Annotated in this window: 46 protein-coding genes (2 of these 46 only partly in view); 22 read left to right on the plus strand and 24 right to left on the minus strand. The window is 70.0% G+C overall.

Annotated elements, in window-relative coordinates; genetic code table 11:
• Positions 1-1,953, plus strand: partial view of an ATP-dependent DNA helicase gene (locus AC6CCG_RS16740; protein WP_496656277.1) — the 3' portion only. Its footprint begins 150 nt before the window's first position; only the last 1,953 of its 2,103 coding nucleotides appear in the window; the start codon falls outside the window, past its left edge; it ends in the stop codon at positions 1,951-1,953.
• Position 1,954: 1 nt separating this feature from the next.
• Here AC6CCG_RS16740 and AC6CCG_RS16745 read toward each other — a convergent pair whose 3' ends face one another.
• The 8 genes from AC6CCG_RS16745 to AC6CCG_RS16780 are packed head-to-tail and all read right to left on the minus strand — an operon-like array spanning position 1,955 to position 10,860.
• Positions 1,955-2,722, minus strand: a complete 768-nt coding sequence (locus tag AC6CCG_RS16745; protein ID WP_496655727.1) for an SDR family oxidoreductase — start codon at positions 2,720-2,722, stop codon at positions 1,955-1,957.
• Positions 2,719-3,534, minus strand: coding sequence for a 5-dehydro-4-deoxy-D-glucuronate isomerase (gene kduI / locus AC6CCG_RS16750; RefSeq protein ID WP_496655728.1), 816 nt, complete (start codon positions 3,532-3,534; stop codon positions 2,719-2,721). Before kduI ends, AC6CCG_RS16745 begins: the two co-directional genes overlap by 4 nt.
• Positions 3,531-4,655: a mandelate racemase/muconate lactonizing enzyme family protein gene (locus AC6CCG_RS16755; protein WP_496655729.1), complete on the minus strand. Its 1,125-nt coding sequence runs from the start codon at positions 4,653-4,655 to the stop codon at positions 3,531-3,533. Before AC6CCG_RS16755 ends, kduI begins: the two co-directional genes overlap by 4 nt.
• 13 nt (positions 4,656-4,668) lie before the next feature.
• Positions 4,669-6,624: an ABC transporter substrate-binding protein gene (locus tag AC6CCG_RS16760; RefSeq protein ID WP_496655730.1), complete on the minus strand. Its 1,956-nt coding sequence runs from the start codon at positions 6,622-6,624 to the stop codon at positions 4,669-4,671.
• The gene (locus AC6CCG_RS16765; protein ID WP_496655731.1) at positions 6,621-7,685 is read right to left on the minus strand and encodes an ABC transporter ATP-binding protein; all 1,065 of its coding nucleotides are present in this window, start codon (positions 7,683-7,685) and stop codon (positions 6,621-6,623) included. The genes AC6CCG_RS16760 and AC6CCG_RS16765 overlap by 4 nt, the downstream gene beginning before the upstream one ends.
• A complete protein-coding gene (locus AC6CCG_RS16770) occupies positions 7,682-8,731 on the minus strand; it encodes an ABC transporter ATP-binding protein (protein WP_496655732.1) in 1,050 nt (349 codons plus the stop codon). The genes AC6CCG_RS16765 and AC6CCG_RS16770 overlap by 4 nt, the downstream gene beginning before the upstream one ends.
• 7 nt (positions 8,732-8,738) lie before the next feature.
• Positions 8,739-9,875 (minus strand): ABC transporter permease, encoded by a 1,137-nt coding sequence (locus AC6CCG_RS16775; protein ID WP_496655733.1) that lies wholly within the window; start codon positions 9,873-9,875, stop codon positions 8,739-8,741.
• Positions 9,868-10,860, minus strand: a complete 993-nt coding sequence (locus tag AC6CCG_RS16780) for an ABC transporter permease (RefSeq protein WP_496655734.1) — start codon at positions 10,858-10,860, stop codon at positions 9,868-9,870. Before AC6CCG_RS16780 ends, AC6CCG_RS16775 begins: the two co-directional genes overlap by 8 nt.
• Before the next feature lie 166 nt (positions 10,861-11,026).
• On the opposite strand from AC6CCG_RS16780, the gene AC6CCG_RS16785 reads away from it, so the two are divergent.
• On the plus strand, positions 11,027-11,794 hold the full coding sequence (locus tag AC6CCG_RS16785; protein ID WP_496655735.1) for an IclR family transcriptional regulator: 768 nt from the start codon (positions 11,027-11,029) through the stop codon (positions 11,792-11,794).
• Positions 11,795-11,893: 99 nt separating this feature from the next.
• Here AC6CCG_RS16785 and lexA read toward each other — a convergent pair whose 3' ends face one another.
• Positions 11,894-12,760, minus strand: a complete 867-nt coding sequence (gene lexA / locus AC6CCG_RS16790) for a transcriptional repressor LexA (RefSeq protein WP_496655736.1) — start codon at positions 12,758-12,760, stop codon at positions 11,894-11,896.
• A gap of 324 nt (positions 12,761-13,084) precedes the next feature.
• Between lexA and AC6CCG_RS16795 the strand changes: the two genes are divergently transcribed.
• Positions 13,085-13,426, plus strand: coding sequence for a hypothetical protein (locus AC6CCG_RS16795; RefSeq protein WP_496655737.1), 342 nt, complete (start codon positions 13,085-13,087; stop codon positions 13,424-13,426).
• Here AC6CCG_RS16795 and AC6CCG_RS16800 read toward each other — a convergent pair.
• The gene (locus tag AC6CCG_RS16800) at positions 13,401-13,928 is read right to left on the minus strand and encodes an RDD family protein (protein ID WP_496655738.1); all 528 of its coding nucleotides are present in this window, start codon (positions 13,926-13,928) and stop codon (positions 13,401-13,403) included. The two genes, AC6CCG_RS16795 and AC6CCG_RS16800, sit on opposite strands and share 26 nt — an antisense overlap.
• A 1,029-nt stretch (positions 13,929-14,957) precedes the next feature.
• On the minus strand, positions 14,958-15,242 hold the full coding sequence (locus tag AC6CCG_RS16805; RefSeq protein WP_496655739.1) for a hypothetical protein: 285 nt from the start codon (positions 15,240-15,242) through the stop codon (positions 14,958-14,960).
• Positions 15,243-15,364: 122 nt separating this feature from the next.
• Here AC6CCG_RS16805 and AC6CCG_RS16810 point away from each other — a divergent pair, with 122 nt between their 5' ends.
• The 4 genes from AC6CCG_RS16810 (at position 15,365) to AC6CCG_RS16825 (ending at position 20,306) form a co-directional block, all read left to right on the plus strand.
• A complete protein-coding gene (locus AC6CCG_RS16810; RefSeq protein ID WP_496655740.1) occupies positions 15,365-16,273 on the plus strand; it encodes an acyl-CoA thioester hydrolase/BAAT C-terminal domain-containing protein in 909 nt (302 codons plus the stop codon).
• 49 nt (positions 16,274-16,322) lie between these two features.
• A complete protein-coding gene (locus tag AC6CCG_RS16815) occupies positions 16,323-16,769 on the plus strand; it encodes a DUF2752 domain-containing protein (protein WP_496655741.1) in 447 nt (148 codons plus the stop codon).
• Positions 16,770-16,926: 157 nt separating this feature from the next.
• Positions 16,927-17,472 carry a transcriptional regulator NrdR gene (gene nrdR, locus AC6CCG_RS16820; RefSeq protein WP_496655742.1) on the plus strand — a complete coding sequence of 182 codons (546 nt, stop codon included), beginning with the start codon at positions 16,927-16,929 and terminating at the stop codon, positions 17,470-17,472.
• A 29-nt stretch (positions 17,473-17,501) separates the two neighbouring features.
• Positions 17,502-20,306: a vitamin B12-dependent ribonucleotide reductase gene (locus AC6CCG_RS16825; protein ID WP_496655743.1), complete on the plus strand. Its 2,805-nt coding sequence runs from the start codon at positions 17,502-17,504 to the stop codon at positions 20,304-20,306.
• A gap of 76 nt (positions 20,307-20,382) precedes the next feature.
• Here AC6CCG_RS16825 and AC6CCG_RS16830 read toward each other — a convergent pair whose 3' ends face one another.
• A complete protein-coding gene (locus AC6CCG_RS16830; protein WP_496655744.1) occupies positions 20,383-23,898 on the minus strand; it encodes a hypothetical protein in 3,516 nt (1,171 codons plus the stop codon).
• A 349-nt stretch (positions 23,899-24,247) separates the two neighbouring features.
• On the opposite strand from AC6CCG_RS16830, the gene AC6CCG_RS16835 reads away from it, so the two are divergent.
• Complete coding sequence (locus AC6CCG_RS16835; RefSeq protein WP_496655745.1) at positions 24,248-25,729, plus strand: extracellular solute-binding protein; 1,482 nt, start codon at positions 24,248-24,250, stop codon at positions 25,727-25,729.
• Between the two features lie 18 nt (positions 25,730-25,747).
• The gene (locus AC6CCG_RS16840) at positions 25,748-27,352 is read left to right on the plus strand and encodes an extracellular solute-binding protein (RefSeq protein WP_496655746.1); all 1,605 of its coding nucleotides are present in this window, start codon (positions 25,748-25,750) and stop codon (positions 27,350-27,352) included.
• Positions 27,353-27,448: 96 nt separating this feature from the next.
• Here the strand turns inward: AC6CCG_RS16840 and AC6CCG_RS16845 are convergent, their stop codons facing one another.
• Positions 27,449-28,075, minus strand: a complete 627-nt coding sequence (locus AC6CCG_RS16845) for a hypothetical protein (protein WP_496655747.1) — start codon at positions 28,073-28,075, stop codon at positions 27,449-27,451.
• A 337-nt stretch (positions 28,076-28,412) separates the two neighbouring features.
• On the opposite strand from AC6CCG_RS16845, the gene AC6CCG_RS16850 reads away from it, so the two are divergent.
• The 6 genes from AC6CCG_RS16850 to AC6CCG_RS16875 all read left to right on the plus strand — a co-directional run bounded on the left by AC6CCG_RS16850 (position 28,413) and on the right by AC6CCG_RS16875 (position 35,437).
• The gene (locus AC6CCG_RS16850) at positions 28,413-29,684 is read left to right on the plus strand and encodes a nucleoside permease (protein WP_496655748.1); all 1,272 of its coding nucleotides are present in this window, start codon (positions 28,413-28,415) and stop codon (positions 29,682-29,684) included.
• Positions 29,685-29,727: 43 nt separating this feature from the next.
• Positions 29,728-30,669: an AEC family transporter gene (locus tag AC6CCG_RS16855; RefSeq protein WP_496655749.1), complete on the plus strand. Its 942-nt coding sequence runs from the start codon at positions 29,728-29,730 to the stop codon at positions 30,667-30,669.
• 115 nt (positions 30,670-30,784) lie between these two features.
• On the plus strand, positions 30,785-31,732 hold the full coding sequence (locus AC6CCG_RS16860) for a hydroxymethylglutaryl-CoA lyase (protein WP_496655750.1): 948 nt from the start codon (positions 30,785-30,787) through the stop codon (positions 31,730-31,732).
• A gap of 68 nt (positions 31,733-31,800) precedes the next feature.
• Complete coding sequence (locus tag AC6CCG_RS16865) at positions 31,801-32,736, plus strand: T3SS (YopN, CesT) and YbjN peptide-binding chaperone 1 (protein ID WP_496655751.1); 936 nt, start codon at positions 31,801-31,803, stop codon at positions 32,734-32,736.
• The gene (locus AC6CCG_RS16870; protein WP_496655752.1) at positions 32,720-34,396 is read left to right on the plus strand and encodes an NAD-binding protein; all 1,677 of its coding nucleotides are present in this window, start codon (positions 32,720-32,722) and stop codon (positions 34,394-34,396) included. Before AC6CCG_RS16865 ends, AC6CCG_RS16870 begins: the two co-directional genes overlap by 17 nt.
• Before the next feature lie 171 nt (positions 34,397-34,567).
• Positions 34,568-35,437, plus strand: a complete 870-nt coding sequence (locus AC6CCG_RS16875) for a DUF559 domain-containing protein (RefSeq protein WP_496655753.1) — start codon at positions 34,568-34,570, stop codon at positions 35,435-35,437.
• 79 nt (positions 35,438-35,516) lie between these two features.
• On the opposite strand, the gene AC6CCG_RS16880 is transcribed toward AC6CCG_RS16875, so the two are convergent.
• The 4 genes from AC6CCG_RS16880 to AC6CCG_RS16895 all read right to left on the minus strand — a co-directional run bounded on the left by AC6CCG_RS16880 (position 35,517) and on the right by AC6CCG_RS16895 (position 39,029).
• Positions 35,517-36,380: a P1 family peptidase gene (locus AC6CCG_RS16880; protein WP_496655754.1), complete on the minus strand. Its 864-nt coding sequence runs from the start codon at positions 36,378-36,380 to the stop codon at positions 35,517-35,519.
• Positions 36,380-36,637: a hypothetical protein gene (locus tag AC6CCG_RS16885; protein ID WP_496655755.1), complete on the minus strand. Its 258-nt coding sequence runs from the start codon at positions 36,635-36,637 to the stop codon at positions 36,380-36,382. Before AC6CCG_RS16885 ends, AC6CCG_RS16880 begins: the two co-directional genes overlap by 1 nt.
• Positions 36,637-37,839 carry an inorganic phosphate transporter gene (locus AC6CCG_RS16890; protein WP_496655756.1) on the minus strand — a complete coding sequence of 401 codons (1,203 nt, stop codon included), beginning with the start codon at positions 37,837-37,839 and terminating at the stop codon, positions 36,637-36,639. Before AC6CCG_RS16890 ends, AC6CCG_RS16885 begins: the two co-directional genes overlap by 1 nt.
• 74 nt (positions 37,840-37,913) lie before the next feature.
• Positions 37,914-39,029 (minus strand): RNA polymerase sigma factor sigma-70 region 4 domain-containing protein, encoded by a 1,116-nt coding sequence (locus tag AC6CCG_RS16895; RefSeq protein WP_496655757.1) that lies wholly within the window; start codon positions 39,027-39,029, stop codon positions 37,914-37,916.
• Positions 39,030-39,310: 281 nt separating this feature from the next.
• On the opposite strand from AC6CCG_RS16895, the gene AC6CCG_RS16900 reads away from it, so the two are divergent.
• The gene (locus tag AC6CCG_RS16900) at positions 39,311-40,168 is read left to right on the plus strand and encodes a phosphotransferase (RefSeq protein ID WP_496655758.1); all 858 of its coding nucleotides are present in this window, start codon (positions 39,311-39,313) and stop codon (positions 40,166-40,168) included.
• Position 40,169: 1 nt separating this feature from the next.
• On the opposite strand, the gene pgm is transcribed toward AC6CCG_RS16900, so the two are convergent.
• Complete coding sequence (pgm, locus tag AC6CCG_RS16905; RefSeq protein WP_496655759.1) at positions 40,170-41,798, minus strand: phosphoglucomutase (alpha-D-glucose-1,6-bisphosphate-dependent); 1,629 nt, start codon at positions 41,796-41,798, stop codon at positions 40,170-40,172.
• 82 nt (positions 41,799-41,880) lie between these two features.
• Here pgm and AC6CCG_RS16910 point away from each other — a divergent pair, with 82 nt between their 5' ends.
• Positions 41,881-42,810, plus strand: a complete 930-nt coding sequence (locus AC6CCG_RS16910) for a tetratricopeptide repeat protein (RefSeq protein WP_496655760.1) — start codon at positions 41,881-41,883, stop codon at positions 42,808-42,810.
• A gap of 415 nt (positions 42,811-43,225) precedes the next feature.
• Here AC6CCG_RS16910 and AC6CCG_RS16915 read toward each other — a convergent pair whose 3' ends face one another.
• The 5 genes from AC6CCG_RS16915 to AC6CCG_RS16935 form a co-directional block, all read right to left on the minus strand.
• Positions 43,226-44,068: a hypothetical protein gene (locus tag AC6CCG_RS16915; RefSeq protein WP_496655761.1), complete on the minus strand. Its 843-nt coding sequence runs from the start codon at positions 44,066-44,068 to the stop codon at positions 43,226-43,228.
• 138 nt (positions 44,069-44,206) lie between these two features.
• Positions 44,207-44,995, minus strand: a complete 789-nt coding sequence (locus tag AC6CCG_RS16920) for an NUDIX domain-containing protein (protein WP_496655762.1) — start codon at positions 44,993-44,995, stop codon at positions 44,207-44,209.
• Positions 44,995-46,962: a 1,4-alpha-glucan branching protein GlgB gene (gene glgB / locus AC6CCG_RS16925; protein ID WP_496655763.1), complete on the minus strand. Its 1,968-nt coding sequence runs from the start codon at positions 46,960-46,962 to the stop codon at positions 44,995-44,997. Before glgB ends, AC6CCG_RS16920 begins: the two co-directional genes overlap by 1 nt.
• Entirely contained in the window at positions 46,955-48,325 is a 1,371-nt protein-coding gene (locus AC6CCG_RS16930; RefSeq protein ID WP_496655764.1) for a maltokinase N-terminal cap-like domain-containing protein, read from the minus strand. The genes glgB and AC6CCG_RS16930 overlap by 8 nt, the downstream gene beginning before the upstream one ends.
• On the minus strand, positions 48,322-50,304 hold the full coding sequence (locus AC6CCG_RS16935) for an alpha-1,4-glucan--maltose-1-phosphate maltosyltransferase (RefSeq protein WP_496655765.1): 1,983 nt from the start codon (positions 50,302-50,304) through the stop codon (positions 48,322-48,324). Before AC6CCG_RS16935 ends, AC6CCG_RS16930 begins: the two co-directional genes overlap by 4 nt.
• 238 nt (positions 50,305-50,542) lie before the next feature.
• On the opposite strand from AC6CCG_RS16935, the gene glgP reads away from it, so the two are divergent.
• The 4 genes from glgP (at position 50,543) to AC6CCG_RS16955 (ending at position 56,396) form a co-directional block, all read left to right on the plus strand.
• Positions 50,543-53,080, plus strand: coding sequence for an alpha-glucan family phosphorylase (gene glgP, locus AC6CCG_RS16940; RefSeq protein ID WP_496655766.1), 2,538 nt, complete (start codon positions 50,543-50,545; stop codon positions 53,078-53,080).
• A 135-nt stretch (positions 53,081-53,215) separates the two neighbouring features.
• Entirely contained in the window at positions 53,216-54,544 is a 1,329-nt protein-coding gene (locus AC6CCG_RS16945; RefSeq protein ID WP_496655767.1) for an ABC transporter substrate-binding protein, read from the plus strand.
• Positions 54,541-55,509 (plus strand): carbohydrate ABC transporter permease, encoded by a 969-nt coding sequence (locus AC6CCG_RS16950; RefSeq protein WP_496655769.1) that lies wholly within the window; start codon positions 54,541-54,543, stop codon positions 55,507-55,509. The genes AC6CCG_RS16945 and AC6CCG_RS16950 overlap by 4 nt, the downstream gene beginning before the upstream one ends.
• Positions 55,506-56,396, plus strand: a complete 891-nt coding sequence (locus tag AC6CCG_RS16955) for a carbohydrate ABC transporter permease (RefSeq protein ID WP_496655771.1) — start codon at positions 55,506-55,508, stop codon at positions 56,394-56,396. The genes AC6CCG_RS16950 and AC6CCG_RS16955 overlap by 4 nt, the downstream gene beginning before the upstream one ends.
• 131 nt (positions 56,397-56,527) lie before the next feature.
• Here the strand turns inward: AC6CCG_RS16955 and AC6CCG_RS16960 are convergent, their stop codons facing one another.
• Entirely contained in the window at positions 56,528-57,412 is an 885-nt protein-coding gene (locus tag AC6CCG_RS16960) for a DUF559 domain-containing protein (RefSeq protein ID WP_496655772.1), read from the minus strand.
• A 252-nt stretch (positions 57,413-57,664) separates the two neighbouring features.
• Here AC6CCG_RS16960 and AC6CCG_RS16965 point away from each other — a divergent pair, with 252 nt between their 5' ends.
• Positions 57,665-57,671 carry the 5' end (the start) of a sugar porter family MFS transporter gene (locus tag AC6CCG_RS16965; RefSeq protein WP_496655773.1) on the plus strand. The gene runs 1,433 nt beyond the window's last position, so the window shows 7 of its 1,440 coding nt (coding positions 1-7); the start codon lies at positions 57,665-57,667; the stop codon falls past the right edge of the window.

Raw genomic sequence — 57,671 nt, forward strand, 5'->3', positions numbered from 1 at the left:
GGCCGTCATCTGCTGGTCCAGGCCGGCACCGGCACCGGCAAGTCGCTCGGCTATCTCGCACCCGCGTTGATCAAGCTCGTCGAGGGTTCGGCGAGTCGCATCGTGGTCGCGACCGCGACCCTGGCCCTGCAGAGCCAGCTGGCCGACAACGACATCCCGGCCGCGCTCGAGGCGGTCAGGAAGGTGTCCGGCAAGCAGCCCCGGCACGCCGTGCTGAAGGGCCGCACCAACTACGCCTGCCTGTACCGGGCGCGCAGCGGGGGAGCGGACGACCAGGCCGCCCTGTTCGGGGTCGACGATCTCGCCGACACCCTGCCCAGTGCCTCGTCGGCGGCGGAGCCGGAATCGGCGCTCGGAGCCGAGGTGCTGCGGCTGCGGGAGTGGATCGAGGAGGAGCACGACCGGACCGGCCTGGCCGACCGGGACGGTGCGCCGAGCCACTCGGACCGGGCCTGGCAGCAGGTGTCCATCCCGGTCCGGGAATGCCTCGGCGTGCAGCGCTGTCCGTACGGTGAATCCTGCTTCGTCGAGCGGTCCCGCGACGTCGCCCGGGCCGCCGACCTGATCGTCACCAACCACGCGCTGCTCGCGATCAACGCGATGCACGGCGAGACAGCGCTGCCCGAGCACGACGCGGTGATCATCGACGAGGCGCACGAGCTGGTCTCCCGGGTGACCGGGGCCGCCTCCGCCGAGCTCAGCCCGCAGGCCATCGAGCGGGTCGGCCGGCGGGCGGCGAGCTACCTGGAGGACGAGGTCGCGCTGGACCTGCTCGAGTCGGCGGACGCGCTGCGCGCGGCGCTGGACGAGTCACCGCTGGAACGGATCGAGGATCAGGACTCGCCACTGGGCCTGGCCTGCGCGACGGTACGGACAGCGGCCCGGCGGGCGGTCAGCGACCTGACCAGCGCCGGCGAGAAGACCGATCCGGAGCAGCGGCAGGCGGCCGCGGCGGTGAAGGAGATCTTCGACATCGCCGAGCGGCTGGCCGGGATGAGCCAGTACGACGTGATCTGGGTGACCGAGCGGGAGCGCTCCGGCCGGGAGGCCTGCGTGGCGCCGCTGTCGGTGTCCGGCCTGATGCGGTCCAGCATCTTCGGCGCGCGCACGGTCGTGCTCACCTCGGCGACGCTCAAGCTCGGCGGCGACTTCGGGCCGGTCGCGGCGTCGGTCGGGCTGCGGCCGGAGGAGCGGGACGACTCCGTACCGGAGGGTGACGAGGCCGCCGAGGGTGACGAGGCCGCCGAGGGTGACGAGGCCGACGGCCCGCAGCCGTGGCGGGGGCTCGACGTCGGTTCGCCGTTCGACTATCCGCGGCAGGGCATTCTCTACATCGCGACCGACCTGCCGCCGCCCGGCCGCGACGGCATGGCCGAGGCGACGCTGGCCGAGATCGCCGAGCTGGTCTGGGCCGCCGGCGGCCGTACTCTCGGGCTGTTCTCGTCCCGCCGGGCCGCCGAGGCCGCCGCGACGTACGTCCGCAAGCAGTTGCCGAAGCAGACGATCCTGTGCCAGGGCGACGCCCAGCTGACCGAGCTCAAGCGCCGGTTCGTCGCCGAGGAGGAGAGCTCGCTGTTCGGCACCCTGTCGCTGTGGCAGGGCGTCGACGTGCCGGGCGACACCTGCATCCAGGTGATCATCGACCGGATCCCTTTCCCGCGGCCGGACGACCCGCTGCTGCTGGCCCGGCAGCGGTCGGTCGCCGAAGCCGGGGGCAACGGGTTCATGGCGGTGGCGGCGACCCACGCCGCGCTGTTGCTGGCGCAGGGCACCGGCCGGTTGATCCGGCGGATCAGCGACCGCGGGTTGGTCGCGATCCTCGATCCGCGGCTGGCCACCGCGAGGTACGGGAGCTTCCTGCGCGCGTCGCTGCCGTCGTTCTGGCCGACCAGGGACCGCGAGGTGGCCGTCCAGGCGCTGCGCCGGCTGACCACCCCGCCGGGCACGGCCTGAGTCAGCGACCCAGCCAGCCGCCGTCGACGGCGAGGACGGTGCCGTGCACGTACCGGGCGGCATCGCTGGCCAGGAACACGGCCGCCCCGGCGATGTCCTCGGCGGTGCCCCAGCGGCCGGCCGGGATCCGGTCCAGGATCTGCCGGGACCGCTCCGGGTCGTTGCGCAGCGCCACGTTGTTGTCGGTGGCGATGTAGCCGGGCGCGATCGCGTTGACGTTCACCCCGGAGCCGGCCCACTCGTTGGCCAGCGCCTTGGTCAGCCCGACGAGCCCGTGCTTCGCGGCCGCGTAGCCGGGCACGGTGATGCCGCCCTGGAAGCTCAGCACCGAGGCGGTGAAGATGATCTTGCCGTAGCCGCGCTCGACCTGGGACCGGCCGATCGGCCGGGTGAGCAGGAACTGGTTCCCCAGGTTCGTGGCGAGCACGTGCTCCCAGTCGGCCCGATCATGATCGGCGGCCGGCGCCCGCCGGATCGTGCCGGCGTTGTTGATCAAGATGTCGATCGGCGGATCGTGCCGGGCCAGGTCCGTACCGAAAGCCTCGGTCGCGTCGGCGTCGGAGAGATCGAGCCGGCGGGCCTCGCAGCGACGGCCGAGCGCGGTCACCCGGCGCTCGACCTCGCTGCCGGTGGTCTCGATGGTGGAACTGACGGCGATGATGTCCGCACCGGCGCGGGCCAGGGCCTCGGCCATCGCCAGGCCGAGACCCCGGTTGGCGCCGGTGATCAGCGCGAGCCGCCCGCTCAGATCGAGCCGGAACCCGGTCATCGCAGAGAGGCGACGGCGACCGCGTCCATGTCGGCGTAGTCCTGGTTCTCGCCTGCCATCGCCCAGATGAATGAGTACGCCCGCGTCCCGGCACCGCTGTGGATCGACCAGCCGGGACTGATCACCGCCTGGTCGTCGGCGACGATGATCGGCCGGGTGTCCTCCGGCGGGCCGGCCAGGTGCACGACGTGATCATCGTCGCCGAGCCCGGTGTAGAGGTACACCTCGGTCCGGCGCAGATGGGTGTGCGGCGGCATGGTGTTCCAGACACTGCCCGGATGGAGCGTGGTGATCCCGAGCACCAGGTTCGCCGAGGCCACGCCGTCGGTGTGGATGTGCCGCCGGATCGTGCGCCGGTTCGCCCGCTCAGGCTCGCCGAGCTCGGTCGCGTGGGCATCCTGCCGCCGGGCCAGGGCGGTCGGGCAGGGCCGGTGGGCCGGCGCCGACACGAGATAGACCCGGCCGGACCCTTCGAGGGTGACCTCGGCGGTCCCCATCCCCAGATAGAGCACGTCCAGCGGCTCCAGCCGGTGGCTGGTGCCGTCACTGGTGACGGTCACCGGGTCGCTCAGCGGGACAACGGCCAGTTCGCGGCGCTCGCACAGCGCGCGGCCGCTCAGTTCGGCCGGCGCCGTGACCGGGCAGGGCGCGCCGGCGAGGCTGACGCCGCCGAGCAGCAGCCGGTCGTCGAGCGAGTTGACCCAGGTCACCCGGTCGGCGTCGAAGAGGCCGTCGACGAGGAACCGGGAGCGCACCTCCGTGCTGTCGAGGCGGGCGAATTCACGGGGATGGGTGGCGGGCAGGGTTCTCACGACGCTCCTGAGCTGAGGTGGTCCGGGACGGGGATGCCGAAGCCCGGCTGGTCCGGGACGGTGATCACACCGTCCTTGATCACGTACCGGCCGGTGTCCACGTCGACCGTGCTGCCCGGAACGCCTTCCACGATGGGCACGTTGCCGAGGCCGGCCGCCATCTGCGCGGCGTACAGCGTCTTCAGCGGCAGTCCCCAGGCGTGCGGCGACGCCTGCGCGCCGGTCTTCGCGACCGTCGGCATCAGGCGACGCCAGGGCGTCAGTCCGTACGAGACGACGTCCATCAACATCACGTTCAGCGCCCCGTCGGCGGCGATGCCGAGCAGCGTGTCGACCTCCGGCCGGGACTCGCCGTCGGCGATCAGCGTGTCCGGGCTGACCCGGTCGAGGTGCTGCCGCAGCGCGGCCAGGTCGGCGGCGTCGTCCAGGAACGGCTCCTCGACCCAGTAGAGGTTGCAGTCCGCCACGGCGTCCAGGTAGCGCAGGAAGCCGTCGAGGTCGTAGCCGTCGTTGGCGTCGACCAGGATGCGGGCCTCCGGGTACGCCGCGCGCACCGCCCGGGTCACCGCGATGTCGCGCTCGTCGCCGGTCTCACGCTCCATCCACCGGTTGCCCCGGCCGATCTTGAGCTTGAATGCGGTGAACCCGAGGCGGGTGTCGTCGGCACAGTGACCGAGCACCGCGTCGATGCCGCGCGGCGCATCGTCCGGATCAAGATCAGCGAAATAGATGCCGCCGTCGTAGCACGGCACCGTCGGCGAGCCGGCGGCGCCGAGCAGCACGTACACGGGCTGGTCCAGGATGACCCCGGCCAGGTCGTGCAGCGCGAAGTCGAGCCAGCGGTGCTCGTCGGGAACCCCGGCGGCCTCGTCGAACAGTTCGCCGACCGTACGGCCGACCACGGTCTCCGGACCGGCCGCCGGGCCGGCGATCAGTCCCCAGCCGGCCCGGCCGGTGTCGGTCCTGATGATCGCGGCGTCGCTGGTCGGGCCGTCGCCGTGGCTGCCCAGCCGGGCGTTGCGGCCGATCGTGCGCGGATAGCGGGTCGTGATCTTGATCGTCTCCACCGAGGCCACGGTGTGATCATGAAGGGACATGGTGCCTCTCTGCCGGTTGATCATGAACGAAGGATGGTCAGCTGCTGAAGTAGGACTGGCACACGTCGATCTGGTAGAACGGCTGAGCCGGGTCGACCGGCACCGGGACGTTACGGAAGCGCTCGCCGGCGATGCCGTAACTGACCGGGGTCAGCACGGTGCCCATCACCCAGAAGTTCTCCTTGGCGATCTTGAGGATCTCCTTCGTGAGTTCGACCTGCCGGGCCCGGTCGGTGGTGGCCTTCACCTGGTCGTACAGCTCGAACTGCCGCTTGATCTCGGCCGGCGGCTCCACCGCGTCCTCGGCCTTCGGATCCTCCGACCAGATCGACCAGCCGCGGGCGAAGGTCAGGTAGGCCGGGTCGGGGAAGTACCAGTCCGGCACCTGGGTCGGGTTGAGTCCGCCGTCGCCCTCCCAGGCGTACACGTCGCTGTCGTTGGACTCGTTCTGCGACGCCAGCAGCGATCTTTCCTGCGGTTGCAGCCGGGCGTCGATGCCGACCTCCTGCCAATGCTTGCGGACCAACTCCAGGGTGTCGGAGGGCTTGGCCACGGAGCCGGCCGCGAACGCCATGTTGAAGGCGATCGGCTTGCCGTCCGGCCCGATCCGCCGGCCCTGGCCGTCCCGCTTGTAGCCGGCCTTGTCGAGGTGCTCGTTGGCCTTGGCGAGGTCGAATTCCGTGTACTGCTTGGCGAAGGCCTCGTCGTAGAACGGGGACTCCGGCCGGGGCGCGGCCTGCCACGGCTCGCCCTGGCGTTGGTGGGCGACCTGGATGATCTCCTCCCGGTTCAGCGCGTACGAGAGCCCGATCCGGAAGTCGAGGTTGTTGAAGATCTCCCGCCGGACCGGGTTCTTGTGGCTGAGGTTGAAGATGATCAAGGCGTTGTTCATGATCTCCGGGCTGGTGTCGAAGAACCGGTACTTCCCCTTCTCCCGGCCGTCGGCCAGCACCGGCTTGTTCTGCGACGTGTTGAAGTGCCGGAAGTGCATGTCGAACTGGCCGTTCTGCGCCTTGAGCAGCATCACCTCCTCATCCTGGATGATCGAGAACTCGACCGCGTCGATGTAGGGGAGCTGGTTGCCCTCGGTGTCGGTCTTCCAGTAGTACGGATTGCGCACGAAGGTCGTGCTGCCGCCCTCGCCGAGCACCGTGGCCGGACCCCAGGCGTGCAGCCGCGGCAGTTCCGGGTTCTGCCACACCGCGTTGTACGGCGTGCCCTCGATGCCGCCGCCCTTGCGCCCGAACAGCTCGACCCAGTCCGCGGCGCCCTCCTTCTTCACCAGATCGTTGATCTTGGAGTTGTACTTCTTGTGGAACTGTTCCAGGTAGTGCTTGGGCTTGGTGACGAGCCCCGAACCGAGCCCGCTCTCCAGCCACAGCGAGTTCGGCCGGCTCAGGGTGAGCGTCACGGTCAGGTCGTCCACCTTGGTCGCGGTGACCACGGTGTCGCCGACCACCGACAGCTCCTCGTTGTTGTAGACGTCGTTCTGGGCGAACACCACGTCGTCGGCGGTGAACGGTTCGCCGTCGGACCAGCGCATGCCCTCGCGCAGCTTGAACGTGTACTCGGCGCCGGTGGCGTCGGCCTCGAACGACTCGGCGACGTTCGGCAGCAGCTCGTTCATGTTCGGGTTCCAGCGGACCATCGGCTCGCTGAACAGTTGATCGAGCCAGGCGGCGTCGGCCGGGCCGAGCAGGGCGGTCCGCCACTTCCCGCCGTACTGGCCGATCTGCTCGACCGGCGTGATCACGACCGGGGCCTTGGGCAGCCGCTCCGCCAGCGGGGGCAGTTCACCGGCCTCGACCTGCTTGGCCAGGTCGGGCGCCTGCTGGCCCTTGAGGGCACCGGACTGTTGATTTTGGTCGCCGGTGGAGGTCGGCGCGGTGGACAGGAAGCTGCAGCCGGGCAGCGCAGCCGCCGCGACGGTGGCGCCACCGATCGTGATCAGGCGGCGCCGAGTGAAGGCGGGGGAGGGCGGGTGCTGGTTCATGGGACGGGAACCTCTTCTTCGGGGTGGTGAGGCGTGATGCCGATCAGCTCGAGTTGATCGGCGAAGTGGCAGGCGACCGTGCGGTCGCCGGCGACGGCGCCGAGCTCCGGCGACTCGTCGGCGCAGCGCTCCGGCCGGCGGTACGGGCAGCGGGTGTGGAACCGGCAGCCGGCCGGAGGGCGGCCAGGATCGGGGAGATCCTCGGCGAGGTGCTTGCGCCGGCCCTGACCGCGCAGGTCCGGGTCGGGCCGCGGGACCGATCCCAGCAGGGCTTCGGTGTACGGGTGTTGCGGTGAGCGGAACAGCTCCCGGGTCGGGCCCTGCTCGACGATCCGGCCGAGATACATGACCGCGGTCCGGTCGCACAGGTACTCGACCACGGAGAGGTCGTGCGAGATGAACAGGTAGGTGAGCCGGAACTCCTCCTGAAGATCACGGAGCAGGTTGAGGATCTGGGCCCGGACCGAGACGTCGAGCGCCGACACCGCCTCGTCCGCGACCACCAGCCGCGGCTGCAGGATGAGCGCGCGGGCGATGTTGACCCGCTGTCGTTCACCGCCGGAGAACGCGTGCGGATAGCGGCGCAGGTAGTCGGGGCGCAGGCCGACCTTGCGGAGCATCTCGGCCACCCGGTCGTCGAGCTCGGAGCCGGACGCGATCTTGTGGGTGCGCAGCGGCTCGCCGACCAGGTCCCGCAGCGTCATCCGCGGATTCAAGGAGGAGAAGGGATCCTGGAAGATCAGCCGCACCTCGCGCTGGTAGTCGCGCAGCGCTTCGCCGCTCAGGTCGGGGACCTCGACCGTCGCCCCGGCGGCCGTGCGATAGCTCATCCGGCCGGACGTCGGCCGATGGCTCCGGACGATGCACCGGCCGAGCGTGGTCTTGCCGCAGCCGGACTCGCCGACCAGGCCGAGCGTCTCGCCCTCCGCGACCTCCAGGTCGACCCCGTCGACCGCCCGGAGCTGACCGACCGTCCGCTTGAAGACGCCCCGCCGGATCGGGAATGTCATCGACAGGTCGCCGACGGTGAGCAGCGGAGCAGTGGGTACGGACTCGCTCATCGCGTCGCCATCCTCGGGTCCGGACGGCCGGCGTCGTCGACGGCCGGGTCGTACAGGTGGCACTGGACCGTCGCATCGTCGGCCAGCCGGGTCGTCGCCGGGACGTTCTGTTCGCAGAAGCCGGCGATGGCCGCGTCGCAGCGCGGATGGTAGGAGCAGCCGACCGGCCGCCGTCCCGGGTGCGGCACCAGACCGGGGATGGCCTGCAGACGATGGCGGCGGTCCAGCCCGAAGGTGGGGATCGAGCGCAGCAGCGCGCGGGTGTACGGATGCGACGGCTGGTGGAAGATCCGCGACACCGGGCCGTACTCGACCACCTTGCCGAGGTACATCACCGCCACCTCGTCGGCGACCTCCGCCACCACCCCGAGGTCGTGGGTGATGAAGAGGATCGAAATCGCCAGGTCCTCCTTGAGCTCCAGCAGGAGGTCGAGGATCCGGGCCTGGGTCGTGACGTCGAGGGCGGTGGTGGGCTCGTCGGCGATCAGCAGCGCGGGCTGGCAGGCCAGCGCAATCGCGATCATGGCCCGCTGGCACAGCCCGCCGGACAACTGGAACGCGTAGGCGTCCATCCGGTCCTCGGGCCGCGGGATGCCGACCCGGCGGAGCTGTTCGACGCCGCGCTCCCGGGCCTCCTTCTTGGAGACCGGCTGGTGCAGCCGGATCGCCTCGACGATCTGATCACCGATCGTGTGCATCGGCGACAGCGACGCCATCGGCTCCTGGAAGACCATCGAGATCTCGTTGCCACGGATCCGGCGCATCGGCTCGCCGCGCGGATCCAGGCCGGCCAGGTCGACCGGCTCGCTCGTCCCGTCCCGGGACCAGAGGATCTGTCCGCCGATGTGCCGTCCGGGCGGATCGACGAGCCGGAGCACCGACCGGGCCGTGACCGACTTGCCGCAGCCGGACTCGCCGACCACGCAGACGACGCGGTTGCGGCCCACGGTGAGGTTCACTCCGTCGACCGCGGGCACGGTGCCTTCGCTGCCGACGAAGTGCGTCCTGAGGTCGACGAGATCGAGCAGGGGTCGGTCGTGGGTCATCGGATCCTCATCGCCGGTAGGGATCGGCGGCGTCGCGAAGCCCGTCGCCGAGGAAGTTGAGGGACAGGACCGCGATCACGACCGCGAGGCCCGGCACCAGCAGCCACGGCGCGTCGGCCAGCGTCCGTACGTTCTGGGCCTCCTGGAGCAACACGCCCCAGGACACGACCGGCGCCTGCAGGCCCAGGCCGAGGAAGCTCAACGCCGTCTCGGCCAGGATCATCCCCGGGATCGACAGGGTCAGCGACGCGATCAGGTGGCTGCTGAACGAGGGCAGCATGTGCCGGAAGATCGTCCGGGCCCGCCGCGAGCCGTCCAGCGTCGCCGCCTCGACGAACTGCTCCTCGCGCAACGACAGGAAGCGACCGCGGACGACCCGGGCCAGGTCGGTCCAGGCGATCATGGACAGGATGATCGTGATCGCGAAGTAGCGGGTCAGCGGTCCCCAGTCCGCCGGCAGCGCCGCCGCGAGCGCGAGCCAGAGCGGCAGGGTGGGGAAGGACATGAAGAACTCGACGATCCGCTGGATGATCATGTCGGTACGGCCGCCGACGTAGCCGGAGATCCCGCCGAGGGTGACCCCGATCAGGAACGCGATGGCGACCCCGACGAGCCCGATCGACATCGAGATCTGGGTGCCCAAGATCATTCTGGAGAGCAGGTCGTGGCCGGTCCGGTCGGCGCCGAGCAGGAACATCGGCTGCCCGGGCGTCACCGGGCCGATCAGGTGCCGGTCGGCCGGGATGAACCCGAACAGCCGGTACTCCTCGCCCTTGACCAGCAGCCCGACCGGGATCTTCTGATCCGGGTCCACCGTGTAGGTGAGCTTCAGCGTTTCCTTGTCCTGGACGCTGGTCAGGCCGTTGACGTACAGACCGACCTGGCCGGACTCGTCGACGAGGTGCAACTGCTGCGGCGGCGCGTAGGTGTAGTCGGGATGGAGGTGGCCGCTGGAGAACGGGGCCAGGAAGCCGGCGAACAGGGCGATCAGGTAGATGATCACGGTGATCACCAGGCCGGCGACGGCCATCCGATGCCGCCGGAAGCTCCAGAGGACGAGCTTCCACTGCGGCGCGACCGCGACCACGTCGTCCTGATCATGGTGGGGCACGGCGGCGGGAGCGGTGAGCAGTTGATCAGCCATGGCCGTACCTCACTCGGGGGTCGATCCAGGCCAGCAGCAGGTCGGACAGGAACGTGCCGACGACCGTGAGCACGCTGACGATGAAGAGCACGCTGCCGGCGAGGTACATGTCCTGGCTGAGCAGCGCCTGCAGCATCACCGGGCCGGTCGTCGGCAGGGACAGCACCTGGGCGACGATCACCTCGCCGGAGATCAGGGCCGGGAGCACCCAGCCGACGGTCGAGATGAACGGGTTGAGCGCCACCCGGAGCGGATACTTGATCACCAGCCGCCGCTCGTGGGCGCCCCGGGCGCGGGCCGCCACCACGTACGGCTTGCGCAGCTCGTCGAGCAGGTTGGCCCGCAGGATCCTGATCAGGCCCGCCGTGCCCGCGGTGCCCAGCACGACGACCGGAACCCAGAGATGGGAGAGCAGGTCCAAGATCTTGCCCAGGTTCCAGTCGGAGGACGCGAACTCGGGGGAGAACAGCCCGCCCAGGTCCTGACCGAACGCCTTGAAAGCGATGAACATCAAGATCAACGCCAGCAGGAAGTTCGGGATCGCCAGCCCGAGGAATCCGATCGTCGTGACGGCGTAGTCACCGATCGAGTACGGCTTGACGGCGGAGTAGACGCCGATCGGGAAGGCGACCGCCCAGGTGAAGAGCAGGGTGAGGATCGAGATGCCGATGGTCAGCGGCAGCCGGTCGGCCAGGAGGTCGGCGACCGGCCGGTTCCACTCGAAGGACTGGCCGAAGTCGCCGTGCAGCAGGATGCCGCCGATCCATTTCAGGTACTGCACGTGGATCGGGTCGTTGAGCCCGTACCGCGCCTCCAGGGCCTGCAGCTGGGCGTCGCCGATCGAGTCGCCCTGTGAGGCCAGCTGGGCCTGCAACGCGGTGAGGTAGTCGCCGGGCGGCAACTGGATGATCGCGAACGAGGCCACGGAGATGGCCAGCACCGTCACGACCATGAACGCGATCCGGCGGAGAACGTAGGTGATCACAGTGCGCCTGGGGCGAGGCCGAGGCCCGTCGCGGTCATCGCACAACTCCTTCGTCGTGGGTGATCCACATATGTAATTTGAGTCCTCATATGTAGACAGCTTCCAGAAACTTAGAATGTATGCTCGGTTCCGCACTGTCAACCCCGGACCCTCGGAAGGTGGACCGATGGACTATCGACCGGTCAAGTCGGCCGAACGCGCCATCCGGCTCCTCGAAGTCCTGGCCGCGTCGCCGGAACTGCTGACGCTCCCTGAACTGCAGGAGCGGCTGGGCTATCCCCGTTCGAGCCTGTACGCGCTGGTCCGCACCCTGCGCGATCTCGGCTGGATCGAGTCGGACTCGACGGGTTCGGCGTTCGGGATCGGTCCGGACGCGTTGAGCTCCGGCACCGCCTACCTGGACCGGGATCCGGCGACGACGTACGTCGCGAAGGCGCTGGATGCACTGTCCCGGGAGGTCGAGCACGCGGCGCACTACGCGCGGCGGGACGGGTCGTCGGTCCTCTATCTGGCCAGTCACGACTACGACGACGGGGTCTATTGCGCCTACCAGGTCGGGCGCCGGCGACCGGCCTACATGACCGCGCTGGGCAAGGCGTTGCTGGCCGAACTGACGCCGGCCGAGGTCGATGATCTGCTGCCCGAGCGTTTGACCGCCGCGACGGAGCACACGGTGACCGATCGCCGCCAGTTGCACCGACAGCTGGACCTGGCGAGGGATCGCGGCTGGGCCATGGAACGCGAGGAGGGCGTGCTCGGCATCGCGTGTGTCGCGACCGTCGTGAGCTACCGGATCCCGGCCACCGACGCGATGAGCTGCACGCTGCCGGTCGAGATCGCCGACCGGCCGGAGGAGTTGGCCAAGATCACCGACGCCCTGATCGACCATGCCCGGCGGCTGGAACGCACGCTGCGCTCGGAAGGGATCCGGTAGCCGAACCTGTGCCGGTCCTTGATCACGTCTTCGTGATCAAGGACCGGAGGGCGCGCAGATCAGGCGACCGCGACGAAGGAGTTCTGCGTCGTGCAGTGATCAGCCGAGCCGGCGGAGCACGGCGACGACCTTGCCGAGGATCGAGGCGTGGTTGCCGTCGATCGGGTCGTAGGCGGGGTTGTGCGGCATCAGCCAGACCTGGTTGCCGGTCCGCTTGAACGTCTTGACGGTCGCCTCGGTGTCCAGCAGGGCCGCGACGATGTCGCCGTTCTCGGCGGTCTGGGCCTTCCGGACCACCACCCAGTCGCCGTCACAGATGGCGGCGTCGACCATGGAGTCGCCGCGCACCTCGAGTAGGAAGAGCTCGCCGTCGCCGACCAGCTGGCGAGGCAGGGCGAACACGTCCTGCACCTGCTCGTCGGCCAGGATCGGGCCACCGGCCGCGATCCGGCCGAGGACGGGGACGTGCACGGGGGCGGGGAAGTTGTTGCCGACCTCCGACTCGTCGAAATCCGATTGGGTCGCCGAGGAGACCGGGCGGGCGACGGCGGCTGCGGCCGGATCGCCCGGCAGCAGCACTTCGAGCGCGCGCGGCCGGTTCGGGTCCCGGCGCAGGAAGCCCTTGGCCTCGAGCACCTTCAGCTGGTGCGCGACGCTCGACGAGCTGGCCAGCCCGACCGCGTCGCCCATCTCCCGGATGCTCGGCGGATAGCCCCGCGCCTCCACCGTCTCCTTGATCACCTCGAGCACCCGGCGCTGCCGCGGCGTCAGCCCGGCGGCGTCGATCGGGCCGTCGGGCAACGAGCTGACGGTCGCGCCGAGCTCGGCCGCGACGTCGGCGTCCCGCGGCCGCCCGCGACGGCGCGCCGGGGCGGTGGGGCTCTTCGACGCGTCGTCGGTCGCCCGCGACCGCGTCGCCGCCGGGCCCCGCTTCTTGTCCGATGCATTGTCGTCGCGCTTCGCCATGCACCTGACAGTAGAGAAGCGGTCCGACAAATTCAAACATCTGTTCGACCGGCGTGTCGGGTGATCGAACACCGGCGGTGCCGCACCCGGTTCGTCGTCCGGGTGGGACGGTCGGTGCTGTCCGTTCGCGAGTGGGGCGGGGGATCTGAAGGGGGTCGTCCCCCTTCGCTCGACCCACTGTCAGTGGTCGCTGATTGACTCGAATCCATCGGAAGACACACCCGAACACGCGTGCGAATGTGCTTGCTTTCGACGGCAGGACCTAGGCATTATCAAACACACGTTCTATCGAACATCAGTTCGAGCTGACAGAGGGAGAAGGCGATGGCGACAGCAGCCCTGATCGCGAATCCGACCCGGACTCGCGTTCGTCGTCCCAGCCGTGGTTCGGCCCGGCAGGTCCGGCCGGTGACGCAGCCGGTGACGGCGATCCGTGGCCCGCAGGTGCGGAAGACTCCGGTGGCCGGCGTGCGGTCCTGCCGGGACGCGGGTGTCGTCCCGGTGCGCGATCTGGACGTCCAGTGGCGGCTGACCAACCGCGGGATCGCGGTGATCATGGTCGTCGGGCTGCTGATCGCCGCCGCGGCGCTGACCGTGATCGGTGCGACCGTGGCGCGGGTGACCAGCGACGACTACCGGCCTACGGCCCACTCGGCCGTTCGCTGACCGACGGCCCAGCAGGATGATCGACGACGATGTCCTGCATGATCTTGTCGGCGAACGTCTGGCGCTTCTCGTCCCAGAGCGGCCAGAGATAGCCGATGTAGGCGGCGCCGTCGACGATGTGGACGATGTCCCGTAGGAACGCGTTGCCCGCGCCGATCGGCTGGCCGGTCTGCTCGCTGATCAACTTGATCTTCATCACGCGTTTGCCGAGTGACTGGCCGGTCCGGCCGGCGGTGATCCACCGGTTGTAGATCGCCCAGCCGATCGAGATCACCCAGAGCACGACGAGCACGACGATCCAGACCGTCAGGCCCGAGAAGTCCGGGCTGTACGTGCCGGAACCCTGAACGGACGTGATCATGGACATGATCACGTTCACGTAGCCGATCATGAACACGACCGTGTACAGCAACGCTGGGATCGAGTCGATCAGGTTCGCTCCGACCCGCTTGCCCCAGGACGCATAGCCCGTGCGGAGCTGCGGTCGCGGGGGAAACGGCATCGGGTACGGCTGCCCGCCGACCGGTGCCGGCGGCCCGGCCGGAGCCTGACCTGGCTGCGGCGCCGGGACCTGACCGTATGGCGAGGTCGGCGTTCCGGACTGGGGGAACGCGGGCGGTCCTGGTTGCGGGAACGCGGGCGGCCCCGAAGACGGGGGCGGACCGGGCTGGAACTGGGGCGGTTGCTGCTGCGCCGGTGCTGGCGCGGACTGCGACCACGACTGCTGTTGATCCGGGCTCCGGGCCAGGTCTGGACCGGGCGCCGCCCACGTGTTCTCGGCCGCTGGTGGCCCACCGAACGGGGGTTGATCCTGCGACGGTCCGGGCCCTGCCTGGGCGGGCCCGGAATCGACGGTGTCCGACGTCGGCCGGCTCCACGGACCCGGCTCAGCCTGCTCCGGCACCGGCAAATCCGGCGTGGGTTGGGACTGGTGGGGAGCGATTCGGGACGGTGCGGGCGCGGACTGCTCGGGTCCTGGCTGATCAGCCGGGCCCGCCTCGTCCTGCGCCGCGCCTTGTCTCGGGGCCGGCTCGGACTGCTGCGGCGGCCAGCCCGGCGAAGACGACTCAGGGCCGGCCGCCGGTTCTGTCGGCGCTCCCGGCTCGGGCCCGGTCGCGCCCTGCTCGGTCTCGGAGTCGGGCTGTCGCCCGGGTTCGGTCGGTGGTTGGCTCACCTCGCACCCTCCCGCGTCGGGACGCCGCCGACATGGCGGCTCAAGCAGGGGAGCCTAGCGCCCGACCTGTCCGCCCGTCAGTGCGCCCGGAACCGTACCTCGTCGCCGACGCGCCGGCCGGAGTCACTCGACCGGCGTTGCGGGGAGGACCCTGGTGAGGATCCAGGAGTGCTTGCCCGGCGGTCGTCTGCGAGACCGCCTCGATCCGGCCCCCGCCGGCCTTGGCGATCAGCGCCACGGCACCGTGCAGCGCAGCCCGGGCTACGCCCTGCTTCCGGTGACGCTTGTCCACGAAGATGCAGATGATGCGCCAGTCGGCGGGCGGCGGCGGGTCCTGCGCGTAGGCACGCCGATGGGTCAGGGCCGCAACTCCTCCGGGCTGCCGTACTGGGCCCAGCCCTGAGCCAGCCCGTCGGCATCGAACACGAGCGCGGCATGGGCTCGGCCGGCGCGCACGCGCTCCTCCTTGGCTGCCCTCTTGTCCGCCGGCGTCCGAAGGCCCGGCCGGCGATGGTTGTTCTGACACCAGCAGCCGCCCATGACACCGCCGTTGCGCTCGACAAGCTCCGCGAAGTCGTCCCAGGTCGATCCGTCCAGACCTCGCACCGTGTACGGCCCGTTCGCCCGGCCCTTCGTCGTCATCCGGACACCCTCCCAAGCATTGGACAGCTCCGCCAGGGATTCGGACTCCTGACCGGGCCTGCCGGCTGGCGTAGGCCGCACGTGCGGGCGTGAATGTCGGTGCCGGACCCTAGGCTCCCGCCATGGAGGTCACGACTGATCATGAACTGCCCCGGGCGGCGGGACTCAGCGGCGTGCTGTTCTCTCCCGAGGACGGTGTGCCGGCGGGCGGGGTGGTGCTGATCGGGGGCTCCGAGGGTGGGCTCCACGAACGCGATGCGGCCGTTCTGGCGGGCGAGGGATTCGCCGTCCTCGCGCTGGCCTACTTCGGGGCGCCCGGCGTTCCGCCGGTGCTCAAGGACATTCCGTTGGAGTACTTCTCCCGGGCCGTGGCGTTCCTGTTCGAGTCCGGCGCCCGGAGGGTCGGCATCCTCGGCGGCTCCCGCGGCGGGGAGGCGGCGCTGCTGGTGGCGAGCCATGACCGGCGGGTCGCGGCCGCGGTGAGCGTCGTCGGCAGCGGGGTGGTCACGCAAGGCATCGACTACGGACTCGGGCCGGTGGACGTGATCATGGGCACGCCGACCGTCGCCTGGACCCTGGGCGGCGAACCGTTGCCGGCGCTGCCGAATCAGGTCTCGGCGGAGTTCGCGGCCGCTGTGGCCGCCGATGGGCCGGTGGGCCTGGCCACTCAGTACGGTCCGCTGCCGACCGAGCCGGCCGCGCTGGCGGAGATCAGCATCCCGGTCGAACGGAGCGACGCCGCGATCCTGATGATCGCCGGCGACCGTGATGCGATGTGGGACTCCGCCCGCTATCACGCGGTGGCGGCGGCCCGGCTGGAGGTGGCGCGCCATCCGCGACCCTGGCAGCACGTCGTGCTTCCCGGCGCCGGCCATGGCATCGCCGGCCCGCCCGGCGACCCGATCACGAGTACGGTCTCGCCCGGCCCGGGCGTCAGCTTCGAGCTCGGCGGCGATCCCGCCGCGACGACGGCGGCGCGCGCCGAGGCGTGGCGGCTCACGGTGCGCTTCCTTCGCGAGGAACTCGCCTGAGCCGGTCCGCTCGGCCACCGGAGCACCGCGGCGGTGCAGAATGGGCGGCATGGTCGGACCTGGAGCTAGTCGTACCGCCGCCCCCGCTGCGGCGGCGCAGCCGTTCCGGGCGACGACCGGGCTGAAGTATCTGGCCGGCTTCTTCGGCGGCGGGGTCGCGCTGAGCGCGCTCTACGCCACGACCGGCCAGGGCATCCCGTGCCCGCTCCGCTCGCTGACCGGCTGGGAGTGCCCGCTCTGCGGCGGCACTCGGCTCGGCAGCGCCCTGCTGCACGGCGACCTGGCGGCCGCGTTCGCGTACAACCCGCTGATCTTCCTCGGCCTGATCGGCCTCACCGTGGTCGGTGTGCTGTGGATCGTCGAGGCCCTCGGCGGCCCGAAGGTCCGGCCGCCGGCCAGACTCGCACCCCTGCTCCGCCGGATGACGGCGACCCGCTGGCTGATCGCCGGCCTGATCGTCTCGGTGGCGTACCTGCTGCTGCGCAATCTGCTCTGACCGGGCCATACCAGACCCCGAATCACTTCCTTGTCATTTCCTCCCGAAGATCCCTTGCGTGTCGCTCATGTGAGCCATAGGGTCTAGATGTAGTAGTCAGGGGACGGACCACGGCCCACAGATAGTGGTAGTCGGGTCCCGGGGAGAGGACAACCCAATGCACTGCCCGTACTGCCGACACACCGACTCGAAAGTCTTGGACTCGCGCACCGCGGAGGACGGCTGCAGCATCCGTCGTCGCCGCCAGTGCCCGTCCTGCTCGCGCCGCTTCACCACGATCGAGCAGATGCAGCTCGTCATCGTGAAGCGGAGTGGCGTCGTCGAGCCGTTCAATCGGGACAAGGTCGTTTCCGGGGTTCGTAAGGCCTGCAAGGGGCGGCCGGTCGACGAAACCCAGCTGGCCCGGCTCGGCCAGGTCGTCGAGGACACGCTGCGCGCCTGCGGGCAGTCCGAGATCCCGGCGGACGAGGTCGGCGTGGCCATCCTCGGTCCGCTCCGGGAGCTGGATCAGGTGGCGTACCTCCGCTTCGCCAGCGTCTACAAGCAGTACCACTCGCTGGAGGACTTCGAGACCGAGATCGCGATGCTGCGGATCGAGTCCGAGCCGCTCGGCATCGAACCGCTGATCCCGGATGAGGTCGCCGACAACAAGGTCAGTAACTTCACTCCCCACAAGCTCACCCCGGGACGGACCAACTCCTGAGGGAGCACGATCGAGAGGAACGCACAGGCATGACGGAGCGCACACAGTCGATCCCCGACGGCGCCGGGGCGGCGCCGCGGGGGCTGCGGATCGATCGGGTGTTCAGCACACCCGGCGTGCACCCGTACGCGGAGGTCACCTGGGAGAGCCGGGACATCGTCCAGACCAACTGGAAGACCGGCGAGGCGATCTTCGAGCAGCAGGGGACCGAGTTCCCCGACTTCTGGAGCGCCAACGCGGCCACCATCGTCGCGACCAAGTACTTCCGCGGCGCCCTGGGCTCGGCGAACCGGGAGCGGAGCCTGCGTCAGCTGATCGACCGGGTGGTGCGCACGTACCGCCGGGCCGGTGAGCAGTACGGCTACTTCGCCACCCCGGGCGATGCCGAGGCGTTCGAGCACGAGCTGACCTGGCTGCTGCTGCACCAGTACTTCTCGTTCAACTCGCCGGTCTGGTTCAACGTCGGGACGCCGGCGCCGCAACAGGTCAGCGCCTGTTTCATCCTGTCGGTCGACGACACGATGAATTCGATCTTGAACTGGTACCGCGAGGAGGGCCTGATCTTCAAGGGCGGCTCCGGTGCCGGGGTCAACCTGTCCCGGATCCGGTCCAGCAAGGAACTGCTCAGCTCCGGCGGTACGGCCTCGGGCCCGGTCTCGTTCATGCGCGGGGCCGACGCGAGCGCCGGGACGATCAAGTCCGGCGGCGCCACCCGGCGGGCCGCGAAGATGGTCGTCCTCGATGTCGACCATCCCGACATCGAGGAGTTCGTCGAGGCCAAGGCGCGCGAGGAGGAGAAGATCCGCGCGCTCCGCGAGGCCGGCTTCGACATGGACCTCGGCGGCCGCGACATCAGCTCCGTGCAGTACCAGAACGCCAACAACTCGGTCCGGGTCACCGACGAGTTCATGCGCGCCGTCGACGACGGTACGGAGTTCGGCCTGCGCGCCCGCACCGACGGCCGCGTCGTCGACACCGTGGACGCGCGGGAGTTGTTCGGCAAGATCGCCAAGGCGGCGTGGGAGTGCGCCGATCCGGGGCTGCAGTACGACGACACGATCAACGACTGGCACACCAACCCGGAATCCGGCCGGATCAACGCCTCGAACCCTTGCTCGGAATACATGAGCCTGGACAACAGCAGCTGCAATCTCGCGAGCCTCAATCTGCTGAAGTTCCTGGCCGAGGACGGCAGCTTCGACGCCGAGCGGTTCGAGCAGGCCGTCGAGTTGATCATCACCGCGATGGACATCTCGATCTGCTTCGCGGACTTCCCGACCGAGGCGATCGGCCAGACCACCCGGGACTTCCGCCAGCTCGGCATCGGGTACGCCAACCTGGGCGCGCTGTTGATGGCCACCGGTCACGGGTACGACACCGAGGGCGGCCGGGCCCTCGCCGCGGCGATCACGTCGCTGATGACCGGCGCCTCGTACCACCGCTCGGCCGAGCTGGCTGGCGCGGTCGGGCCGTACGCGGGCTTCAGCCGGAACGCCGAGGCGCACCGCCGGGTGATGCGCAAGCACCAGGCTGCCAACGATGCGTTGCGTCCGGTCGGAGCACTGGACGCCGCCGTGCAGAAGCGGGCGACGGCCGCCTGGGACGCGGTGATCAAGTCCGGCGAGGCCAACGGCTTCCGCAACGCACAGGCGAGCGTGCTGGCACCGACCGGCACGATCAGCTTCATGATGGACTGCGACACGACCGGCATCGAGCCGGACTTCTCGCTGGTCAAGTTCAAGAAGCTGGTCGGTGGCGGCTCGCTGCAGATCGTCAACCAGACCATCCCGCGGGCGCTGCGCAGGCTCGGCTACGCCGACGAGACGGCCGAGGCGATCGTCGAATACATCGCCGAGCACGGCCACGTGGTCGACGCGCCCGGCCTGCGGACGGAGCATTACGAGGTCTTCGACACGGCGATGGGCGAGCGGGCGATCAAGCCGATGGGGCACGTCCGGATGATGGCCGCGGTGCAGCCGTTCCTGTCCGGCGCGATCTCCAAGACGGTGAACCTGCCCGAGACGGCGACGGTCGACGAGATCGCCGAGGTCTACTTGCAGGGTTGGAAGCTCGGCCTGAAGGCGCTCGCCGTCTACCGGGACAACTGCAAGGTCGGCCAGCCGCTCAGCGACGGCAAGGCGAAGCAGAAGGACGCGCCGAAGGACGCGACGACGATCGAGTACCGGCCGATCCGGAAGCGGCTGCCGAAGACCCGGCCGAGCCTGACCACGTCCTTCTCGGTCGGCGGCGCGGAGGGCTACATGACCTCCGGCTCGTACCCGGACGACGGACTCGGCGAGGTGTTCCTCAAGCTCGGCAAGCAGGGCTCGACCCTGGCCGGCGTGATGGACGCGTTCTCGATCGCCGTCTCGATCGGCCTGCAGTACGGGGTGCCGCTGGAGACATTCATCCAGAAGTTCACCAACCTGAAGTTCGAGCCGGCCGGTCTGACCGACGACAAGGACATCCGGATGGCGCAGTCGATCATGGACTACATCTTCCGGCGGCTCGCCCTTGATCATCTTTCGTTCGAGGCCCGGGCCGAGCTCGGCATCTACACCGCCGAGGAGCGCGCCCGCCAGGTCGAGACCGGCTCCTACCTCCCGGCCGACGACTCGGTCAGCGAATCCGAGTCGCTGAAGAGTTCCGACAGCGAGGCCGAGCCGGCCGCGACCCCGGCCGACCCGTCGGTGCACACCACGGCCGAACTCGTCGAGTCGATCTCCGGCACCAGCGTCGACGCCCCGCTCTGCTTCAGCTGCGGGACGAAGATGCGCCCGAGCGGCAGCTGCTACGTCTGCGAGGGCTGCGGCTCCACCAGCGGCTGCAGCTGACCCGCAGAAGGAACCGCGCCCGGAACAGGGCTTGCCGTGATGGCCGTCGCCGACGTGAACCCAGCCCGGCCGGCGGTCAGTCGAGGGGCAGCCAGGTGTGCCGGCCGGCGGCCTCGTGGAGCCAGAGTCCGGGGCCGGCAGCGCTGCGGTACGGAGCGAGCCCGACGATCCGGCCGGGCCAGGGCAGGGCGTCGAGCCTGACCCCGGTCGGATCGAGGCGCAGCAGGGCCGAGGCGGTGCCGACCATGATCGTTCCGGCGCAGCCGGTGGCGGTGATCACCTCGGCGCCGACCGGATGCCGCCAGCGCACGCCGCCGTCGGGTGCGACCCGGTAGAGCAGGCCGGCTCGGGTGCCGACGACGAGGTCATCGCCGTCCCTGATCATGGTCGTGATCACGTCACCGAAGGCTCGGTCCCAGGCGCGTTCGCCGTCCGGCCGGTGGGCGGTCAGGTGTCCGTCCCAGCCGCCGAACACGGCCAGCCGTCCGGTGCCGTCGGGATCCGGTACGGCAGCGACGGCCGATCCGCCCGAGCTCTCCACTCCGCGGGTCCGGAACAGGGCGGTGCCGTCCGGCCGGATCGCGTGCCAGGTCCAGTACTCGGTGGCGGCGATGATCTCGTCCAGGCCGTCGCCGTCCAGGTCGGCCGCACCGGCTGCCGAGGCCGCGTGGATCACCTCGTAGCGCCAGCGGAAGTCGCCGCCGGCGGTGAAGGCCTCGATGTGGCAGCTCTCGGTCGCGATGATCACCGACGGCGGGCCGTCCGGGTCGAGCCGGGCGGAGAACGCTGCCCGGACCGTCGCCGGATGGCCCATGTGCGGCTGGAAGCGCTGCTGCCAGAGCGGCTCGCCGGCGGCGTCCAGCACCGTGAGCCGGCCGTCGGCCTGACCGACGACGATGCCGCTGCCGTCCGGCCCGCCGCCGCGGCCGAGGGCCGTGACCGGGGCCGCGGTGTCGGCGCGCCAGAGCAGGTGATCGTCCCGGTAGCAGGAAACCCCGGTCGCGTCGCCGAGCAGCAGTCGGTCGGTGCCGTCGCCGGCCAGGTCGGTGATCAAGGTGGCGGTGGCCGGGTGCTCGATCGCCCAGTCGGGCTCGGGGCGGGTTGGGGCCTGCCCTTCGACGGGCTCGGGGTGCGCTGGGGCCTGCCCTTCGACAGGCTCAGGGAGCGAAGGGGTTGGCTCGGGGAGCGAAGGGGCTGGCTCGGGGAGCGAAGGGGCTGGCCCGGGGCGGGAGGGCTGGGCGTCGGTGATCACGCGGGGGCCGTGGCCCGCTGCGAGCGCGGCCAGGTCGAGGTCGAGGGCTCGGCCTCCGAGGGTCACCCGGACGGAGTCCCCGGACCGGGTCAGCTGCGCCTCGCCGGAACCGTCGGCGAGCAGGTGCACGGTGGTCCGGGACTCGCCGGCCCGGTAGTCCGCCGCGGACACCTGGCGCAGCACCGACACCGCGGACTCGGCGTAGGGGTAGTCGGGCCAATTGGTCCGGCGGTACGGCTCCGCGGCCTGCTCGGTCCGCCAGTCGCCGGCCGGCGGCGCGGTGATCAACCGCAGCCGCTCCTCGCCCATGATCATGGTCCATGTGTCCCCGGCGTGCTCCGCGCGGCCGACGGTCCGCCACAGACTGTGCGCCTCGATCGGTCCGGCCGCGTCGGCGGTGACCGTGTCGACGACCAGGAAGCCCAGTCCGGACAGCAAGATCACCGAGCGGGTCCAGTCGCACCCGGACACGCCGGCCAGGGCGACCGTGGCCATGGCCGCTCGCTGATCTTGGAACTGCCAGCGCAGGCTCGCGTACGGCGGCCGGGACGAGGTCTCGCCGTCGCGGAAGATCAACACGGTGTTGTGGAAGTTCGCCGAGATCTTGTCGTAGTCGGCGTCCTCCAGCCAAAGCCGCCGCCGGGACGTGAGCCGGACGATCGCGCCGGCGTCGACATGACCGTGCCCGCCGACCCCGACGCCGTCCAGCAGCAGGTAACGGTCCTCCTCGCCGATCCCGTCCCGCAGCGCCAGCTTGTCGAAGCCGTCGACCGGCGCCGGCAGCTTCACGCTGGCCACGAACGCGGGATCCAGCGGCCGGACGTCGATCGGGGCCACGGTCAGCAGGGTGTCGTCGCGGCGCCAGCCCGCCGAGCCGTAGTCGTGCCCGATCGGCGCGATCCCGAGCGCCTCCGGTACCGGCCGGGAGCCGAGCTTCCGTGCCACCAGCGATTTCACCGCCGGGTCCTGCAGCAGCCAGGCGGCCGGAGTCCAGAAGCCGAGCTCGGCGTAGTTCCCGTCGTAGCGGGACGCATCGCCGTGCGGCACCTGGTGGCCGAGGTTGTCCATCGCGGTGATCCCCCGGTCCAGGGTGGCCCGGCACCAGCCGTCCTCGACGTAGTCCGGCCAGGGCCGGACGAGGGCGTACCGCAGCGTATGGGCCAGGGTCAGCCAGCCGTAGCTGTCGCAGTCCTCGGTCGGTTTGGTCGCCGTGAGCTGCGGCGCGAAGCACTCGTCGGCCATCGCCAGCCAACGCTCGGCCCGGTCCGGATCGTGCTTCCCGGCGATCATGATCGCGCCGAACAGCAGTCCCAGCGCGGCGAACGTGAAGTGGTTGTGCCGGGCCGGATGGCTGGCCGTCGCCCGGTGCATCACCCACTGCTCCTCGCTGTTGCCGAGGTACGCGAGCAGGTGCGCGGTCAGCTGCCGCCGGTCCTCGGCGGTGAACGTGGGGGAATCCTTGATCGCGTGCCAGCCGGCGATCATGCCGACCGCGGCGAAGTCGGCGTCGAAGCCCCAGCGTCCCCACTGGTCGGGCTGCCAGTCCGCGGTCTCGGTGATCATGTCGGTGAAGATCGTCAGATAGCGCTCGGTGAACCCCGGATCGCCGGTGAGCTGGTACATCAGCGCGAGATGGTTCAGGTACGGCGTCATGCCGCGATGAGCCCTGGTCCGGTGGGCCTGGATCGCCGCCGACCGGAACTCCGCGGTGCCGAAACCGTCGCCCTCGTGGTCCGGTGACAGCTGAGGATTCCGCCGGCGGTACGCGTCCGGGATGACCACCTGGTGCAGCCGGCCCAGGGCGACCCGGCCGTCCTCGACGATCAGGTACGGCTCGAACTGGTCGAGGGCCGTGTCCAGGTCGTCCTCGTCGCTGACGCCGATGATCACGGCGTCCGCCCCATCGCCCCACGGATCAGCGAAGGTGCGCAGATAGACGCCACCCGGGCCGGGGAAGGTGGGATCGACCGGGACGCACATCGCGTGGTAGAGCCCGGCCAGCTCCGCGTTGCTGTCCACGTTGCCGATCATGATCAGCACCGAAGCTGCCGGCCTGCCGGGCCGAGCCCGCGGAGTCCGTACCGCACCCTCGGGCCAGCTCGCCGGGACCGGTTCGGGGACCGTGTCGGGCAGACCGGCGGAGCGAGCGGCCGCGCCGAGGCGTTCGGCGAGCCGGCGGCCGGCGGCCAGGCCCGCCGGGGAGTCCGGGCAGCTGATCTGGAACGCCGTTCCGTCTCGGTCGACCAGACCGAACGCGTCGGGGCTCGCCACATCGGCGATCTCGGTCAAGGGGAGCGGGAAGGCGCGGTTGAGGTCGGCCCAACGGGGCTGGGAGCGCATCGATGTCCTCGGGTCTCGGCGGCCCGGTGTCGGTGATCGCGACCGCGTCGTCGCCTCACTGTAACAATATTTGGACACACTTAACTAGCTAAAGGGGCTAGTCTTATCCACACCCAGCCCAGGTGCTCCGGGGATGGACGCGCTTCAACTCTTGCAAAGTTGCAATCGATTGCAATAGCGTGCGCACGATGTAGGTGTCAAACAGGAAGGAGCTGAAATGGATCGACGTGGATTTCTTTTCGGCACATCACTGACCGCCGCGGCTGTCGCTGTCGGTCTGTCCGGGTGCAGCGACCAGACCGGACAGTCCAGCAGCCGTGAAGCCGGAAGTGGTGAGCTGCCGACCCGGGTGCCGTTCGAGTCCGTGAAGCCGGACCTCCCGGAGATTGACGGCGGCGTGCCGGCCGCCTATTTCGCCTACCCGGCCAAACCGGTCAAGCGCGAGGGCTTTCCGCACCAGGGAGCCTCCGGGCCGATCACCGCCCTACTGCAGGGCAACGCGGCCGTCACCCCACGGGACAGCAACGCGTGGTGGAAGAAGCTGGAGGAGTCCTCCGGGTTCAACTTCAACATTGCCAGCGTCGTCTCGGCCGACTACACCGCCAAGTTCCAGGTGACGCTGGCCGGCGGCGACGTGCCGGACCTGGTCCAGATCGTCAACGTCCCCGGTCTGCCGGGGGTGCTGGACAAGTACTTCGCGGACCTGACGCCTTACCTGGCCGGCGACGCGATCAAGGAGTATCCCGGCCTGGCCTCGATCCCGACCGACACCTGGAAGATCGGTCAGGTCAACGGCAAGATCTGGGGCATCGCGCAGCCGCGGCCGCCGGTCGGGAACATCCCGAGCTACCGGGCCGACCTGTTCGCCAAGTTCGGCATCAACGAGACGCCGGAACTGCGCGACGGCCAGGATTTCCTGGATCTGTGTGCCCAGGTCACCGACGCGAAGAACTCGATCTACGCAATGGGCGCCCGTCCGGCCGGCTGGATGGTGCCGAGCATGCTGGAGATGATGGGCGCGCCGAACCAGTGGCAGGACGAGGGTGGCAAGCTCACCTACGTCTGGGAGACCGAGGTGATGAAGGACGCCCTCGACCAGGTCGCGCAGATGTTCAAGAAGGGCTACCTGCATCCCGACTCGGCCGCGGCCGGTGCGGAGAACTACACCTGGTGGCAGAGTGGCCGTACCTCGATCTACATCCAGTCGTTCGCGGGCTGGAGCAGCTATGCGAAGTTGAATCCCAGTTGGAATCTCGACGTCCTGACCCTGCCCAAGTGGGAAGGCGGCGGTCTGGCTCCCAAGCAGATGAGCGTCGCCGGTTACGGGGCGTATGTCGCGATCAAGAAGGGCAGTGAGGAACGGGTCAAGGAACTGCTGAAGTTCTGCGACTACATGGCCTCGCCGTTCGGTACCGAGGAGCAGTTCTTGATCAGCTTCGGGATCGAGGGCACCGACTTCAAGCGGGAGGGTGGCGGCGATCCGGTCGCGCTGCCCGCGGCGACGACCGACATCCCGCCGGGCATCGGCTACATCGGCGGCCAGAGCTCCGCCGTGATCTACACGCCGAACAGCAAGTCGATCGTGCAGAAGCAGTACGACTACCTGAAGAACGTACTGCCCGGCGGGATCCAGAACCCGGTCCTCGGGCTCTACTCCGAGGCCGCCGTGACGTCCGGTGCCGCCGCCGCGACCGAGGTCCAGGCGACGATCGACGAGATCGTGATCGGCCGCAAGCAGGTGTCGGACTGGGACGCCCAGGTGGACCGCTGGCGCAGCCAGAGCGGTGACCAACAGCGCACGGAATATCAGGAAGCCCTGCAGAAGAAGTAGACAAACCAAGGAGCGGATGTGGATCGGCGCGGATTTCTGGTCGGCACCTCGGTCACCGCGGCGGCAGTCGCCGCCGGGTTGGCGGGATGTACCGACCAGTCCGGACAGCCCAGCAGTCGACAGGCAGGCAGCGGCGAGTTGCCGACCCGGGTGCCGTTCACGGTGAAACCGGACCTGCCGGAGGTCGACGGGGGAGTGCCGCCCGGCTACTTCTCCTATCCCGAGCCGGTGAAGCGGGACGGCTTCCCGGCGCAGGGCGTCTCCGCGCCGATCACGTCCCTGCTCCAGACGGGCGCCACCATCGCCCCGAAGAGCAGCAATCCCTGGTGGCAGAAGATCGAGGAGGTGTCCGGCTTCACGTTCGACGTGACCGGCACCCTCTCGGCCGACTACCAGGCCAAGCTCCAGGTGACCCTGGCCGGCGGCGACGTACCGGATCTGGTGCAGATCGTCGGCGTGCCGGGGCTGCCCGGTGTGCTGGACAAGTACTTCACCGACCTCACGCCCTATCTGGCCGGCGACGCGATCAAGGAGTATCCCGGCCTGGCCGCGATCCCGACCGAGACCTGGAAGATCGGCCAGGTCAACGGCAAGATCTGGGGGATCGCGCAGCCGCGGCCGCCGGCCGGCACCATCGCCACCTACCGGGGCGACATGTTCGCCAAGGCGGGCATCACCGAGACGCCCGACCTGCGCGACGGCCAGGACTTCCTGGATCTGTGCGAGCAGGTCACCGACGCGCGCAACTCCGTCTACGCGATGGGTGCCGACCCGTCCGGCTGGATGGTGCCGGCCATGCTGGAGATGATGGGCGCGCCGAACCAGTGGCAGAACGAGGGCGGCACCCTGACCCACGTCTACGAACTGCCGGTGATGAAGGACGCGCTCGACCAGGTCGCCCAGATGTACCGGAAGAACTACCTGCATCCGGACTCCAACTCGGTCGGCTCCGGCAATGTGACCTGGTGGCAGAGCGGCCGGACCTCGATCTACCTGCAGGCGTTCACCGGCTGGGGCGGCTTCGTCCGGCAGTACCCGGCCTGGAACGTCGGCGCGATGACCCTGCCGAAGTGGGAGGGCGGCGGCCCTGCCGTGAAGCACCTCGGCGTCGCGGGCTACGGCGCGTACGTGGCGATCAAGAAGGGCAGTGACGAGCGGGTCAAGGAACTGCTGCGGTTCTGCGACTTCCTGGCCTCCCCGTTCGGGACCGAGGAGCAGTTCCTGCTGGCGTACGGCCTCGAGGGCAAGCACTTCAAGCGCGAGGGTGCGGATCCGGTCCGGTTGCCGGCCACCGACACCGACGTGCCGCCCGGGATCGGCTATGTGGGCAGCCAGGGATCCTCGGTGCTCTACACGCCGAAGAACGAGGAGATCGTCCGGAAGCAGTACGCCTACCTGAAGGAGATCCTGCCCAAGGGGGTCACCAACCCGGTACTCGGGCTCTACTCCGACGCGGCCGCGTCCTCCGGCGCCACGGCCGCTACGGCGATGAACGACCTGATCAAGGAGATCGTCGTCGGCCGGAAGACGGTCGCCGACTGGGACGCCCAGGTCGGCCGCTGGCGCAGCGAGACCGGCGACCAGCAGCGCCAGGAGTATCAGGAAGCCTTGCAGAAAAGGTGATCCGGGCGTCCGTCCGCGGCTACACCTGCACGTTCCCTGAGCCTGTCGAAGGGTCGGCCTGGCTCGGCACGTCGACAGGCTCAGTGCGCGTACGCCCTAGACGCGCACTCGCGACGGCCGGTCGTAGCGTCGGGCGCGCCGCCGGGACCGTTCGGTGGCGAGGTCGATCGCGGGGGCGAGGCCGGGCCGCTCGGCCGTTCGTTGATCGAGGCGTTGATCAAGGAGCGCCAGCAGCGCCGGGACACCGTTGCGGGCGGCCGCGACGGCTGCTTCCGGGATCCCGAAGCCGGACAGGTCCGAGGTCGGCATGGCGGCCAGGACCTCGGCTCGCCTCGCCGTGACCGGATCGGTGAACTCCGGATACTCGGTGCAGTCGAAGGCGTCCTCGGTGGTGTGCAGGAAGCGGCCGAGCTGAGGCGCGGCGGTCTCGGGGAGGGCGGACACCCAGGTCAGCCAGGCCGCGGCCGCGGCGGCGCCGCGCGGGGTGCGGTCGTGGCGGAGCGTACCCAGGCCGATCGCCGAGGACCGGGCGACGAGGTCGGAACTGAACTTGCGCATGCTCAGCTCGGTGGGGCCGTTGTTCCAGCGGACGTGCCACCCGTTCCGCCAGCTGCGGCCGGGACCGCGGTAGACGAGCTCGACCTCGACGTCGGTGCGCCGGGTCAACATGCGGCCCAGGATCCAAGCCTGGAACGACTCGTCGCGCCGTGATTCCGTCAACATTTCGCTGTCCTGCCTATCTGGGGTTCCGCTCTGCCGGCCCGCCGATCCGGATCGGCGAACGGGTCCGCCGTGCAGGCCGGATCGTCCGTCCGCTCACCTCCGTCGATGAGTGCCGCCTGGGTGAAGCAGGGCCCGCAGCCCGGGCCGAGTGAGTGCCCGTTGCCCCGCTTCATGGATCTAGACACCTGGTGGGACGCCCTTTGACGCGAACCGGACGTGATCTGGGGCACATTCCGGTTCAACAGACCTGCCGTCAGGTCCGTTCCCGGAGGCAACTTCCCGGTACGATGAGACCCAAGTCACAAGATCATCGCGGTGCTGCGAGAGGGGCTTGATCATGACGGGTGCGGAGGAGATCGAGGTACCGAAGCTGGGGGACACCGGCCGGGGGAGTCGACTGCCCGTGGGGATCCGGATCCGGCTGTCCGGGCTGATGCTGGGCGAGTTCTTCGTCTGGGGCGCCTGGTTCGTCACCTTGGGCACGTTCCTCACCCAGCAGATGGGCGCGTCGGGGGCGGAGATCGCGCTCGCCTTCCTCACCCAGTCCCTCGGGGCGGTGCTGGCGCCGTTCATCGTCGGCCTGATCGCCGACCAGTTCTTCCCGGCGCAGCGGATTCTCGGCGTGCTGCACCTGGCCGGCGGCGTACTGCTCTGGGTCGCGTCCTTGATCACCGACTTCGGCCCGTTCTTCGTGGTGATCTTGATCTACATGATCTTGTTCATGCCGACGCTGGCCCTGGCCAACACTGTCGCGTTCCGGCAACTGCGCAGTCCGGAGACGCAGTTCCCGGCGATCCGGGTGTTCGGCACGATCGGCTGGATCATCGCCGGGCTGCTGATCGGCTTCCTCGCCTGGGAGTCGACGAAGAGCCTGGACCTCACCTTCAAGATGGCGTCGATCATGGCGATCCTGCTCGGCATCTACTGCTTCACCCTGCCGCACACGCCGCCGGAGGGCCGCGGCGAGAAGCGGACCGTTCGCGATGTTCTCGGCCTGGATGCCCTTGCGCTGTTGAAGAATCGCACCTTCGCGGTGTTCTTCGTGTCGTCCATCGCGATCTGTATCCCGCTGGCCTTCTACTACAACTTCACCAACCTGTACCTCAACGAGATCGGAATCCAGGGCGCCGCCGGGTTGCAGACGATCGGCCAGATGAGCGAGGTCGCGTTCCTGCTGGTGATGCCGTTCCTGCTGAAGCGACTCGGGGTCAAGATCACATTGGCGATCGGCATGGCGGCCTGGGCGCTGCGCTACGTCCTGTTCGGGTTCGGCGACCAGGGTGCCCTGTTCTGGATGATCGTGGTCGGCCTGCTGCTGCACGGTGTCTGCTACGACTTCTTCTTCGTGGCCGGCCAGGTCTACACCGACCGGTTCGCCGGTCCCGGGCTGCGGGCCTCGGCGCAGGGCTTGATCACCCTCGCCACGTACGGCGTCGGGCTCTTGATCGGTTCCTTGATCTCCGGCCCGATCGTGGACGCGTTCGCGACCGGCGAGGCGTCCCACAACTGGCTCCAGGTGTGGATCATCCCGGCGGCGATCGCGGCCGTCGTCCTGATCGGGTTCTGGCTGCTGTTCCGGGACTCGAAGGAAGGCGCCGGCACGGCATAGGAGACACTTGACCCGGTTCCGAACACCGGGTCAGGAGTGGAAAGTGCTGGGAGTCCTCGAGGGCTTTGTCACGATCATCGTGGTCATCGTCCTCGGCGTCGGCTTGGCCCACTTCAAGATCGTCGACCTGTCCGGGCAGGTGCTGCTGTCCCGGATCGCCTTCTTCGTGGCCAGTCCCGCACTGATGATCACGGTGCTCGGCGGCACCGACGTGAGCACCCTGTTCTCGGCCAACCTGATGGCGTCGATCGGCAGCGTGGTGGTCACCACCGTGCTGGCGCTGATCCTGCTCCGGGTGGTCTGGCGGCGCAGCGGGGCCGAGACCGTGATCGGCATCTTCTCCGCCGCGTACGTCAACGCCGGCAACCTGGGCCTGCCGATCGCTGCGTACGCCCTCGGCGACGCCTCCCTGATCGCGCCGATGCTGCTGGTCCAGCTGCTCGTGCTGCAGCCGATCGGGATCGCGGTGCTGGACCTCACCACCCGACCCGAGGAGGCCGACCAGTCCCGGCGCCGGCGGCTCTTGCGGCTGGTCGGGCAGCCGTTCCGGAACCCGCTGATGATCGCCTCGCTGATCGGGCTGATCCTGTCGGTGACCGGCTTCGAACTGCCCCGGGTGATCAACGACCCGCTGCACCTGGTCGGCGGGATGGCGGTGCCGGCCATGCTGCTCGCGTACGGCATCTCGCTGCGGCTCGGCCCGCTGCCCGGCCGTGGCGAGCCACCGGTCCAGATCGGCACCCTGGTCGGCCTCAAGCTGATCGTGCAGCCGCTGATCGGGTTCCTGCTGGCCAAGTTCGTGGTGGGCCTGGACCCGCTCGGCGTGCTCGCGGTGACCGTGATCGCCGGCCTGCCGACGGCTCAGAACGTGTTCACCCATGCCGTCCGGTTCGACCGCGGGATCGTCCTGGCCCGGGACACGATCTTCCTGTCCACGCTGGGCTCGATCCCGCTGATCGCCATCGTCGCCGCCGTGCTCGGCTGACCTCCACAACGTTCCCTGAGCTTGTCGAAGGGCCAAGCCCGGTGTGGTCTGCCCTTCGACAAGCTCAGGGAGCGTTCGGGCTTCTGCTCGCACGTCCGGCGGTAGTGTCCCGGCCATGACCGAGTTCCCGTCCCCGTACCCGATGGCCGGGCTGCCCGACCGGGTCAGTGTCTACGAGGTCGGCCCGCGGGACGGGCTGCAGGCGGAGCAGGTCCTGGTGGACCCGGCGACCAAGATCGAGTTCATCCGGCGGCTGGCCGGCTGCGGGCTGCGGACCATCGAGGCGACCAGCTTCGTGTCGCCGCAGCGGGTGCCGCAACTGGCCGACGCGGACGAGGTGCTGACGGCGCTCGACCTGGCCGAGCCGGGCCTGCGCTATCCGGTGCTGGTGCCGAACGAGCGCGGCCTGGACCGGGCCGTCGCGGCCGGTGCCCGGGACGTCGCGGTGTTCGTCAGCGCCACCGAGCGGTTCGCCGCGGAGAACCTCGGCACCACGCTGGAGGGCGCGATCGAGTTGGCCGCGCCGGTGGTGCGGCGGGCCCGGGCCGACGGCCTCGGCGTGCGAGGGTACGTCTCGATGTGCTTCGGCGACCCGTGGGAGGGTGCGGTCGAGCCGGCCGCGGTCGCCGACGTGGTGGGCCGGCTGGCCGAGCTCGGCGTGCAGCGGTTCAGCCTCGGCGACACGATCGGGGTCGGCACCGCGGGCCAGGTCGCGGCCGTGCTGGCCGCGGTGGACCGGACCGGCGTGGCCCGGGACCGGATCGCGTTGCACTTCCACGACACGTACGGGCAGGCGTTGGCCAACGTGGTCGCCGGCCTCCGCGAGGGGATCACCGAGTTCGACGCGTCGGCCGGCGGCCTCGGCGGTTGCCCGTTCGCGAAGTCGGCCACCGGCAATCTGGCCACCGAGGACCTGGTCTGGCTGCTGCACGGCCTCGGTTACGACACCGGGATCGACCTGCCGGCATTGGCCCAGGTCAGCCGCTGGTTGGGGGAGCGGATGGGGCGAGCCCCGGTGTCCCGGGTCGTCACCGCCCTGACCGGGCCGGCCGGCGACACCTGAGAAGACCCGGGCCGCCGGATGATCATCGCGGGTTGATTGGATAGGTTCGCCTGAGGAGGTGGGGAACAGTGGCGGATTACGAGGACTTCGACATCGATCGGAGCACGGCACAGGCCTGGGCGGAATTCACGGACCGGCTGTCCGAGGTGATCTCGATGATCGACGAGTCCGGGGATCTGACCATCGGCACGGTGGCCGACGCGGGCGGCCCGCCGCCGTTCGTCAGCTTCGCCTCCGCCACCGACGCCGCCCGGCCGCGGGAGATCCGCGCCGAGGCCGCCAGCAACGCCAACCTGGGCGAGACGTTCCAGCTCAACCCCGACCAACTGGCCGCGATGGAGAAGCTCGGCTGGTCCGCGCCGTCGGCCGAGCCAGGCGGCTCGGGCAACTTCTGGGCCGACCGGTCCCAGGACGAGTCCGAGGAGATCAGCCGGCTCGCGGTCGGCGCGCTGCGGGACGTGTACGGGGTGCAGCACCCGGTCTTCCTGGCGCCGAGTCAGCTGGCCGAGGTGCTCACCTCCCGGCCGGTCGCCGAGGTCGACGTCGCCGACCTGCCGGAGTCGGTGGTCGCGCTGCTGCCGGGCAGCCGGGAACACCTGGACGAACTGATCGACGCCGAGCTGACCGACCTGCTGGGCCACCCGCCGATCCGCGACGCCGAGGGCGACGTGGCGATCCGGGTCGGCTCGACGATGGTGTTCCTGCGCACGTCCGGCGACGGTCGCGAGATCATCGTGTTCGCCACCGTGGTGCACGACGTCGACGGCCGCTCCCGCGCGTCGGAGGTGCTCAACGACCTCAACAGCGAGGCGCGCTGGGTGAAGTTCCAGCTGATCCGGGACCGGGTGTTCGTCAGCCTGTCGATCCCGGCCCGCCCGTTCGTACCGTCGCATCTGCGGCAGGCGGTCCGGATCATGTCGGACGTCGCGGACGGGATCGACGACGAACTGGCCAGCCGGCTGCGCGGGCGGACCACGTTCGGCGACCATGACGAACCTCGCTGAACCGGTCGACCAGGCGTCGGCGGGGGCGGCCGGCCATGTGGTGATCATCGGGTCCAGCAGTACGACGATCCGGCTCGCCGAGGAACTGGAACGGGCCGGTGAGCGGGTGATCGTGATCGTCCACGGCAGCGCCGACCCGGGTGTGGTGGCCGACCTGCAGCTGATCGGCGCCGAGGCCGAACTGAGCCAGCAGGTCCGGCCGGCCGAGCTGCGCCGGGCGGGCATCCAGCGGGCCAAGGCGGCGGTGATCGTCGGCGACGACGACGTGTTCGCGATCCGGGTCGCGCTCGCCATCGAGGAACTGAACCCGACCGTCCGGTTGGTCATCGAGCTCAACAATCCCGAGCTCGGGTCCCGGCTCGGCCCGCTGTTCGGCGAGCACGTCGTGCTGTCCTCGGCCGAGCTCGCGGCACCGGCCTTCGTCGCGGCCGCGCTGGCCTCAGCGGCGACCAGGACGTTCGAGATCGGCGGCCGCCTCGTCGTCGCGGGACCGCGCTCCGAGGTGGGCGGTACGGAGCTCGCGGTGCTCGGCGACAGCGCCGGCTACGGGATCGACGCCGTCCTTCCGTCCGCTGGCGACGTGGTGCTCGGCACCGAACTGGTGGGCGACCGGGACATCAGCGTCCGCCGGTCCGGGGTGATCGGTGCGATGGCGTACGTCTTCGACCGCCGGATCCGGATCGTCCTGCTCGGCCTGGTGATCTTGATCGTGCTGTCGACGCTCTACTTCCACCTGGCCGGGTCGGACTGGGTGACCGCGCTCTACCGGGCGCTGACGGCGTCGACCGACACCGGGCTCGAGGTGGACGACCTCAGCATCGGCTACCGGTTCGGGGCGGTGCTGATCCAACTGTTCGGCCTGGTCCTGTCCTCGGGCATCACGGCCGTGATCGTCGACGCCATGATCAGCTCCCGGCTGGCGGTGCTGACCGGCGGCATCCGGGGCCGGCCGCGGCATCACGTCGTGGTCTGCGGCCTGGGCCGGATCGGCACCTCGGTCGCCGGCCGACTGCGGGAGCGGCAGGTGCCGGTGGTCGCGATCGAGCACAACGAAGGTGCGCCGGGCGTGCTGTGGGCCCGGCAGGCGAAGATCCCGGTGATCATCGCGCCGGCGACCGACGCGGCCGCGCAGCTGGCCGCCGGCATCTCCCGGGCCGATGCGGTGCTGGCGCTGACCGACGACGACGCGGCCAACCTGGAGATCGGGCTGGTCGCGAAGGAGGCCAACCCGGAGGTCCGGGTGGTGCTCCGGCTGTACGACCACGAGCTGGCCGACCGGATCGAGCGGCGGCTCGGTCTGCGGCCGACCCGGAGCGTGTCGATGCTCGCCGCGCCGGCCTTCGCGTCGGCCGCGCTGGGCCGGCGCCGCGAGGTGATCTTCCCGGTCGGCCGCCGGGTCCTGCTGTTCACCGAGGTCACCGTCCAGCCCGGCTCGAACGCACCGGGCCGGCGCCTGGCCTCACTCTCCGAGCGCGGTTCGTCGCGGGTGCTGGCGTACGCGCCGGCCGGACGCCCGTGGACCTGGCAGCTGACCAACCCCGTGCTGCGGCCCGGCGACCGGATCGCGGTCGCGGCGACCCGGGCCGGCCTGGCCCGGCTGCTGCTGACCACCAAGCAGCTGAACGGCACGCCCGCGACGGACCCCGACTCGCCGGCGTAACCCTGTCGCGATTTCTCTGCTGACAGGCCATTGCCGCGTGGCATCGGCAGTCCGCGGCTGATGCCAAGAGGAATCCCGACATCGCACCGGGTCGACACCTGCAGGGAACGGACAACACCTACGCCTGTGGACAACCGGGCCGGTTCGTCCGGTACGCCGGATGCTCCTCAGATGACGACCAGCGACGAGATCCGGCGGGCTCTCCGCGAAGCCGGCGGCGCGATCAGGCTGCGCGACCACCGGCCGATGGGCAGGACCATCCACCGCCTGGCAGCCAAGGGCGAGCTCCGATCCTTGCTGCCCGGGATCTACTGCGCTGCCGACGACGCCGACCGGACCGAGGTCCGGGTGCGGGCCGCGTCGCTGTGGGCGCCCGAGGCAGTGTTCACTGGACCCTCGGCTGCCTGGCTGAGCGGCTGGTCGGGCTACGCCGTTCCGGTGATCACCCTGTCCCGGCCGATGCGCCGGACGCCGGCGCGTGGGTTCCGGGTCAGCCAGGAACGCCTGCCCGTCGAGGTGATCACCCGCCATCGTGGTTGCTGGGTCACTGTGCCGGCGCTCACCGCCCTCGACCTCGTCGTCTGGGCCGGGCATCGGGGCATCGACGAGGCGCTTCGGTCGGGTACCGTCACCGTCGACCAGCTCTGGCAGGTGCTCGCACTCACCCCGAAGCGGAACGGGAACGGCCTGCGCCGCGCCGCGCTGCTGGACTCCCGGAACGCACCCTGGTCCGAGGCCGAGCGGCTGCTGCACCGGATCCTCCGGAGCGCCGGCCTCCGTGGCTGGTCCGGCAACGTGGAGGTCGCCTGCGCCGGACACCGCTACCCGGTCGACGTGGTTTTCGAACGCGCGCGGTTGATCATCGAGGTTGACGGCTACGCCTATCACCGGGCCGAGAACCGCGATCAGTTCCACCGGGACCGGCGCAAGTGGACCGAGCTCGCCGCGGCCGGTTGGACCGTGCTCCACCTGACCTGGGACCACCTGGTCTTCGAGTCGGGCTGGGTCGTCGACCGGGTACGTCGGGTGCTCGGGTCGTGATGTCACGATTTCTCTTCGCATCAGCCGCAACCCGCATTTTCCACGCGGCAACGGTCAGTGCGAAGAGGAATCGTGACAGCTAGGGCGCGGTACGGAGCGCGCGTTCGACCGCCGCCACGGCGAGCAGGCGGACCAGGTCGACCGGCGCGTCCACCTGGCCGGTGGCGGCCGCGATGAACGCGTCGCCGTCGCCGGACGTGTGCGGCGGCGCGATCGCCCGGGCCAGGCCGTCGTGGGCGCCCTGGGCCGCGGCCAGGCAGCCGAGCTTGTCCAGCCGCGCGTTGGTGATCACCACGCCGATCGTCGTGTTCTGGGCCTGCTCGAGGAAGCTGGCGGCGACCCGGATCGCGGCGGCACTCTGCTCCAGGTCCCGGGCCAGGACCGTACCGTCGTCGTCGATCGCACCGAACGCGTTCACGGCGCAGAGTGCGGCCACCACCAGGTCGCCGTCGGTGAGGACCGCCGAACGCAGGCCGCCGGGCTGGGGCGTGCCGGTGATCTTGGCGACGGTGGCCCCGGTGCCGGCACCGATCGAGCCGCTGACCTCGCCGTCGCTCGTGGCCGAGGCGGCGGCCGCGTACCCGGCGTCCGGACCGGGCCGTACGCCGGGATCGCCGACCATCAGGTCGTACAGGCCGAGGGTCGGGACGATCGGCACGGGACCGGCCGGTGTCGGCACGCCGCGGCCCTGCTCGGCGCAGAACCGCATCACGCCGTCCGCGCTGGCCAGCCCGAACGCGGACCCGCCGGTCAGCACGGCGGCGTCGATCCGGGCCACGGTCCGCTCCGGGGCGAGCAACTCGAGTTCTCGGGAGGCGGGGGCGCCGCCGCGGACCTCGGCCGAGCCGACGGTGCCGTCCGGGAAGATCAGGACGGTGCAGCCGGTCCGCGCGGTCGCGTCGGTCCAGTGGCCGACCCGTACCTCGTCGAGACCGAGGGCCATCAGCCGAACAGCTGGTTGCCGAAGATGATCACCACGATGCCGAACAGCGTGGCCAGGGTGACCACGCCGAAGCAGGCGACCGCGGCGACGGTCGCGGCGGGCGGGCGGGTGATCACGCCGTCGGAGACCCGGCTGTGCCCCGCGCCGTACCAGAAGCGGAGGCCGAGGGCGAACAGGGCGGGCAGTCCGGCGCCGAGCAGCAGCCCGACGGCGACGACCTGCCAGAGAGCTTGGGCGGAGGAGACGATGATGTTCATCAGGCGGCCAGCTTCGAGGAGACGTCGTCGTGGTCCGCGGGCGGCACCCCGTCGACCCAGACGTCGTTGACGTTGTCGTGGTGGACCCGCTGCCGGCGGGACCTCAGGTACATCAGCAACGAGGCGACGACCAGGATCGCGAAGACGACCCCGACGCCCGGGACGCCGCCGATGGCGTGGGCCAGGAACCAGCAGAGCGCGCCGATCACCGCCGCGGCCGGCAAGGTGATCAACCACGCGATCGCCATCCGGCCGGCCACCCGCCAGCGGACCGTCGCGCCGGTCCGGCCGACCCCGCTGCCGAGGATCGACCCGGTCGCGACGTGGGTGGTGGAGAGCGCCATGCCGAGGTGGCTGGAGGACAGGATGATCGCGGCGGCCGCGGACTGGGCGGCCATGCCCTGCGGCGGCACGATCTCGACCAGCCCCTTGCCGAGGGTACGGATCACCCGCCAGCCGCCGACGTACGTGCCGGCGGCGATCGCCAGCGCACAGGCGACCTTGACCCAGGCCGGGATCGCGTGCAGATCGGTCCAGGTGCCGGCGGCGATCAGCGCCAGGGTGATCACGCCCATCGTCTTCTGGGCGTCGTTGGTGCCGTGCGCCAGCGACACCAGGCCGGCCGAGCCGACCTGGCCCCAGCGGAACCCGGCGTCGCGTTGTCGTTCGGGCAGGCTGGACACGATCCGGAAGATCACCTTCGTGCCGACCGCGGCGACCAGCCCGGCCACCAGCGGGGCGGCCACGGCCGGGATGATCACCGAGACCAGGACGCCGCTCCACTTGACGCCGCCGGGGCCGAGGGCGGCGATCGCCGCGCCGATCAGGCCGCCGAAGAGGGCGTGGGAGGAGGAGGACGGGAGACCGAACAACCAGGTCGCCAGGTTCCACAGAATGCCCCCGACCAGGCCGGCCAGCACCAGGGTGAGAATCGGTACGCCCATCAGACCGGCCACCGGACTGCCGTCGCTGCCCTGGATGTTGACCACCTTGTTGCTGACCGTCAGCGCGACCTCGATGGAGAGGAACGCGCCGACCAGGTTCAGCACCGCGGAGACGGCGACGGCCACCTTCGGCCGCAGAGCGCCGGTGGCGATCGTGGTCGCCATCGCGTTGCCGGTGTCGTGGAACCCGTTGGTGAAATCGAAGGCCAAGGCCGTGACGACCACGACCGCCAGGATGATCAAAACCTCAACGGGCACGAGATCATCGTGCTGGTTGTCACCTCAATTTGTCGAACCAGACTTGTGAAAGCGGCGAATCGTTCACCGACAGTTCATTTTGGCTCGGAGGTGGGCAGGGCCGTTTCCGGGTCGAGCCAGGTGGCCGGATCCGTCGGGTCGGAGGCCAGGATCACGGCCTTCGCGAGGTCAGTCAGCTGCCGGTGGGCGAGGGCACGCTGTGTGTGATCCGGGTCGCGGACGATCCACCGAAGACTCGCGCACACCCTGCTGCCCTGGACCTCGATCGACAGCCGGTCGGTCCGCGTGATCGTCAGCAGCTCGGGGTCGAACGGCGACCGGGTCCACGGAGTATCGAGCCAAGCACAACTACCGACATCGTCCGTGGTGGTCGGGACGGTTAGCGAAACCAGAAAGAAGATCCGGCGCACCGTGAGTTGCCTGACTGATCCGGTCCCGTCCCGCGCGAGCTCGGGCTCGTGGAAGCCCATCGGTAGCGTGGAGAGCCCGATCGGCGAGCGCAGTTCGGCTCCCTCGACCCGGATCGCGGCGGCCAGGCGAAGCAGGGCGTCGGCGGGGGCGGGCTGATCGCAGGAGATCGCGAAGTTGCCGGCCGCCGTACTCCAAGTCAGCCGGCCATCTTCCACTTGCGCTGCGTCACCGCGGATCGAGATGTCCTGTCCGGGCTCGAGTCCGAAATCGGGTTCGAGGTCCATCGTGATCCGGCAGAGGCCGATGCTTGCCGGGCCTGTGAGCACCGTCGTCTCAGTCTTACGGGACAGGGTTGTGGCGACGATCCGCCAGCCGGCCGGCGCCTCCACTCGGTGGTGCAGCCGAAGGCCCGACATCGGACTGGTTCGCACCATATCCGCGGTCGCCGTTGCGGTGATCAGGAGGAGCACCGCTGCTGCGGCCAAACCGGCGACTCTGCTGCGACGGCGGGCTAGGGAGCGCTGGCGTGCTTCGACCGCTCGACGGATCGTCGCCGATCGCGGAGTACGTTCGGCGAGCCGGTCCAGCCCGTAGCTCAGGTAGGCCTCGGCGGGTTGTGGAACCTCGGCTTCGAGTGCCGCCAGCCGAGTCTCGATCCGGGTCCTGGGCTGGCCGAGGATCCGGGCCAGTTCGGCGGGTGCGAGCCGCTCGCCGTACCGAAGCATGAGCAGGGCCCGGTCGGCTATGGGAAGACGGCGCAGCCATTCGGTGATCGGCACGGCGGCATGGCCGACCGGTACGATCTCCGGTCCGTGCGGCAGGTCGAGGGCGGCTCGGACCAGGCGGTCGCGGGTCTCGGGCAGCTCCTCGCCGGTCGGTCTCGGCAGCACGCGGGCCAGGAGGTCGGCCGCCGAGTCACCGGCCAGGCAGGCGGCGAGCTCGGCGAGCCGGTCCAGGTCCGGGTCGCTCATGGACGCGACTTTGGCAGAATCACGCCCGATCCGCAGCCGATCGGAAAACCGGTGTCCCTCGGCGGGCCGGCTGGCCTACCGTCCCGGGCATGCCGTCACCGCTGACCGAGACCCGTACGCTCGCCGACCTCGCCGAACTCGTCCTGGCCGAAGGCCGCGACGTCGACCTGACCGGCGCCGAGCTGCTGGTCGGCTGGGAGAACGCGGTGATCAGGACGGCCGACGGCTGGATCTACCGCTTCCCGCGGATGGGCGCGGACGCGTATCGGCGCGAGCTGGCGATCTTGGAGCGGCTGGCCGGGACGCTGCCGGCCCGGACGCCGGAGATCGCCTGGACCGGGCGGCGGAGCGAGTTCGCGGCCTATCGCACGATCGTCGGCGCCGTCCCGGACTCGGCCGCGCTCCGGACCGCGCCGGAGGTCGTGCGCCGCGCCACCGCCCGGTCGCTGGCCGAGTTCCTGGTGGCGATGCACCGCCGGTTCGACGGGGCGGAACGGGCCGAGCTCGGCATCGGGACCCAGGATCCGCAGGCGGTCGTCCGCGAGGTCGAGGCGGCGTTGCCGGGCCTGCCCGAGCCCGACCGGGACCGGCTGCGGCGTCTGCTCGCCGCGTACCAGGAGACCGAGCTGGCCGCGCCGGAGTCGCGCCCGGCCGTGCTGCACGGTGACTTCCACTTCGGCAACCTGGTCCTCGATCGCCCGACCGGAACCCTGACCGGGGTCTGGGACTTCTCCTGCGTCGAGTACGGCAACCCTGCCAGTGACCTGCGCTACCTGCTGCACGACCCGGCCGACCTGGGCCAGTTGATCGTGGAGAGTTACGCCGAGCTCACCGGCCGGATCCTCGATCTGCGGGGCGCGCTGCTGGTCGGCGCCCTGGAGTTCGTCTGCGACGCGCTGGTCGAGGACCGGCCGCTCGACCCGGTCCTACGCTCCACCGGGTTCTGACTCAGCCGAGTGCGGCCGCGACGACGTCCTTGGCGGCCTGCTGCACCTCGGCGAGATGATCTTGGCCGCGGAACGACTCCGCGTAGATCTTGTAGACGTCCTCGGTGCCGGAGGGCCGGGCGGCGAACCAGGCCGACTCGGTGATCACCTTGAGGCCGCCGATCGGCGCGTCGTTGCCGGGCGCGGCCGTGAGGATCGCGGTGATCGGCTCGCCGGCCAGCTCGGTCGCCGTGACCGCGGAGGAGTCCAGCTTGGCCAGTTGCGCCTTCTGCTCCCGGTCGGCCGGCGCGTCGATTCGGGCGTACGCCGGCGCTCCGTGCTCCGCCGTCAGCTCGCCGTACAGCTGGCTGGGGGAGCGGCCGGTCACCGCGGTGATCTCGCCGGCCAGCAGGGCCAGCAGGATGCCGTCCTTGTCCGTGGTCCAGGTGCTGCCGTCCAGCGCCAGGAACGAAGCCCCGGCCGACTCCTCGCCGCCGAAGCCGATGCCGCCCGAACGCAGGCCGTCGACGAACCACTTGAAGCCGACCGGCACCTCGAGCAGCCTGCGGCCGAGCGAGGCGGCGACCTTGTCGATCATGGACGACGACACCAGCGTCTTGCCGACGGCAGCCGCCGGATCCCAGTTCGGCCGGTTCCGGTAGAGGTACGAGATCGCGACCGCCAGGTAGGCGTTCGGGTTCATCAGGCCGGCGTCCGGCGTGACGATCCCGTGCCGGTCGGCGTCGGCGTCGTTGCCGGTCGAGATCGCGTACGCGTCCCGGTTCTTGATCAAGGACGCCATCGCGTCCGGCGACGAGCAGTCCATCCTGATCTTGCCGTCGGTGTCCAGGGTCATGAACGACCAGCGCGGATCGACCGCCGGATTGATCACCGTGAGGTCGAGGTCGAGCCGCTCCGCGATGTAGCCCCAGTAGCCGACGCTGGCGCCGCCGAGCGGGTCCGCGCCGAGCCGCAGCCCGGCCTCCCGCACCGCCGGCAGGTTGAGCGCGTTGACCAGGTCGTCGCAGTAGCGGGCGACGTAGTCGAACCGCTCCACCTGCTGGTACGCACTCGCGAACGGGACCCGCCGGATCGAGCCGGGATCCCGGAGCAGTTCGTTGGCCCGCGCCGCGATCGCCTTGGTGGCGTCGGTGTCGGCCGGACCGCCGTGCGGCGGGTTGTACTTGAAGCCGCCGTCGCGGGGCGGGTTGTGCGACGGCGTGACGACGATGCCGTCGGCCTCCGCGCCGGCTGCGGTCCGGTTGTGGACGACGATCGCCCGCGACACGGCCGGGGTCGGCGTGTACTCGTCCGTACCCTCACAGCGGACCGGCACCCCGGCCGCGACCAGCACCTCGATCGCGGTCTGCCAGGCCGGCAACGACAACGCGTGGGTGTCCTTGCCCAGGTAGAGCGGCCCGGTCACCCCCTGCGTCGCCCGGTACTCGACGATCGCCTGCGTCGTCGCGGCGATGTGCCCCTCGTTGAACGCGGTGTCGAGGCTGGCCCCGCGATGCCCGGAGGTGCCGAACACGACCTGCTGGGCCGGGTTGTCGGGATCCGGTCGCAGGTCGTAGTAGGCGGCGATCACGGCGTCGACGTCGATCAGGTCTTCGGGGAGTGCCGGCTGACCGGCTCGTGGGTGCGCCATGCAGGCCATTCTGGTGCAGATCCGCTGATCGCGTGCCGGACCCTTCCCACCGTCCCGGCGCCGGCTTTGACAGGATGGGGCCATGAGTTCGTCGAGCTTCAACCCCAGGGGTGCCGTCGACCTGTCCCAGTTGGCCGAGCAGGCCAAGCAGCGGGCGGCGAGCGGGCCGGGCGGATCCGGCGCGAAGGCGGGCGGCAGCTACGTCGTCGAGGTCACTGAGCAGACCTTCGAGGCGGACGTGATCCGGCCGTCACTGCAGCACCCGGTCGTCGTCGAGTTCTACTCGCCCCGCGTTTCCAGCGGCCAGCAGTTGTCCGACGCGCTCGCCGCGGCGGCGTCCGAGGCCGGCGGGAAGTACCTGATCGCCCGGCTCAACGTCGATGCGGCGCCGCAGCTCGCCCAGCAGCTCGGCCTGCAGGCCGTGCCCACGGTCGTCGGCGTGGTCGGCGGTCAACTGGTGCCGCTGTTCCAGGGCGTCATCCCGGCCGATCAGGTACGGGCCGCGCTGGATCAGCTGGTCAAGGCCGCCGTCGCGAACGGCATCGTCGGCCGGGCCGAGCCCGTCGGCGGGCCGGTCGAGGAGGGCGCCGAGGACGAGCCGGACCCGCGGTTCGCCGCCGCCGACGCGGCCCTGGAGCGCGGCGACTTCGCGGCCGCGGTCGAGGAGTTCGACAAGCTGCTCGCCGCCAACCCGGCCGACGCCGAGGCGAAGGCCGGCAAGGCACAGGCCGGCCTGTTCGCCCGGACCGCGAACACGTCTGCGGAGGTCGTGCTCGCCGCTGCCGCGGCCCCCGATGCCGACCTTCAGGTCCACCTGGACGCCGCCGACCTCGAGGTGGTCGCGGGCCAGGTCGACGAGGCCTTCGCCCGCCTGATCGACCAGGTCAAGCGCCGCACCGGCGACGAGCGGGACCAGGCCCGGCTCCGCCTCCTCGAGCTCTTCGAGACCCTGGGCAACACGGACCCGAGAGTCCAGAAGGCCCGCCGCAACCTCATGGCCGCCCTCTTCTGACACTCCGCCTGGACGTGTCTTCCTCGCGGATGGATGGAACGGTCGCGTTAAGGGCGCGCTGTCGCAACGGTCCCTCGATCTGAGGTGAAACTCCCGATGCCGGTCGGAACCGCTCACAGCGGGGGACATCTGCGACAGCGTCACTCGGGCACCGGGACGGGACGAGGTCGGGCGGAACAGCAGCAACCAGCCGGTCGCCGCGCGGGTCCCGGATCAGCCTGGCTGCGTGGTGCCGTCTGGTTCGCCTTCGGCTCAGCGGACCGCGGCACCGTGTTGCTCGGCGCTGCCGTCGCCGCGCTGATCCTGTCGATCGCCGTGCCGGCCGGGCCGCGGCTGCTCGGCGCGACCCGTGCCGGTGCTGATCATCGCGGATCAGACCGCGCGGAACTCGGCGGCGTAACCTGGGCGGAGTCGGCTACGGACCAGTGGAGGAGGAGTCGTCGTGGGAGCCCTGACTCGACTGCTCGGATGGTCCCTCGGTCCGTTCGTCGGAGGGTTCTTCGCCCTGATCACCCGACTGGGCGGATGGCTGTTCGGTCGGTTCTTCGGATGGTTCCTCGGTTGGCTGATCGGTTGGATCGTCGGACGGCTCGTCGGTCTGGTCGGAGGGCTGCTCGGACGGCTGGTCGGTGGGGTCTTCGGTGGGCTTCTCACCGGGCTGATCGGTGAGTTCCTCCGATGGCTCCTCGGTTGGCTCCGGGGACGCGTCTTTCCCCGTTGGCCCGGTTGATTCCTGCTGCCGAGTCGGGGCCGGGTCCTTGCCGTCCTTCCCCTTCTCGCCGTCGTCGTTGCGGCCCGAGTCGCCCTGGACCAGGTCACCGACGGTCGTCCGGCCCTGGCCGCCGGCCAGCGAGGAACCCCTGACCAGCTCGATCCCGATCACCAGCACGGCCGCGACCGCGAAGACGGCCAGTGTCCCGATCGCCACGGAGCGGACCGGGAACCGACCGGCCCGACCCTCGGCGGTGGCGGCCGGCTCCTCGTCGATCGTCACGGGCTCGACCTCGACCACGGCCGGCGCGGCATCGGAGCCCCGGCGCCGCAGGACGGATCGGGCCGCGTGGCCGGTCCGGCGCATCGTGTGGGTGTAGACGGCGCCCGCGACGGCGGCGACCACGCTGATCAACGCGGCGCCCAGAATCGTTCCGGCAGAACCCAGCGTGGAGCCCACCGCGGCCGCGGTGGCCGCGGCGAGGCCGCCGCCGACCACCTGGGCGGGAGAGATGTCGAGCCTGGGTCGCTGGTCCGGTTCTTCCACGTCCCGGCACAACGGGGCGCGGCAGGGGATCGTGCCCCGCTCCGGCCGAGCGTGACGGAACACACGTGCCGCCGATTCTCTTGTCCAGGAGGGTTTCCGCGTGGCAATCCGCGGAATCCGTACGGTGGCGCGAGAGATTCAGACCCGGCGGCCGTGCTCGGTGTAGGCGGTCTCGCCGTCGGCGACCGTGCACGCGGCGGTGAGGCGTCGGTGGGCGCCCTCGGTGACCAGGTCGGCAGCCTCCTCAAGGGTGCACAGCCGTACGTCAGCGATCTCGCGCTGGTCCAGGACGAAGCCGGCCAGATCCTCCTCGGTGACCGAGCCGCCGTCGAAGATCAACTCGCAGGCGTCCTCCCAGCCGAGGTACGGCGGCAGCCAGTCGACCTCGAGCAGCCGCCCGATCACCCGGTCGATGCCGAGCTCCTCCTTGACCTCGCGGACCGCGCCCTGCCGGGGCGGCTCACCCGGCTCGACGATGCCGCCGGGCAGCTCCCAGTCCGGCTTGAACGTGGTCTGGCAGAGCAGCACCCGGCCGGCCGCGTCCCGCATCACGACGTGCGCGATCAGCCGCTTCTTCGGCAGCGCGGAGTTCATCACGCCGGAGAACCCGGTCGGCCCGTGCACGGCGTCCGAGGCCAGCCGTGCGTAGACGACCAGATCGCCGTGACCGCCGTCCGGCAACGCTGCGGCCTGGCGCAGCACTCCTTCCTGCCGGAAGCCCGACAGCAGCAGGGCTCGCCGGCCGATCAGGTCGCCGGCCGGCCGGGTCGCCTCGACCCGGTGCCGACCCTGGCTCAGCACGTCCTCGGCCGCCGCCACCACGGCGATCCGCAGGTCCTCCACGTCCGAGGGCTCCGGACCGTCGGCCCAGTGCAGCGCGGCTGTGCCGTCCCGGCCCGGCACGACGTCGATCATGAACTCCGCCATCAGGAGGCCAGCCGGGCTGCCTCGTGCGCGGCCGCGTCCGCCTTCGCCTGGTCCGGCTGGTCCTCGAGGACGCGCGGCTCGTAGCGGAACCAGACCGCGCCGAGCGGCGGGATCGAGATCGTGGCCGAGGCGGGGAAGCCGTTGAGGCCGACCTCGGTGGCGATCACCTGGCCGAGGTTGCCGACTGTGCCACTGCCGTCGTAGATCGTGGAGTCCGTGTTCAGGATCTCGGTCCAGACTCCTTCGGCGGGCAGCCCGATCCGGTAGTCCGAACGCGGGTCGGCGGCGAAGTTGATCACGCTGGCGATCCACTGACCTTCGCCGTCCAGGCGGAGGAAGGAGAAGACGTTGGACCCGGCGTCGTCGGCGTTGATCCAACGGAAGCCGGCCGGATCGTTGTCCAGCTTCCACAGCGCGGGGTGCGCCCGGTAGAGCCGGTTCAATTCCTTGATCAACAACTGCACGCCGCGGTGACCCCACTGCTGGGTCAGATCCCAGTCGATGCTGCGCTGCTCGGAGAACTCGCGCCGCTGCCCGAACTCGGTGCCCATGAAGAGCAGGTTCTTGCCGGGATGGGACCACATGAACGCGTAGAACGCCCGCAGGGTGGCGAACTTGCGCCACTCGTCGCCCGCGGCTCGTTCGAACATCGACCCCTTGCCGTGGACCACCTCGTCGTGACTGATCGGCAGGATGAAGTTCTCCGAGTACGCATACGACATGGCGAACGTCAGCTCGTGATGATGGTGCTGGCGATGGATCGGGTCGCGACCGAAGTAGCTCAACGAGTCGTTCATCCAGCCCATGTTCCACTTGAACCCGAAGCCGAGCCCGTCATGATCAACAGGCGCGGTCACGCCCGGCCAGGAGGTCGACTCCTCGGCCACCAGGAAGACACCGGGCTTGCGCCGGTACGCGTGCGCGTTGACCTCCTGCAGCAGCGAGATCGCCTCGAGGTTCTCGTTGCCACCGTGGACGTTCGGCACCCACTCGCCCGGTCCGCGCGAGTAGTCGAGGTAGAGCATCGAGGCCACCGCGTCGATCCGCAGCGCGTCGATGTGGAACTCCTCCAGCCAGTAGTAGGCGTTGGAGACCAGGAAACTGCGCACCTCGTTGCGCCCGAAGTTGAAGATGTACGAGCCCCAGTCCGGGTGCCAGCCGAGCCGCGGATCCTCGTGCTCGTAGAGCGCCGTGCCGTCGAACCGCTGCAGCGCCCACGGGTCGGTGGCGAAGTGCCCGGGCACCCAGTCGACGATCACGCCGATCCCGGCCTGGTGAAGTTGATCAACGAGGTAGCGGAACTCGTCGGGGGAGCCGAACCGGGAGACCGGCGCGAAGTAGCCGGTGACGTGATAGCCCCAGGATCCCTCGTACGGATGCTCGGCGACCGGCAGGAACTCGACATGGGTGAAGCCCTGCCAGGTGACGTACTCGACGAGCTCCTTCGCCAGTTGCAGGTACGTCAGCCCGCGTCGCCAGGAGCCGAGATGGACCTCGTACACGCTCATCGGCTCGGCGTGCGGCCGGTACTCCTGCCGCCGCTCCAGCCACGCGTCGTCGTTCCAGGCGTAGCCGCTGGAGTACACGATCGACGCGGTGTGCGGCGCGGCCTCGCAGAACCGGGCCATCGGGTCGGCCTTCAGCCGCCAGACGCCGTCGGCGCCGAGGATCTCGAACTTGTAGAGCGCGCCGGTGGCCACGCCGGGCAGGAACGTGACCCAGACCCCGGAGTCGGGCACCCGGCGCAGCGGCGTGTCGTCGCCGGTCCAGCCGTTGAAGTCACCGACCAGCCGGACCTGCTGGGCGTTCGGTGCCCAGACCGAGAACCGGGTCCCGGTCACGGCACCGTCCGGGCCGTCGACGGACAGCTCGACGGCCCCGAGCCGGCGCCAGCACTCGGTGTCGTGCCCGCCGTGGAACCCGCTCAGGTCAGTCCCGGTCAGGCCAAGGGTCTCCGCGTCAGCCATGATCTTCGTCCTCGCTGTCCTTGCCGGTTCGAACGTGTGCGGAGCTGCCGGCGATCCTGGCGATCGCCGAGAGCGGGATGCGGACCCAGTCCGGGCGATTCCGGATCTCGTAGCCGAGCTCGTACACCGCCTTGTCCGCAACGTAGGCGTCGATGATCACCAGGTCGTCCTCGGCCAGTTGATCATCACCGGTGTAGCCGGCCAGGAACGCCTCGCGCACCGCCGTGGCCCAGCCCGCGGCCTCCGCCGCGGGTGAGTCGGCGACCGCATAGTCGAAGGAGCGCAGCATGCCGGCCACGTCGCGCCATGGACTGTCCGGCAGCAGCCGTTCCGCCATCGTCTTCGCGGGCTCGCCCTCGAAGTCGATGATCTTCCAGCCGTCCTGGGTGTGCAGCGTCTGACCGAGGTGGAAGTCGCCGTGCACCCGTTGGGTGTCCAGCGTCCGCCCGGCCAGCCGCAGGAACCGCTCCCGGAGCGCGTCGGCATGATCATGGAGCGGCTCGGCGAACGCGCAGGTCCGGTCCAGCCGTTCGATCATGCCGGCCGCGATCTCGTCGCCGGAGCGGGTCGCGGCGGGGAAGGCGGCGGCGAGCGCACGGTGCACCTCGGCCAGGGCCACTCCGAGCTGACGGCCCTGTTCGGCGAAGTCGGTGCCGGACTCGGCCGCGGCGACGGCCAGTTGCCAGCCGTCTTCGGCCTGCGGGAACAGCTCGGTGAGCATGGCCAGATCGGCCCGCAGGCTGGTCCCGTGGGAGGCCCATTCCGCGGTGGCCTGCCCGTACAGCCGGGCGGTGCCGGCCGTCTCGGCCCGGTTCAGTGCCCGGTGCACGGTGATGTCGAGGTTGTCGCCGAGTTCCAGCCGCCGGAAGATCTTGAGCAGCGCCCGATCCCCGTACCGGACCGAGGTGTTGCTCTGCTCGGCGGTCAGCCGTCGCGGGGCCAGCTCGCCGGACAGCTCCGTCACTGCCTCGGTCACGAACTCGATCCGGCCATGATCATCTTCCGCCGCCGACCCGGAGAGCAGTGCGTTCAAGATCACCGAGCCGGCGTCCGGGTCGTCGGTGGCATCGATGCCGGACAGCCGTCCGTGATCTTGGTCCTGGATCACCCGTACGGCAGTGTCGGCGGGCTCGGGCCCGGGCCGGTACGCCAGCGGCAGCTGGTAGAACTCCGGCGGGGCGTCGGGGTAGCCGACCTCGACGAGCTCGATCCGGACCGCCGGCCACTCACCCGGCGGCCGCAGCCAGGGCAGCGGCGTGACCGACCGGAGGTCGGCCGAGCGGCCCTTGCCGGCGAACCAGCGTGACGCGGTGAGGAAGTCGAGCAGCCGGCCGTCGTCGGGAGCGGCGGCGGGGTCGCTCATGATCGCCGGGAGACGGTGAGGATGTGCGCCGGGTCGTCGTGGGTGAGCCGGACGAACGCGCGCTGCCCCCACCGCCAGGACTGGCCGGTCAGCTCGTCGTGGACCTGATAGACCTCGTTCGGCTGCAGCCCGAGCGCCGCCATGTCGATCCGGATCTCGGACTCGACGACGTTGTGCGGATCGAGGCTGCAGACGACGATGATCACGTCGTCGCCGGAACGCTTCGAGTAGGCGATCACCTCCGAGTGCGAGGCGTGGTGGAACTCGATGTCGCGCAGCTGCTGCAGCGCCGGGTGCTCCCGCCGGATCTGGTTCAGCCGACCCAGCAGCAGCCCGAGATGCTCGCCGCTGGCCTCCGCGGCTGCCCAGTCCCGCGGCCGGAATTCGTACTTCTCGGAATCGAGGTATTCCTCGCTGCCCGGCCGGACCGCGGAATTCTCGAACAGTTCGTAGCCCGAATAGACACCCCAGCTGGGGGAGAGCGTCGCGGCCAGCACGGCCCGGATCGTGAAGGCCGGCTTGCCGCCGTGCTGCAGGAACGCGGGCAGGATGTCCGGCGTATTGACGAAGAAGTTCGGCCGGAAGAAGGCGGCGGTCTCCTGGCTCAGCTCCTTGAGGTATTCCTCGATCTCCCATTTCTGGTTGCGCCAGGTGAAGTACGTGTACGACTGCTGGAAGCCGACCTTGCCGAGCAGATGCATCATCGGCGGCTTCGTGAACGCCTCGGCCAGGAAGATCACGTCCGGGTCGGTGCGCCGTACCTCGGCGAGCAGCCAGGCCCAGAAGCTGACCGGCTTCGTGTGCGGGTTGTCGACCCGGAAGATCCGTACTCCGTGGGACATCCAGAGCCGGACGATCCGCAGGCACTCGTTGGCGATCCCGGCCGGATCCCGGTCGAAGTTCACCGGGTAGATGTCCTGGTACTTCTTCGGCGGGTTCTCCGCATAGGCGATCGTGCCGTCGGCGCGGACCGTGAACCATTCCGGATGCGCCTCCACCCACGGGTGGTCCGGCGAGCAGGTGACCGCGAAATCGAGCGCGACCTCGAGGCCGAGCGATTTCGCCTTCGCGACGAAGCGGTCGAAGGCCGCGAAATCGCCGAGGTCGGGATGAATGGTGTCGTGGCCGCCCTCGGCGCCGCCGATCGCATAGACGGATCCGGGGTCGTCCGGGCCGGCGTTCAGGGTGTTGTTGGGACCCTTGCGGAAGGTCTTGCCGATCGGGTGGATCGGCGGCATGTAGACGACGTCGAATCCCATTCTGGCGGCGGCTTCGAGCCGCTCGTGCGACGCGTCGAACGTGCCCGAGGTCCAGCGCTTCGTCGTCTCGTCGTACGTGGCGCCCTGGGACCGCGGGAAGAATTCGTACCAGGCCGAGAAGAGGGCCCGCTTCCGGTCGCAGAAGATCGGGTACTCCGGCGACACGGTGATCAACTCGCGCGGGCCGTACTCGGCGATCGCGGCGCGGGTGTCCGCGGCGAGCGCGACGGTGAGCCGATCCTCGGCCTGCTGGCCCGCCGACAGCGACACGGCGCCGTGTCGCAGCGCCAAGGCCGCGTTCTCGTCGCCGGCGGCCTCGGCCCGTTGCGCCGCCTCCGCGTACAACTGCTTGCCCTCGGCGCAGACCAGACTGATGTCGATCCCGGCCGGGATCTTGATCTCCGCGGCGTGCACCCAGGTCGCCCACGGGTCGCTCCAGCCCTCGATCCGGAACGACCACCACCCCTCGACGTCCAGAGCAACGGTCGCCTCACGCCAGCAGAAGCCCGCCGGCGTGCTCTCGGCCATCGGGATCCGGCGCTCGGTCCCGTCCGGCGCGGTCAGGATCGCGGTGGCGTTGACGGCGTCGTGGCCCTCCCGGAAAACGGTCGCCCGGATCGGGAACTCCTCGCCGACCACGGCCTTCGCCGGATAGGCGCCGCCCTCGATCACCGGCGAGACGTTGGTGATCGGGATCCGGCCGATCGGGTTGCCGCGCACCGGCACCGGCGTCCCGGGGCTGGCCGGACCGACCGGCTCGTCGACCCGTGCCGAAGATCGCCGTCGCCGAGGTTCCTTCTTGGCAACATCCTTCTTGGCCGGATCTTTCCGGGTCGATTCTTTCCTGATCGGGGAGCGAGGGGCGCGTGTCACACAGCCAACCTAGTGGTCCGGGAGGGGTCCGTTCCACCGCAGTCTCAGTAACCCTTTGTTCACATGATCGGGGTTAACGTTGACCGTGCGCGCGATCCAACGATTCACCGTCCGTCCGGTCCTTCCGGAGCCGCTGGCACCGCTCGGCGATCTTGCCCTGAACCTCCGCTGGAGTTGGCATGCCGACACCAGCGGGCTGTTCCGGAAGATCGATCCGGAGCTGTGGCGACGGACCGGCGGCGACCCGGTCCGGCTGCTCGCCGAGGTCGCGCCGGAACGATTGGCGGCACTCGCCGCCGCCCCGTCCTTCGTTGCTGATCTTGATCGGGTCCGGTCCGATCTGGCGGACTATCTCACCGGTGATCGCTGGTTCCAGCGGTATGCCGCCGGCACGCCCGACGCGCCCGCCGCGATCGGGTACTTCTCGCCGGAGTTCGGCATCACCGAGGTGCTGCCGCAGTACTCCGGCGGCCTGGGCATCCTGGCCGGTGATCATCTCAAGACCGCGAGCGATCTCGGCGTGCCGATCATCGGCGTCGGCCTGCTCTACCGGCAGGGCTACTTCCGGCAGTCGCTCGACGTGTCCGGCTGGCAGCAGGAGCAGTATCCGCTGCTCGATCCGAACGCCCTGCCGCTGAGCCTGCTCCGGGACGCGGACGGTCCGGTCCGGATCGAGGTGCCGCTGGCCGGCCGCCGGCTGCTGGCCCAGGTCTGGCTGGCTCATGTCGGCCGGGTGCCGTTGCTGTTGCTGGACTCGGACCTGGAGGACAACGACGGCCCGGAGCGGATGATCACCGACCGGCTGTACGGCGGCGGTGCCGATCACCGGCTGGCCCAGGAGGTGCTGCTCGGCATCGGTGGTGTGCGGGCCATCCGGGCCTACTGCGCGGCGACCGGTCATCCGGCGCCGGAGGTCTTCCACACCAACGAGGGGCACGCCGGATTCCTCGGCCTGGAACGGATCCGGGAGTATCTGGCCGACGGCACCGGCTTCGACGCGGCCCTGGAGCGGACCCGAGCCGGCACCGTGTTCACCACCCATACGCCGGTCCCGGCCGGGATCGACCGGTTCCCGCGGGACCTGATCAGGGCCCAGTTCGAGGGCTTCGGTGATCTTGACCTGGAACGGGTCCTGGCGCTCGGCGCGGAGGACTACGAGGGCGGTGATCCGGGCACGTTCAACATGGCCGTGATGGGCCTCCGGCTCGCGCAGCGGGCCAACGGGGTGTCCCGGCTGCACGGCGAGGTGTCCCGGCGGATGTTCCGCGGGCTGTGGCGCGAGTTCGACGAGGCCGAGGTGCCGATCGGCTCGATCACCAACGGCGTGCACCACCGGACCTGGATGCACCCGGAACTGGTGAGCCTGCTGGACGGCGCCCGGGACGCCGGCGACGACCCGGACGCGGAGCCGTGGGACGCGTTGTCGGGGCTGGACGACGGCGCGCTGTGGGCCCTGAAGCGGCGGCTGCGCGGCGAGTTGATCAACGTCACCCGGCAGCGGCTGGCGGCCAGTGCCGGGCATCGCGGGCAGCCGGCCGAGTGGACCGGGACCGTCCTGGACGACGACGTGATCACGATCGGGTTCGCCCGCCGGGTGCCGTCGTACAAGCGGTTGACGCTGATGCTGCGCGACCCCGAGCGGCTGGCCAAGCTGCTCACCCATCCGACCCGACCGATCCAGTTGGTGATCGCCGGCAAGTCCCATCCGGCCGACGAGGGCGGCAAGCGACTGATCCAGCAGTTGGTCCAGTTCGCCGACGCGGAACGGGTCCGGCGCCGGATCGTCTTCCTGCCCGACTACGACATCGCGCTCGCCAAGCCGTTGTATCCCGGCTGTGACGTGTGGCTGAACAACCCGCTGCGCCCGTACGAGGCGTGCGGCACCTCGGGCATGAAGGCCGCGCTGAACGGTGCCGCCAACCTGTCGATCCGGGACGGCTGGTGGGACGAGTGGTACGACCCGCACTTCGGCTGGGAGATTCCGTCCGCCGAGGGCGCGGCCGACCAAGATCATCGCGATGCGGTGGAGGCGGCGGCGCTCTACGACGTGATCGAGAACGAGATCGTGCCGCGCTTCTACGACACCGATGCCGACGGCATCCCGCGCCGCTGGGTTCGGCTGATCCGGGACGCGGTGGCCGGGCTCGGGCCGAAGGTGACGGCGACCCGGATGGTCCGCGAGTACGTGAGCGAGCTGTACACGCCGGCCGCGGCGTCGTCGAAGGTCCTGGACGCGGCGGCGGCCGAGCAGCTGGCGGAATGGGCCGGCCGGGTTCGGGCCGGCTGGCCAGGCGTGCTTGTCGATCATGTGGCGAGCCGGACCAAGGACTCCGTTCAGGTCGGCGACCGGATCGAGGTGACCGCGCTGATCCGGCTCGGTGATCTTGAACCGGACGACGTCGAGGTGCAGCTGGTGGCCGGCCGGCTGGACGGCGACGACGAGCTCCGCGAGCTGCGCCCGGTGGCGCTGCAGGCCGAGCCGGGACCCGCGGACGGGCTGCATCGCTACAGCGGCACGGTTGCCGTCGAGCGGGCCGGCGCAATCGGTTACACGGTGAGGATCCTGCCGCGGAACCGGTATCTGGCGAACCCTGCCGAACTCAACCTGGTCCGCTATCCGTGATCGTACGAAGATCATGAACGCCTGCCCATAACCCCGGAACTCCAGGAAATCAAGGCTTCCCCGGCTGCCGCTGGCTGGCGTATCGTCCAGCTAGCGGACCCGGGCCTCGCGGCCCGGCCTCGGCGAGGAGGCCCCATGCCGGGTGTCATTGGTGATCATTCCCTGCTGACGCGGCGCCGCGCGCTGGCCCTCGGCGCCGCCGGCGTGGCCGGAGCCGTCGGCGGCCCGGTCCTGGCCGGGTGTGCGGCGCAGACCGGGGGACCGACCCCGGCCGGCTCGAAGTCGCTGACTTGGTCCAGCTGGGCCAATCCCGGCGAGGCGGAGCGGTTCCGCCAGTTCAGCGCCGACTACCTGCAGCGGACCGGGATCGACCCGCTGTTCCAGATCGTCGTCGGCGACTACACGCAGAAGCTGCTCACCCGGATCGTCGGCGACACCGCGCCGGACGCGTTCTACGTCAACGAGATCATCATGGGCCAGCTGGTCAAGGCGAAGCTGGTCACCGACTTCGAACCGTACGCGGCCCAGGCCGACGCGGAGATCGACCTCGACCAGTTCTATCCGGGGCTGATGAACTGGTGCCGAGGGCCGGACGGCAGCGGCCTGTACGGCATCCCGGTCGACTGCAACCCGAAGGTGTTCTGGTTCAACAAGGACCTGCTCGCCGAGGCCGGCATCACCGAGAACCCGGCCCAGCTGCAGGAGGCCGGGCGGTGGGACCAGAACGCGCTGACCGAGATGCTCACCAAGATCAAGAGCACCGGCAAGCGGGGCATGGTGTTCGAGGCGAACTGGTTCGACCTGCTGGGCTGGATCTCGACCTTCGGCGGCGCGACGCTCGATGATCAAGGTCGGGCGGTCTTCCACGAGGATCCGAAGGCGCTGGCCGTCCTGGAATGGCTGTGGGACCAGCTGGCCAGCGAGAACGTCAGCTACGGCGGCACGTTGCCGCGCGGCCAGGGCGTGGATGCCCTGTTCTACGGCGGGCAGCTGGCCACGATCCAGTACGGGCGGTGGATCCTGCCGAACCTGCGCAAGATCGACAGCTTCACGTACGACATCGCCCCGTTGCCGTCGGAGTCCGGCCGGGACATCTCGACGACGGCGGTCTACTGCGCGGCGATGTGCGTCAACGTGAAGACCAACAACCCGGTCGAGGCGAATCAGTTCGCGGCCCGCTTCTGCAATGCCGAGGGCCAGCGGTTCCGGCTGGCCGGCGGCGGCAACGCGGTGCCGGCCATCGAGGGCCTGGACGACCTGGTCACCGAGGGCGGCGTGCCGGAGCACGGGCACTGGTTCACCGAGATCGCCGCCCGCGGCTTCACCACGCCGCAGATCCTGGTCAGCTACCCCGAACGCTCGGTGAACCTGAGCACCAACCTCGACTCGTTGATGCGGGCCAAGACCGACTTCCGGACCTTCGCCCAGAAGGCCGCGGGCTACATGAACGGGGAGGCGGTATGACCGAGGCGACGCAAGAGGCCGAGACCGTCGGCCCCGCCGCCGCGGCTGCGGAACCACGGGAGGCGCCGCCGGCCCGGGACTCGCTGCGGGCCACCCGGCGGCGGGAATCGCTGTGGGCGCTGGGTTTCCTCGGCCCGCAGCTGATCGGGCTGTTGGTCTTCATGATCGGCCCGCTGATCTTCGCGCTCTACCTGTCCTTCACCAACTGGACCGGGTTCGGCGAACGGACCTGGGCCGGGCTCGGCAACTACGCCTACATCTTCACCGACCCGCAGATCGCCGTCTCGGCCCGGAACACGGTCTGGCTGACCGTGCTGCAGGTGCCCGGGCTGCTGCTGTCCGGGTTCATCGCGGCGTTCTTCCTGCAGAAGGCCGGCCGGATGACCGGCGTCTACCGGGTGCTCTTCTTCGCGCCCCAGGTCACCTCCTGGGTCGCTGTCGCGGCGATCTGGCTGTGGCTGTTCAACCCGGAGATCTCGCCGATCAACAACGCGCTCGCCGGGGTCGGGATCACCGGCCCGGACTGGCTGCAGGACCCGAACACCGTGATCCTGTCGTTCGCGCTGGTCGGTGTCTGGCAGGGGATCGGCTACCAGGTCGTGATGTTCATGGCCGGCCTGGCCAACGTACCGCGGGCGTTGATCGAGGCCGCCGACATCGACGGCGCGAACGGCTGGCAGAAACTGCGCAACGTCACCCTGCCGATCCTGTCGCCGACCATCCTGTTCCTCTCGATCACCTCGATCATCGCCTCGTTCCAGATCTTCGACATCGTCTACGTCATGCTCGACACGACCGCGCCCTCGGGCTCCCGGACGATCGTGTACGAGATCGTCCAGATCGGCTTCCGGCAGTTCGCGTACGGCAAGGCCTCCGCGATCGCGGTGTGTCTGTTCCTCTCCCTGTTGATCTTGACCGGCCTGCAACTGCTGGCCCAGCGCAGATGGGTGTACTACGCAGAATGACCGCCACCGACCTGAGCATCAGAGCCGTCTCGGCGATCGACGAGGGCCCCGGAGCGAACCTGCGCCCGTTCCGGCCGAGCATGATCGTCCTGCACGTCCTGTTGATCTTCTTCGGCCTGCTGATGGCGATGCCGTTCATCTGGATGCTGCTGTCCTCGTTCAAGCCGCTCGAGGAGATCTTCAAGGTGCCGCCGGCCCTGTTCCCGGAGGCCTGGACCACCGACAACTACGTCACCGCGGTCGAGGGCGCCAACTTCCTGCAGGGCTTCGGCAACAGCGTGCTGGTCTCGATCACCGTGACCGTCGTGTCCCTGCTGACCTGCTCGATGGCCGCCTACGCCTTCGCCCGGCTGCGCTTCCCCGGCCGGGAGGCCCTGTTCCTGGTCTTCCTGGCCACCATGATGGTGCCGCAGCAGCTGACGATCATCCCGCTCTACGTGATCATGGGCTCGCTGCGCCTGGTGGACACCCTGTGGGCGCTGATCCTGCCGGCCGCCCTGTTCAACGCCTTCGGCGTCTTCCTGATGCGGCAGTACGTCCGCGGCATCCCACTGGAGCTCGAGGAGGCCGCCGCGATCGACGGCGCCGGCCGGATCCGCATTTTCGCCACCATCGTGCTGCCCCTGCTCCGCACCCCGATGGTGGCCCTCGGAATCTTCATCTTCCTGGGCCAGTGGAACGCCTTCTTCTACCCGCTGATCTTCCTCAACACCGAGAGCAACTACACGCTCCCGCTGCTGGTGAACCAGTTCAAGGGCGCCTACACGTCGGACTGGGGCGCCCTGATGGCCGCCGTCACCATCGCCGCCGCACCCCTGCTGATCGTCTTCGTCCTCGCCCAGCGCCAGATCGTCGAAGGCATCGCCCTGTCGGGGTCGAAGACGTAGCTGTCGAGTGTTCCTGGCAGCGCCACAGCTCGGGTGTGCCTGGCGGGTGGCCCTGTCGGAATTTCTCCACGGGCGGGGCGTTTCCGCGTGGCAGTCGCGACTCGGTGGTTGCCCGTGGAGGGAAAGCGACATCAGGTGATCCGTCGACACTGCGCCATCGCCTGCCGGACCCGAGCAACGACCCAGGCTCGGTCGTAGACGAGGTGGTCCCAGGTCAGGTGGAGGACGGTCCAGCCAGCCGCGGTCAGGTCGGTCCACTTCCGCCGGTCACGATGAAACTGATCCTGGTTCTCGGCCCGGTGGAAGGCGTAGCCGTCCACCTCGATGATCAACCGCAGGCGGTCGAAGGCCACGTCGACGGGATAGCGGTGACCGCAGCAGGGAACGCTGACATTGCCGGACCAGCCGCGGATGCAGGCCTCGCGCAACAGGCGGTGGAGCAGACGCTCCGCCTCTGACCACGGCGCCTTCCGGGATTCGCTGAGCGCGGCCCTCCGGAGTGAGTTGCCGGGGCGCCGCGGCGTGGCGGTCAGCGCACCCCACAACTGGTCGACGGTCGCCGAGCCGGTCCGCAGGACGTCGTCAATTCCGCGGGGTCCGATCCAGGGGACGAGGTCCAGGGCGGTGAGCGCAGGGACGGTGATCCGGCAACCCCGGCTGCGCATGATCAACGTGTCCGGGATCCGCTCTCGGCAGATCCGGAACCCCGGTCCGGGCGTGCGCCGCAGCGGACAGGACAGGGTCACCACCGGCACGTCAAGATCGGCCCATTGGCTCAGCCAGCCGGCCGCAGGTCCGGTGAACACGGCTTCGGGAGCCCACAGCGCCGCGGCGCGGATCTGGATCTCGGTGCGGGCGGCGTCCTCGACGGCGCAATGGATCCCGGGGAGGACGGAGGTCAGCGCACCACTCGCGGTCAGCCGCTGGATCGACCTGGCCAGCCGCGGATGGTCCCGAGTCCTGATCACGCCGCCGCCGTCCCGGAGCCTCTGCGCAATCTCGTTCTGTGTCCTCACTCCAGGAGCCTCGAACGAGACGACAGTCCCGGCCCGGTTGTCCACAGGCGAACGTGTTGTCCGTTCTGCGGGAGTGTCGTCAGCCCCGAGGTCTCGGCAGACGGCCGGGCGACCGTCGAGCGGCTGCCGACCTGGGACCAGCCGACCGCTGCCCCCGTCGTGGCCCTCGCCGCATCCAGCGGGCCGCGCCGTGTTTAGCCCACCCCGGACCTGGGGTACGGGCGTGCGGGTGAGCGAGAGGAGTTGACGGCCGTGGGTT

Source organism: Microlunatus sp. YIM B11417 (genome assembly GCF_059617205.1).

Coding starts and splice junctions, on each gene's coding strand:
- AC6CCG_RS16755 (WP_496655729.1), bottom strand. CDS start 4,655: ATGATCAACCGGCAGAGAGGCACCATGTCCCTTCATGATCACACCGTG.
- AC6CCG_RS16875 (WP_496655753.1), top strand. CDS start 34,568: ATGACGACCAGCGACGAGATCCGGCGGGCTCTCCGCGAAGCCGGCGGC.
- AC6CCG_RS16795 (WP_496655737.1), top strand. CDS start 13,085: ATGGCGACAGCAGCCCTGATCGCGAATCCGACCCGGACTCGCGTTCGT.
- AC6CCG_RS16885 (WP_496655755.1), bottom strand. CDS start 36,637: ATGAACATCATCGTCTCCTCCGCCCAAGCTCTCTGGCAGGTCGTCGCC.
- AC6CCG_RS16785 (WP_496655735.1), top strand. CDS start 11,027: ATGGACTATCGACCGGTCAAGTCGGCCGAACGCGCCATCCGGCTCCTC.
- AC6CCG_RS16825 (WP_496655743.1), top strand. CDS start 17,502: ATGACGGAGCGCACACAGTCGATCCCCGACGGCGCCGGGGCGGCGCCG.
- AC6CCG_RS16805 (WP_496655739.1), bottom strand. CDS start 15,242: ATGACGACGAAGGGCCGGGCGAACGGGCCGTACACGGTGCGAGGTCTG.
- nrdR (WP_496655742.1), top strand. CDS start 16,927: ATGCACTGCCCGTACTGCCGACACACCGACTCGAAAGTCTTGGACTCG.
- AC6CCG_RS16900 (WP_496655758.1), top strand. CDS start 39,311: ATGCCGTCACCGCTGACCGAGACCCGTACGCTCGCCGACCTCGCCGAA.
- AC6CCG_RS16760 (WP_496655730.1), bottom strand. CDS start 6,624: ATGAACCAGCACCCGCCCTCCCCCGCCTTCACTCGGCGCCGCCTGATC.
- AC6CCG_RS16880 (WP_496655754.1), bottom strand. CDS start 36,380: ATGGCCCTCGGTCTCGACGAGGTACGGGTCGGCCACTGGACCGACGCG.
- AC6CCG_RS16815 (WP_496655741.1), top strand. CDS start 16,323: ATGGTCGGACCTGGAGCTAGTCGTACCGCCGCCCCCGCTGCGGCGGCG.
- AC6CCG_RS16955 (WP_496655771.1), top strand. CDS start 55,506: ATGACCGCCACCGACCTGAGCATCAGAGCCGTCTCGGCGATCGACGAG.
- AC6CCG_RS16830 (WP_496655744.1), bottom strand. CDS start 23,898: ATGCGCTCCCAGCCCCGTTGGGCCGACCTCAACCGCGCCTTCCCGCTC.
- pgm (WP_496655759.1), bottom strand. CDS start 41,798: ATGGCGCACCCACGAGCCGGTCAGCCGGCACTCCCCGAAGACCTGATC.
- AC6CCG_RS16945 (WP_496655767.1), top strand. CDS start 53,216: ATGCCGGGTGTCATTGGTGATCATTCCCTGCTGACGCGGCGCCGCGCG.
- AC6CCG_RS16800 (WP_496655738.1), bottom strand. CDS start 13,928: ATGCCGTTTCCCCCGCGACCGCAGCTCCGCACGGGCTATGCGTCCTGG.
- AC6CCG_RS16850 (WP_496655748.1), top strand. CDS start 28,413: ATGACGGGTGCGGAGGAGATCGAGGTACCGAAGCTGGGGGACACCGGC.
- AC6CCG_RS16920 (WP_496655762.1), bottom strand. CDS start 44,995: ATGGCGGAGTTCATGATCGACGTCGTGCCGGGCCGGGACGGCACAGCC.
- AC6CCG_RS16775 (WP_496655733.1), bottom strand. CDS start 9,875: ATGGCTGATCAACTGCTCACCGCTCCCGCCGCCGTGCCCCACCATGAT.
- AC6CCG_RS16860 (WP_496655750.1), top strand. CDS start 30,785: ATGACCGAGTTCCCGTCCCCGTACCCGATGGCCGGGCTGCCCGACCGG.
- AC6CCG_RS16870 (WP_496655752.1), top strand. CDS start 32,720: ATGACGAACCTCGCTGAACCGGTCGACCAGGCGTCGGCGGGGGCGGCC.
- lexA (WP_496655736.1), bottom strand. CDS start 12,760: ATGGCGAAGCGCGACGACAATGCATCGGACAAGAAGCGGGGCCCGGCG.
- glgB (WP_496655763.1), bottom strand. CDS start 46,962: ATGGCTGACGCGGAGACCCTTGGCCTGACCGGGACTGACCTGAGCGGG.
- AC6CCG_RS16930 (WP_496655764.1), bottom strand. CDS start 48,325: ATGAGCGACCCCGCCGCCGCTCCCGACGACGGCCGGCTGCTCGACTTC.
- AC6CCG_RS16770 (WP_496655732.1), bottom strand. CDS start 8,731: ATGACCCACGACCGACCCCTGCTCGATCTCGTCGACCTCAGGACGCAC.
- AC6CCG_RS16810 (WP_496655740.1), top strand. CDS start 15,365: ATGGAGGTCACGACTGATCATGAACTGCCCCGGGCGGCGGGACTCAGC.
- AC6CCG_RS16845 (WP_496655747.1), bottom strand. CDS start 28,075: ATGTTGACGGAATCACGGCGCGACGAGTCGTTCCAGGCTTGGATCCTG.
- AC6CCG_RS16745 (WP_496655727.1), bottom strand. CDS start 2,722: ATGACCGGGTTCCGGCTCGATCTGAGCGGGCGGCTCGCGCTGATCACC.
- AC6CCG_RS16910 (WP_496655760.1), top strand. CDS start 41,881: ATGAGTTCGTCGAGCTTCAACCCCAGGGGTGCCGTCGACCTGTCCCAG.
- AC6CCG_RS16765 (WP_496655731.1), bottom strand. CDS start 7,685: ATGAGCGAGTCCGTACCCACTGCTCCGCTGCTCACCGTCGGCGACCTG.
- AC6CCG_RS16950 (WP_496655769.1), top strand. CDS start 54,541: ATGACCGAGGCGACGCAAGAGGCCGAGACCGTCGGCCCCGCCGCCGCG.